Consider the following 49,404-nt stretch of genomic DNA (forward strand, 5'->3'; position numbering starts at 1 on the left):
CGGCTCCTTTCGGATCGGCTTGATTTACTTTCAGAATGTTATATCATCCTTCAGCTATTTGTAATGATATAACATCCAAGAGAGTAACGATGAAAGGCACAACGCTGGGGATTGCACGGGCAGACGGCAAGCGAGGAGGCGGCAAGGCCGCGGGGCGGCGGGCAGGCCGCAAAAGCGCGCTCAAGCCCTTGATGTGTTCGCTGATGCTGGCCGCGCCCATGGCGCAGGCCGAAACCGAAGCGGATCCCACCCGCGCCAAGACCCTGGCGCCCATCACGGTGTCGGCCAATCCGCTGGGGCTGGACCTGAACAGCACCACCTTGCCGGCTTCCGTGCTGGAAGGCGATGAATTGATCGAGCGCCGCGCCGGCACCCTGGGCGAATCGCTCAAGAGCCTGCCGGGCGTCAATAGCGATACCTTCGGCGGCGGCGCCAGCCGGCCGGTGATCCGCGGCCAGACCGCGCCGCGCGTGAAGGTGTTGTCCGATGGGTCCGACGTGATGGATGCGTCGGGCATTTCGCCGGACCACGCGGTGACCGTCGAACCGCTCTTGGCCGAGCGCATCGAAGTGCTGCGCGGCCCGGCCACCTTGCTGTACGGCGGCGGCGCGATCGGCGGCGTGGTCAACGTGGTCGACAAGAAGATTCCCACGGCCGTGCCGGAAAAGGGCATCGAAATGGAAGGCGAGCTGCGCGGGGCCACCGGCACCAAGGAACGCGCGGGCGCCATCGGCATCACGGCCGGCGAAGGCCAGTTCGCGGTGCGGGTGGAAGGCATGAAGCGCCGCACCAGCGACTACGATGTGCCGGATTGGCCGGGCGGCAAGCTGGCCGGTTCGTACAGCGAATCCACCCAGGGCTCGGTCGGCCTGTCGTGGATCACGCCGCGCGGCTACGTCGGCCTGGCGTTCACCCACCTGGAAAGCAAGTACGGCCTGCCCGGCCACAACCACGAATACGAAGGCTGCCACCCGCACGGCACGCATCTGCACTGCGGCGGCCATGACCACGATCACGGCGACGAAGAAGCGGGCCACGACCACGACCATGACCACGAGCATGGTGGCGTGCCCTACGTGAAGCTGCGCAGCGACCGCGTCGACCTGCGCGCCGAATACCAGGACCCCTTTGCCGGTTTCGAGAAGATCCGCTTTCGTGGCGGCCTGACCGACTACCAGCACGAGGAAATCGAAGGCGGCCAGGTCGGCACCCGCTTCAAGAACAAGGGCTATGACCTGCGCGTGGAGCTGCAGCACAAGCCGATCGCCGGCTGGCGCGGCGTAATCGGCCTGCAGAATGCCTACAGCGACTTCCGCGCCGATGGCGAAGAAGCCTTCCTGCCGCGCAGCCGTACGCGTTCGAACGGCCTGTTCGTGCTCGAGGAATACCAGTTGAACGACTGGCGCTTCGAGGTCGGCGCCCGCCAGGATTGGCAGCGCATTTCCCCATCGGGCGGCGCCTCGCGCAGCAGCCTGTCGGGCACGTCGCTGTCGGCCGCTGCCATCTGGGACTTCGCGCCGCAGTACTCGGTGGCCTTGTCCCTGTCGCGCTCGCAGCGCCTGCCGACCGCGCAGGAACTGTATGCGGACGGCGTGCACCTGGCCACCAATACCTATGAACTGGGCAATGCCGGCCTGACCCGCGAAACGTCGCACAACATCGATCTGACCCTGCGCAAGCATTCGGGCGACACGACGTTCTCGGCCAGCGTGTTCCACAACCGCGTCAAGAACTACATCTACGCCGACACGCTGGACCGCTACGAAGATTTCCGCCTGATCGAATACACCCAGCGCGACGCGGAATTCACTGGCGTCGAAGGCGAGATCCGGCACCAGTTCACGCCGGTGTTCTCGGCCGCGGTGTTCGGTGACTACGTGCGCGGCAAGCTGACCGGCGGCGACGGCAACCTGCCGCGCATTCCGGCGGCGCGCGCCGGGGTGCGGGGCAACGTGAAGTGGCAAGCGTGGTCGGGCGGCCTGGAGTACGCACGCGTGTTCTCGCAAAAGGACATCGCGTCCTACGAGAACAGCACGCCGGGCTACAACCTGGTCAACGCCGTGGTCGCCTACCGGGGCCGCTACGCCGCCACGGGCTACGAGGTCTATCTGCGCGGCACCAACCTGCTGAACAAGCTGGCTTACAACCACGCGTCGTTCATCTCGTCGGTGGCGCCGCTGCCGGGCCGCAGCGTGATGTTGGGCGTGCGCCTGACGTACTGAGCCTGACGGACCCCTGCGTGGCCCATCGGGTGCGCAGGGCTGACAGGCGCGCGGCAGGGCCGCCGTGGCGGGCAGGTGTGCTAATTTCCAGGCATGCTGCCCGTCACGGAAAACGCCATGCTGAAATTCGCCGCCAACCTGTCGATGATGTACACGGAACACGCCTTCCTGGACCGCTACGCGGCGGCCGCCGCCGACGGTTACGCGGGCGTGGAATGCATGTTTCCCTACGAGGCGCCGGCCGCCTTCGTGCGCGAGCGCATGGACGCCGCCGGCGTGTCGCAAGTGCTGTTCAACGCGCCGCCCGGCGTGGCTTCGCGTGGTGAACGCGGGCTGGCCGCGTTGCCGGGCCGGCAGGACGAATTCCGCGCCGGCATCGAACAGGCGCTGAGCTATGCCACCGCGCTGGCCTGCTCGCAAGTCCATGTCATGGCGGGCCTGATGCCCGAGGGCGCCGAACGCGGCGCCTTGCTGGACTGCTACCGAGAAAACCTGGATTGGGCGGCCCGCCAGGCGCGCTCGGCGGGCGTGACCGTGCTGATCGAACCCATCAATACCCGCGACATTCCCGGCTACTTCCTGAACCGGCAGGACGAGGCGCACCAGGTGGTACAGGCCGTCAACGCGCCCAACCTGAAAGTGCAGATGGATCTCTACCACTGCCAGATCGTCGAAGGCGATGTCACCGCCAAGCTGCGCCAGTACCTGCCCACCGGGCGGGTCGGTCATGTGCAGATCGCCGGGGTGCCGCTGCGCCAGGAACCGGACCGCGGCGAGCTGGATTACGGCTGGATCTTCTCGGTGCTGCGCGAGCTGGAATACAGCGGCTGGATCGGCTGCGAATACCGCCCTGCGGCGGGTACGTCCGCCGGCCTGCGCTGGCTGGCCGCGGCGCGCGCCTGAGTTCCGCTGATGTCCCACGTGTAATGGTCTTTCCGGATGTCAGGCGCTTGCCCCGTCGAAATATAATTAATGTGTTAACTAAATAAAGAACATCAGGAGACAACCCATGTCCAGAAGAGGCTTCATCCGCCGCACGCTGGGAATCGCGGCCGCATTGGCGCTGGCCACGGGCGCCGGCCCCGCAGCCGCGGAATATCCCGACCATCCCATTCGCTGGCTGGTGCCCTTCAGTGCCGGGGGCGGCAGCGATCTGGCCACCCGCATCGTGGCCCGCCATGTCAGCCAGACGCTGGGCCAACCCGTGGTGGTGGAAAACCGGCCCGGCGCCGCCACCATCGTGGCCGCCCAGGAAACCGCCCGCGCGGCGCCCGACGGCTACACGCTGATGACCGCGGGCATGAGCACGCTGGCGCTGAACCCCTGGCTCTACAAGCAGTTGCCGTACGACCCCTGGAAGGACCTGAAGCCCGTGTCGACGCTGGTGGCGCTGCCCATCGTGCTGGTGGCCTCGCCCGCGTCCGACCTGGACAACCTGCCCGAAGTCATGGCGTTCCTGAAAAGCGGCAAGCAGGCCAGCTATGCGTCGCTGGGCGTAGGCAGCCCGCACCATCTGGCGATGGAATTGTTCCTGTCGATGTTCGGCGCGCAGGCTACCGCCATTCCGTACAAGGGTACGCCGCCAGCTTTGCAGGACGTGGCCTCGGGCGTGGTGCCGCTGATGATGGCCGACCTGGCCGCGGCGCGGCCGCTGATCCAGGCGGGCAAGCTGCGCGCCATCGCGGTACCCGCGAACCAGCGGTCGGAGCAGCTGCCGGACGTGCCGACCTTCGGCGAGGCCGGCGGTCCGCCGCTGGAAGCCACCGCCTGGCAAGGCGTGGTGGCGCCGCCGCGCACGCCCAAGGCCGTGGTGGACAAGCTCAGCCAGGCCATCGTGGCGGCGTTGCAGTCACCGGACGTCATCAAGCAGCTGAAGCTGCAAGGCATGGAGCCCATGGGCAGCACGCCTGACGCGTTCTTCGACTATGCCCACCGCGAATACACCAACTGGGGCGTGGTGATCCGGCAGAAGAATATTTCAGTGGATTGATGCGGGCCGAGCCCGGGCGAGTGCCCGGGCCTGCCTGGGTTGCGGCGAGATTGCGGCCGTGGGCTCAGCCCGCCGCGGCGGCGCGGTTCTGGCGGCGGGCGGTGGCCGCGCAGCCGGCCGAGGCGATGATGATGCCGCAGATCGCCAGCCATTGCGTGCTGGACAGGTGTTCGTTCAGCACGATCACGCCGGCCAGGGCGCCCATCGCCGGTTCCATGCTGAGCAGCACGCCGAACGTCTTTTGCGGCAGGCGGCGCAGCGCCACCATTTCCAGCGAATAGGGCAGGGCGCTCGACAGGATGCCCACGCCGATGCCGGCCAGGATCAGCTTGGGGTCCAGCAGCGCCATGCCGGCGTGCGCAGCGCCCACCGGCAATGCCACCATGGTGGCGGCCAGCAGGCCCAGCGACGTGGCCTGGCCGCCGTGCACATTGCCCGCCATCTTGCCGAAGATGATGTACAGCGCCCAGCAGACGGCGGCGGCCAGCGCGAAGCCGATGCCGGCCGGGTCCAGGTCGTGCACCGACTGGCCGGTGGGAATCAGCAGCACCAGCCCGGCCAGCGCGCAGGCAATCCAGACGAAGTCGATGGCGCGGCGCGACAGCACCACCGCCAGCGTCAGCGGCCCGGTGAATTCGATGGCGATGGCCACGCCCAGCGGCAGGGTCCGTAGCGCCATGTAGAACAGCAGGTTCATGCACGCCAGCGTCACGCCGTACAGCGCGATCTTGGCGGCATTGACGCGTGTCAGCGGAAAGCGCCAGGGGCGCCAGAACGCCAGCAGGATAATCGCGCCGATGACGATGCGGTACGCGGTGGTGCCCTGCGCGCCCACTTCAGGAAAGAGCGACTTGGCGAACGACGTGCCCACGCAAAGGGATGCCATCGCCGCGATCAGCGACAGCGTTGGCATCAGGGTGGAGGCGGACGCGTTGTGTCCGGGAGTGATCGTGGCGGCGGTCATGGTGCTGCTTCAGGAAAATGGCTGAAAATCAAAGAGGAAAACGCCGGGACTTCAGGGACTCAGCGTCGCGGCGGTGGAGTAGATCACATACAGCGCCAGGCCCAGCATGATCGCGCCCAGCAAGCCCTGCTGCATCCGCAGGAACCACGGGTTGCGTCCCACCCAGCCGCGGATGCGCGAGGCCCCGTAGGCGAAGCAGCTGCCGTACGGCAGGCTCAGCGCCTTCATCGTCACGCCCAGCACCAGCATCTGCACCCAGACCGGCCCATTGTCCGGCGTGGTGAACTGCGGCAGGAAGGCAATCATGAACAGCAGCACCTTCGGGTTCAGCAGATTGGTCATGAAGCCTTGCCAGAACGCATCGCGGGCGTCGCCGGGGCGCGCGGTGAGCGACACGTCGGCGTCGCGGGCGCAGCGCAGCATGGCCTTGATGCCCAGGTAACCCAGGTACAGTCCGCCGGCCGCCTTGATGGCCAAAAACAGCGTGGGAAACGCCTGCAGCACCGAGGCCAGCCCCAGCACCACGGCCGGCACCTGGATGAACCCGGCCGCCACATTGCCCAGCACGCTATGGAACGCCGGCCGGAATCCCTGCGTCATGCCCCGCGACAGCGTCAGCGCCATGTCCGGCCCGGGGGTGAGTTTGAGCGCCGCGTCGGCGGCCAGAAAAAGCAGGAAAAGCTGGAGTGACGGCATGGGAATCGGGCTGCGCCTGGCCGCGAGGTCGACCAGAGGGTTCCCAGTGTAAGCAAGCCAGCTGATTATTTCCTGCAGCCGGCGGGCCGGAAATGAAGTTTCCCGTCAAATTTGGGGGCAGGTCATTGGGCGCACCCGTTTAGAATCCTTGGACAGGCCCGCCCCGCCTGCACCGCCGCCGTCCGAGACGCCCATGGAACTAGACGATTTCGACCTTCAGATCCTGCAAAGCCTGCAGGAAGACAACCAACGCACCAGCCAGGAAGTGGCCGAACGGGTGAACCTGTCGCCCGTGTCGTGCCTGCGCCGCATGAAGCGGCTGCGCGAATCCGGCGTGGTGCTGGGCGACGTTTCGGTGGTGGATCCGGCCGCAGTGGGCCGGGGCATCATGATGGTGGTGCTGGTGTCCCTTGAAAGCGAGCGCGCCGACAAGCTCGACCACTTCAAGCGGGCCATGCACAACGCGCCCGAGATCATGCAATGCCTGGCCGTCACCGGCGAAGTCGATTTCGTGGTCAACATCACCGTGCGCGACATGGCCGAATACGACGCCTTCGCCCAGCGGCACTTCTGGGGCAATCCCAACGTGAAGCGGTTTTCGACGCTGGTGGTGATGAGCCAGGTTAAATACGGCCTGACGGTGCCGGTGGGTCAGGCGCACGAGTGATTGACGCCTACGCCGGTTCGCGGGCCCCCAGTTCCTGCGCCAGCGCCTGCATGGCGGGCGTGTGGGGCGCGCCCTTGCGAAACACCAGTTCATAGGGTTCGCTGCGCGAGCGCAGGGCCAGCGGCAGCATGCCGACCATGCCGTGGCTGGCGCAATAGTTGGCCACGTCCACCGACACCAGGGCCACGAACGTGGCGTTGCGGTGCAGGAGCGACAGCGTGGCCAGCACCGACGTGGTTTCGACCAGATGCAGCGGAAACGGCAGGCCGGCCTCGTGGAATTCGCGTTCCAGCAGGCGCCGCATCGGCATGTTGGCGCGATACACCACCCAGCGGCTGTCCGCCAGGTCGGCCAACGATAGCGGCGCCGCGCCCAGCAGCGGATGCGCCACGTTGGCGATCACGGCCAGCGACTCTTCCTTCACGTGCAGCGACTGATAGAGCTGCGGCGTGCCGCTGACGGTGGTGCGGCACAGGGCGGCATCCAGGCGGCCGCTGTCGATCATGGCCAGCAGGGTTTCGCTGGTGTCTTCCACCACTTCCACCGACATGTCCGGCTGCGCGGCCAGCAGCGTCGACACCGCGTCCATCAGCAGCGGCACGGCGCCCATGATGCTGCCCACCAGCAGGCGCCCGCCGACGCCTCGGGCGATGGCGTTGAGTTCGAATCGCAGGTGTTCCAGATCGGCCTGGATGAGGCGGGCGCAACGCGCCGCGCTGCGTCCGGCCGCGGTCGGCAGCAGCCCGCGATTCGTGCGGGTGAACAGTTCGGCGCCGAACGTGGTCTCCAGTTCCTTCAGCGCCTTGCTGGCCCCAGGCTGGGTCAGGCCGACTTTTTCGGCAGCGCCCAGGAGCGAACCCTGTTCTTCCAGCGCGACTAGCAAACGCAGCTGCTTGGCATGCAGGCGAGACATGACGGAGTTCAGTGTAGGGACCATTTAACTTGAGTAAAAGTTATAGCGCTATCGAATGTTCTCAGTATCTCCCGTTCTTTGCGCTACGTAAAATTTTCCTCGTTGCCTTGATATGAGGCGTTGTTATGAAACACGAGGGGGAAGGCATGTCGCTCATCGCTTATGTCACGCAGATCCAGTTCGGGCCGGGGGCGTTGTCCACGTTGCGGGAAGAATGCGCCCGGGTGGGCATCCGCCGGCCGTTGATCGTGACCGACCGCGGCGTGCGCGCCAGCGGCATCGTCGACAAGGTGCTGGCCGCGCTGGGGCAGCCGGATGCGCCGGTGTACGACGGCACGCCGCCGAACCCCAACGAGGCGGCGGTGCGCGACAGCGTGGCCGCGTTCACGGCGGGTGATTGCGACGGCATCATCGCCGTGGGCGGCGGTTCGCCCATCGATCTGGCCAAGGGCACCGCAGTCTGTGCGCGCCATCCGGGACCGCTGCGCAGCTTCGCCCTGATCGAAGGCGGCCTGCCGAACATCACCGCCGCGACCGCCCCGGTGATCGCCGTGCCGACCACGGCCGGCACCGGCAGCGAAGTCGGCCGCGGGGCGATCCTGATCCTGGACGACGGCCGCAAGGTCGGCATCCTGTCGCCCTTTGTCGTGCCGCGCGCCGCGATCTGCGATCCGGAGCTGACGTTCGGCCTGCCGGCCGGGCTGACCGCCGCAACCGGCATGGACGCCATCGCGCACTGCATCGAAACCTTCCTGTCGCCCGCCTTCAATCCGCCGGCCGAGGGCATCGCGCTGGATGGCCTGCGCCGCGCCTGGCGCCATATCGAAACCGCCACGCGCGACCCTGGCAACGTCGAGGCGCGCGTCAACATGATGAGCGCGTCGCTGCAAGGCGCGCTGGCCTTCCAGAAAGGGCTGGGCTGCGTGCACAGCCTGAGCCACTCGCTGGGCGGCATCAACCCGCGGCTGCATCACGGCACGCTGAACGCCATCTTCCTGCCCGCCGTGCTGCGTTTCAACCGTGCATCTGCCAGCGTGATCGCCGACGACAAGATGGCGCGCCTGGCGCAGGCCATGGACCTGGCGGGCGGCGATCAGCTGGAGCAGGCGCTGAAGGACAAGTCGCGCGCACTGGGCCTGCCCCAGGGCCTGGCGGCGCTGGGCGTGACCGAAGCGCTGTTCCCCCGCATCGTGGCCGGCGCGCTGGCCGACCACAGCCACCGCACCAATCCACGCGACGCCAGCGTCGACGACTACCTGCGCATGCTGGCCGAATCGATGTAGGGCCCGGCCCGCGCCGCGGGCCCATAAAAATAGCATTCAAACGGAGGAGACATGAGCAATCTCGACGCAGTGGCGGGCTATCTGCCCAAGGAAAGGCAGATCACCGACCAGGACCGGCGCCGCGCGCTGTTCGGCAGCGCGGTGGGCAGCACCATCGAGTGGTACGACTATTTCCTGTACGGCACGATGTCGTCCATCGTGTTCGCCAAGCTGTTCTTTCCCACCACGGACGCGCTGACCAGCCAGCTGCTGGCGTTGGCGTCGTTCGCGCTGGCCTTCCTGGTGCGGCCGCTGGGCGGCATCATCTTTTCGCACATCGGCGACCGCATCGGCCGCAAGAAGACGCTGGCGGTCACGCTGTCGATGATGGGCCTGTCGACCGTGTTCATGGGGCTGTTGCCCACCTACGACCAGATCGGCGTCTGGGCGCCGGTGCTGCTGACCGTGCTGCGCCTGATGCAGGGACTGGCGCTGGGCGGCGAGTGGGGTGGCGGCGTGCTGCTGGCGGTGGAGTATTCGCCGCGCGAGAAGCGCGGCCTGTACGGCGCCGTGCCGCAGACGGGGGCGGTGCTCGGCCTGGCGCTGGGCAACATCATCACGTCGGCGCTGGCCTCGTCGATGCCGCAAGAGGCCTTCCTGGCCTACGGCTGGCGCATTCCGTTCGTGGCCTCGATCGTGCTGGTGGTGCTGGGCATGTGGCTGCGCAACCGCGTGGATGAAACCCCGTCGTTCAAGAAGATCCTGGCCACGCATGCCGCGGCCAAGGTGCCGCTGGCGCAGACGCTGCGCTATCACTGGCGCGAAGTGCTGATCGCGGTGGGCGCCAAGGTCATCGAGACGTCCACGTTCTTCCTGTACGCCACCTTCTCGGTCGCCTACATGATCGGCCTGGGCTATCCGCAGGCGCAGGTGCTCAACATCGTGCTGGTCTGTGCCTTGCTGGCATTTCCGGTGATGCTGTTCTTTGGCCGGCTGTCCGATCGCATCGGACGGCGCAAGGTGTTCATGGTCGGTACGGTCGCGTTCATTGTCTGGGTCATGCCGTACTTCTGGCTGCTGAACCAGCACTCCGTTGCTGGCGCCATCCTTGCCATCGGCGTGGGCTTCACGCTGATCTGGTCGTCGTATGGCGCCATGATCGGCACGCTGCTGGCCGAGGCCTTTCCCGCCGCGGTGCGCTACACCGGCATGTCGCTGGGTTACCAGATCGGCGCCGCGCTGGTGGGCGGGCCGATGCCGCTGATCGCCACCGCGCTGGTGGCGCATTACGGCGGCAGCTATGTGCCGGTGGGCGTGTTCCTGATCGGCTGCGGCGTGGTGTCCTTGATCGCCGTGGGCTTGACGCGTGACCGCAGCGGGCAGGAACTGGACGACTGACCTGTTTTTCTTCCGATGCATGAACCCCGGGGCGCCATGATCGGCGCCCCTTTCCTGGAGCCTGATGATGGACCGCTACTTCAACTACATCGCCGGCGAGTGGACCGCCGCCGACGAATACACCGTGAACCGCAACCCGTCCGACCTGGATGACGTCATCGGCGAATACGCCCGGGCATCCGAGGCCCAGGCGGCGCAGGCCATCGACGCTGCCGACACGGCGTTCGCCGCGTGGTCTCGCACGACCGGCCAGCAGCGCCACGACCTGCTCAAGCGCATCGGCGACCAGATCCTGGCGCGCAGGGAAGAACTGGGCCGCCTGCTGGCGCGCGAGGAAGGCAAGACCTTGCCCGAGGCTATTGGAGAGGCCGGCCGCGCGGGCCAGATATTCCTGTTCTTTGCCGGCGAAGCGTTGCGCCTGGCCGGCGAGAAACTGCCGCAGACGCGCCCCGGCGTGGATGTCGACGTGACGCGTGAAGCGCTGGGGCCCATCGGCATCATCGCGCCCTGGAATTTCCCGCTGGCGATTCCCGCGTGGAAGATCGCGCCCGCCCTGGCTTACGGCAATACCGTGGTCTTCAAGCCCGCCGACCTGGTGCCGGGTTCGGCGTATGCCCTGGCCGAGATCATTGCCCAGGCGGGCGTGCCGGCCGGCGTGTTCAACCTGGTGATGGGGCGCGGCTCACGCATCGGCCAGGCGCTGATCGACAGCCCCAGACTGCGCGGTATTTCCTTCACCGGCTCGGTCGACACCGGCCGCAAGGTGGCCGCCGGCTGCGTGGCCGGTCCGCACATGAAGAAGTTCCAGCTGGAAATGGGTGGCAAGAACCCGCTGGTGGTGCTGGACGACGCCGACCTGGCCACCGCCGTGGAATGCGCCGTCAATGGCGCGTTCTTTTCGACCGGCCAGCGCTGCACCGCGTCGTCGCGCTTGATCGTCACCGACGGCATTCATGATGCGTTCGTCGCGGCGGTCAAGGCACGCCTGGCGCAACTCAAGGTCGACCATGCGCTCAAGGCCGGCACCGACATCGGCCCGGTGGTGGACGAGCGGCAACTGGCGCAAGACCTGGACTACATCGCCATCGGCCGCTGCGAAGGGGCCGAACTGGTGGCGGGCGGCGAGGTGCTGGCGCGCGACACCCGCGGCCATTTCCTGAGCCCGGCGCTGTTCACCGGCGTGACGGCGGACATGCGCATCGCACGCGAGGAAATCTTCGGGCCGGTCGCCACCGTGACGCGCGTGCGCGACTACGACGAGGCGCTGACGCTCAGCAATGCTACGCCTTTCGGGTTGTCGGCGGGCATCTGCAGCACCAGCCTCAAGCACGTGATGCATTTCAAGCGCAACGCCGAGGCCGGCATGGTCATGGTGAACCTGGCGACGGCGGGAGTGGACCATCACGCGCCTTTTGGCGGCCGCAAGGATTCGTCGTATGGGGCGCGGGAGCAAGGTCGGTACGCGGCGGAGTTCTACACCACGGTGAAGACGGCTTATACGTACGCGGGGTAGGGGGGCGTTTGGCGGGAGAAATGCCCATCGGTGGGGCCATGGGATGGCGCATTGGCCGATGGCAACTGGCCCGGCGTGGCGGGGATGAGCGCATTGCTCGCCCGCGGAGGCGGCGCTAGACTGGCCGCTTCCATTTCTCTTGCCTCTCGCGCCATGGCCCTGCATAGCTGGCTCATCTACCTGGTTGCCGTCACCGGCCTGTCCATCACGCCCGGCCCCAACACCCTGCTTGCGCTGACCCATGGCGCCCTGCATGGCCATCGCAAGGCCCTGTGCACCATTGCCGGCGGCGCGGTCGGCTTCATCCTGCTCATCGCCTTGTCGATGCTGGGCATCAGCGCGCTGCTCAAGGCCTGGGGGCCGGCGCTCACGGTGCTGAAGTGGGCCGGCGGCGCCTACCTGATCTGGCTGGGCATCCAATTATGGCGGGCGCCAGCCGTGCAGCTACGCCCGGCGCCCGACATGCCGCGCCTGCGCGGCACGCGCATGTTCAGCCAGGGTTTCCTGTCTGCCATCTCGAATCCCAAGGCCTTGCTGTTCTACGGCGCCTTCCTGCCGCAGTTCATCGACCCGGCGCGCAGCCTGTTTGCGCAATTCGTGATCATGGCCGCGACCTTCGCCGTGATCGAATTCGTGGTCGAGTACGTCCTGGCCCGCCTGGCACACCGCGTGCGTCCGTGGCTTGAACGTTGTGGACGGCGGTTCAACAAGGTGTGCGGGGGATTGTTTGCAGCGATGGGGCTGGCGCTGCCTGGGGCGTAGGCTGGTGGCGAGCAACCGGCCTAAAAAAAACTAACAATAATCGTCCATAACGGGCGATGGCTTGGCGCGAATGGTCTCTAGCGAGCGTTCCTGATTCGATAATTCAACTTGTCGTCAATTTCGGTTCACGCCAACCGTAATAGAATATATGGTTTGCCCGAAAATTCGCTCTCTGGCGCAATTGCGGCGAGGCCTGGGCGTCAGGCCGGAAATAGGACACGAAAATATGGCTGAGGCGTTGAAATTCGAGAATTCGTTGGCTGGCCGAAAAATATTCGTGACCGGCCATACCGGCTTTACCGGTGGTTGGGCATGCCTCTGGTTGAAATCCATTGGCGCCCAAGTGGCTGGGTTCTCGCTGCCGCCCGACACCCAACCTTCCCTGTTCGATGCGATTGGTCTGGCCGACGATATGCCCTCCACGTTCGGGGATATTTGCGACTATGACGGCCTGCGCAGCGCGATTGACGCTTTCCAGCCTGACCTCATTTTGCACTTGGCTGCCCAGCCGCTGGTGCGCAAATCGTACCGGGAGCCGGTCAGGACGTTTCTGGTGAACGCCCAGGGCACCGCGCATGTGCTTGAGGCGGCGCGCACCGTCAAATCGGTCAAGGGCGTGCTTTGCATCACGACCGACAAGGTCTACAAGAACAACGAGTGGCCGTGGCCCTATCGTGAAAACGATCCGCTGGGCGGCAAGGACCCCTACAGCGCCTCGAAGGCCTCCGCAGAAATGGTCATCCAGAGCTACGCGGCTTCCTACCCCTGGCAAGACGGTCAAGGTCCGGCCATCGCAACCGCCCGCGGCGGCAACATCATCGGCGGCGGAGACTGGTCCGAAGATCGCCTGATTCCGGATTTCGTCCGAGCCGTGGTGAATGATGGTTCCCTGGTCCTGCGCTATCCCGATGCGACGCGGCCGTGGCAGCACGTGCTGGCGTTGGTGCACGGCTACCTGGTCATCCTTGCGGGGCTCGCATCCGAAGATCCTGGGCGGGTGGCCAAGGCCTGGAACCTGGGGCCGCACGACGCCCGGCAGTACTCGGTACGCGATGTTCTCGAACTGATGAGCCAAAACTGGAAACGGCCGCAGCTGGACTACATGGATAATCCGCTGCCTGAAGCGCAGGCGTTGGCCCTGGACAGCTCGTTGGCGCGCAATCAATTGGATTGGGTGCCGGCGTGGGACGCCGAGCAGGTGGTCCGCGAGACCGCCGCCTGGTACCGCGACTACTACGCCGACCCGGCGGCCGCCCGGGCCATTACCGTGGCGCAGATCAACGCCTGGCGTGCTGCGCTGCAATGATGCGCTATGTGATCGGAGCTCGAGGCCGTCTGGGCCATGCCATCGTGCGCGAATATGCCGGCCAGGACGTGCAGTCTTTGGATCGGGCTGTGTATCAGGCGTGGTCCCGGCCGGGGATGGCAGGCGATGTCGCCCGCTATTTCGAGGGGCTTGCAGGCGCGCAAGGGGCGACCATCTATGTCGCGTCCGGGTTGCTGGATCCGGCGTTGCCGCAAGAGGAATTGCTGGGCGTCAATTACCACCTGCCCAGGAATGTGATTGACGGCGCGGCTGCGATCGGCGCCAGGGTGATCACTTTCGGTACGGTGATGGAGAGCCTGCTGCGCTCGAAAAATCCCTACATACAGAGCAAGACGGCATTGGCCGCTTACGTTGCCGAGGCTGTGGGCGCTGGCGCGCCGGCGGCGCATCTGCAGATCCACACACTCTTTGGGGCAGGCGTGCCCAGTCCCTTCATGTTCCTGGGGCAGATGCTTGCCGCGCTGCGGGAAGATCGACCGTTCAAGATGACATCAGGCCGCCAGTTGCGTGAATACCACCATCTGGATGACGAGGCCTGCGCCGTCCGCAAGATCGCGGAGTCTTCGGTGACGGGCGTGTTGAATGTGAGCCACGGCAGACCCGTCAGTCTGCGAGCGGTGGCGGAAAGTGTTTTCGGCGCGTTCGGCAGGGACGATCTGCTTTGCGTCGGCGCCCTGACCGAGCCGCCCGAGGAAAACTACCAGAAGATCCTGCCGCCCACCGAATTGCTGGACCCTGATGCTTTTCGGGAAACACTGCCGGCCATCGCCAAATATATGCAGGATTGCTATTCCGGCCAAGAGACGCAAGCATGAGCGAACAGAAAAAGCCGTTGATTTCCATCTCGATTCCCGTCTTGAACGAAGCCGGGAATATCGAGGCCCTTTATCGCCGGCTGTGCGCGCTGGCCGACGTCATGCGCGACCGCTGCGACCTGGAATTCGTGTTCTCGGATAATCATTCCGACGACGAATCCTGGGCTATGTTGACCGCGCTGGCCAAGACTGACTCGCGCGTGAGAGCAATCCGCTTTTCGAAGAATTTCGGCTTCCAGCGTTCCATCCTCGCGAACTACATGCATACGCGCGGCGATGCCGTCATGCAGATCGATGCCGATCTGCAGGATCCGCCGGAGATGCTGGAGGCCTTTTTCGAGCAATGGAGACAGGGCCACCAGGTCGTCTATGGCATACGCAAAAAGCGGCCGGAAAGCGGCTTGCTGCAGGCTTTTCGGAAATTCGGCTATTGGGTGATCGACCGGATCAGCGAGCATCCCATTCCCCGGGATGTCGGCGATTTCCGGCTGATCGACAGGAAGGTCATTCAGTCCCTGTGCCAGATCCGGACGGCCAATCCCTATCTGCGCGGGATGATCGCCGGCCTGGGTTTCAACCAGATCGGTATCCCCTATGATCGCGACGCGCGGACAGTGGGTGAAAGCAAATTCAACGTATCCCGCCTGATCCGGCTTGGGCTCACGGCGGTGTTCAATCACTCCACGGTGCCGTTGCGGGCGGCGTCTTTCCTGGGGGCGATCATCCTGGCGGCCAGCGTCGTGGGTGCGCTGTACTACCTCACACTGAAGTTTCTGCATCCTGAATTGCCGCCCGGCCTGGCCAGTATTCACATATTGGTCCTCTTTGGTATCGGCCTCAATTCGTTTCTGCTGGGCATCATCGGGGAATACCTTTTGCGCATCTATCTGGTTATGCGCGCGGATCCTGTGGCGATCGTCGAGCAAAGTTTGAATATTGATTCTTCCGAGTTGAAACTCTGAATAGGAACGTTATGAAAGCAGTCATTCTTGCTGGCGGACTGGGCACTCGCATTGCCGAAGAGTCCGATACCAAGCCGAAGCCGATGGTCGAGATCGGCGGCAAGCCGTTGCTCTGGCACATCATGAAGACGTATGCCCGCCATGGTGTGAAGGATTTCGTGATCTGCCTCGGCTACAAGGGCTACGTGATCAAAGAGTTCTTTTTCAACTACTACCGTCATATGTCCAATATGACCATCGATCTCAAGACCGGTGATCACCAGATCTTGGACAGCCAGGCAGAAGATTGGCGGATCACGCTCGTAGATACCGGCCCGGATACGATGACGGGCGGACGTCTCAAGCGCGTTGCTCCTTATCTCGGCAACGAGACGTTTTGCTTGACGTACGGCGACGGTCTATCGGATATCGATATCTCGGCCGAACTGGAATTCCACCGCAAGCATGGCAAGCTGGCCACCGTGGCCGCCGTGCAGCCTCCCGGGCGGTTTGGTGTTCTCAATATCGATGCCCAGGACCAGGTCTTGAGTTTCGAAGAGAAGCCCAGTGACGAGATCGGTTGGATCAATGGCGGCTTCTTCGTGCTGGAGCCCGGCGTCATTCCGTACATCGCGGGCGACGAGATTTCCTGGGAGCGTGCGCCGTTGTCGAATCTGGCCAAGGATGGCCAATTGTCGGCGTTCCACCATACGGGCTTCTGGCAACCCTGCGACACGCTGCGCGACAAGCGTGAGCTGGAAGCGCTGTGGGCAACTGGCAAGGCGCCGTGGCGTACGTGGACCGAAGCATGACAGCGGCGCCGCGTCAGGGTTCGGCGCGATGGCTCAAGCACCTGGCGGGCGCAGGCATCACGGTCCTGTGCCTGGTTGTCTTCGTGCGACAGGTCAACGTGTCCGACGTTCTGGATGCGTTGGCGCATTTCCATTGGGCTTACTTGGTGCTTGGCGTCGCTTCGCTGGCGGTGGGCTATGCGCTGCGCATTGTCCGCTGGTCCATGATGCTGCGGGCGGCCGGCGCCAATGTCACCTTCAGGGATTGCTGTGCGCCATTCCTGGGGTCCATCGCCTTGAACAATGTCTTGCCGCTGCGGCTGGGCGATGTCGTGCGTGCGCTGGTTTTTCCCCGCTCGATGGGCATCACCAAGACCACCGCGACCAGTAGCCTGATCGTCGAGCGGCTGGTTGACCTCATGACCTTGCTCGCCAGCCTGGCGATCGGCCTGTTCGCCATCCGGGCGATCGCCATTCCGGAGGCGCTCAAGGCGTCGGCTGTGTCGCTGGCGATCGCCGGGGGCGTTGTACTGGCGCTGGGCTTCTTTTTCAGCGGCGCGTTGGCGCGATTGTTTGATCGTCTGGCCGACCGGGCCCGCGAACAGGGCGCGGCCAAGCGCGCTGCCGTGTGCGACACGCTGGCAGGCTTGTTGCATGGTTTCAATGTCATGTCGCGTCCGCGCCTGTTGCTGTCCATGTTGGCGGTATCGATGCTGGTCTGGGTGGGTGAGGCGGGACTGTTCTATTTCGTCCTGCTGGGCGCGGGCGTCGAGGGTTCACCCTTGGTGGCATTGCTCGTCATGGCAGTCGCAACCCTGTCGACGTTGGTGCCATCCTCCCCCGGTTATGTCGGGCCGTTCCATCTCGCCGCCTTCACCGCGATCTCGCTGGTGGGCGGAACTGCTGCGCAGGCAGGCAGTTATGCAGTCATTGTGCACCTGGCGTTGTGGTTGCCCACGACGCTTGCAGGCGCTGTCGCCATTTGGGCAAGACCCGAGCTATTCCGAGCGGCCAAATCTCAGGCCGGCTGACGCTCAAGAGCAATAAGGTAGACATTCATGGAAAAATTCGACGTGGTCATCGTCGGGGGCGGCTTCACCGGCCTCACCGCTGCGTACGTACTGTCCAAGCAGGGCAAGCGCGTACACGTTCTGGAAGCCGACGATACGCCAGGCGGATTGGCGGGCACCTTCAATTTCAATGACGGGGTCAAGGTCGAGAAGTTCTACCATCACTGGTTCAACAACGACGTATACGTGCCCGAGCTGGTCAAGGAACTGGGCCTGGATGGCGACATCATGTTGTTGCCCACGCGGACGGGCATGTATTTCAACGGCCGCTTGTGGAAACTGTCGACGCCGCTGGATTTGCTGCGCTTCAAGGCGCTCTCGTTCATGGATCGCATTCGTCTGGGGCTACTGGTTTTCCAGGTACGGCGCATCAAGGACTGGAAGACGATCGAGCACCTGAGCATTCGCGAATGGCTCGAACCGCTGTGCGGCAAGACCGTCTACAAGATCGTCTGGGAACCCCTGATCAACTCCAAATTCTCCGTTTTTGCCGAAGCCGTCAACGCGGTCTGGATGTGGAAGAAGCTGGTGTTGCGTGGTGGCACCCGCAATGACAAGGGGGGCGAAGAGCTGGCGTACTTCAAGGGCGGCTTTGGTCGTCTTGCAGAAGCGCTGGCCGAAGGCGTCAGGCAACATGGCGGCCAGGTCAGCTACGGACGCCGCGTCACGGGTATCGAGGCCGATGGCACCGAGATCGTGCGCCTGGCGACGGATCAGGGGCCGGTCCAGGGCGACAAGTACCTGTTCACACCGTCGTTTCCCATCATTGCGGATATTTTCGACGGCTCGGCCGACCCGCAGTGGGTGTCGGCGCTGCGACGCGTGAAGTACCTGGGCAACATGTGCCTGGTCCTGCGGCTGAATCAGAGCCTGTCCGAGACCTATTGGCTGAACGTGAACGATCCCGGTTTTCCGTTCGTCGGCGTCATCGAGCACACCAACTTCGATTCCCCGGACAACTATCGCGGTTCGCGCATCGCCTATCTGTCGCGGTATCTGGCCACGGACGATCCCGTTTGGGCCTATTCGGATGAAGAATATTTCCAGTTCGCGATGGGCCATTTGAAGCGAATGTTCCCCAAGCTGGATCAGTCGTGGGTGCTGGACTACAAGGTATGGCGTTCCGAGTACGCGCAGCCGGTGACCGAACGCAATTACTCGTCGTATGTGCCGGGTCGTGAGACGCCCTATGCCAACGCGTACATTTCGACGATGGCGCAGATCTATCCGGAAGACCGCGGAACCAATTACGCGATCAGGGAAGGCCGCGATATCGCGCGGGCTTTGCTGCAAGCGTAAATAGCGTTCAGGGCTGGAGGGGGCGGTATGGGGCAGTTTTTCAAGGTGCGCACATTTCAGATCGCCGCGATTGCATTGGCGGTTTTTCTGGTGCTGATCGTCAATCGTGAGTTTGGTGCCGCGGACAATGGCGACTTTGTCAGGTACATGAGGGAATACGCCTCTATACCTGTCAATATGAAAGACACTGCCCCTGCGCTGTTCAGCGATGGTTGGAAGGATCGCTACTTTTACCAGCCTGAGTTCTATTGGAAGCCGGAGCTGCCGGATTTCGCGCAGCCCTGGTTCACTTCCGCAACGGTGTTCTGGAAGCTTGGCGACCTGCTGGGCGAGTATCTTTTCAGTCCCAATGTTGTGAACCTCAGGTATATCGGCCTGCCGCTATGCCTGCTTCACTTCTTTGCGTTGTTCCTGATGATCAGGCGGGTGCCTCCGGCCACGATGGGGTCTGCGTTGGCGATCATGGGCACTTTCCTCGTCATGACCGATGCGCGCATCTCGGCTTTCTACAATTCGTTCTATGCCGAGTCGGTGCCGTTCGTGGCGCTGTTCACCGTGTTCTGCGTGCTTTCCTGCCGTATGTTTTCCCGCGAGCCTGTGCCGCAGGGAACATGGAGCGAGAGTGGCCTGTTCGCGCTCTCTCTGGCCATGCTGCTCTTGGCTGTCTTAGCCAAACGGCAGTATCTGTATTTTGTCGGGCCAGCCCTGATCCTGTCCTACTACTATCTGGCGGCAGAGCTGCGGCTGCGTCGGATCCAGTGCTTTGCCTTGCTGGGCGTCTTTGCCGTCGTGCTTGCCTATGCGGTCAGTGGCGTGACGACATCGCAGCGAATCGACAATCCTGAGGAGCTTGAGGCTTCCCGCTACACCAGCTACCACGCGCTCTATTTTGGCTTGCTCCCGCATTCGAAGAAGCAGACCCAATTGCTGGCAGAGTTGGGGTTGCCGGCGGCCTCCGAGTCGTTCATCGGCAAAGATGCATGGGACCCCGTACGAGCGAAATTCATTGTCGAGCATCAGGAGCTGACGATCGCCACCTATCTGAGGGCGATCGTTCTTGATCCCCGCGCATTCCTCGGCTCGCTCTGGCAAAACGCCAAGCAGGTAGGCAATTTCGACATCGGCTTGGGCATGACGCATGGGGATCGGATGAAATTTCCGCCAGCGCTGATATCCGCATTCTCCACGGGGTTTACCAAAATGGCCGGAGCGGGAATCTTCGTGCTGTCAGTCCTGTTGGCAGGCGCGTTGGTGCTGTTTCCTGTGGGCGATTCAGCCGAACGCAGATTCGCGTGCCGGATTCTGTCGTTGATCCTGTTGGTGATCATCGTGTCGGACGTCGCAATATCGACCTTCGATGGAAGGCAAGAGGCGCGAAAGCACGTGATGGTCGCCAGCCTGGCGGCAGCGTTGATGCTGGTCTGCGGCATAGCGGCTTTGGTGGGCCGTTGGCGGCAACGCCCGCAAACCACATGATGGTCTGAGCCTGGCGGCGTTGCGCGGCCAGGCGACGTTCACAGGCGCGGTCAAGCTGCGCCCATAACGATATGGGCATGCATTGCCCAGGCAGCGGTGGTGCTGCGACGCTGGTGCGATGACGGTGCTGCTGCTGTGCAGCCCCGCTGGGGCATCAGCCGCGAAAGTGAAAAGCCCCAGTGCTCTTGCGAGCGCTGGGGCTTTGTATTCTGGTGGCCTGGGGCGGAATCGAACCACCGACACAAGGATTTTCAATCCTCTGCTCTACCGACTGAGCTACCAGGCCAACGAAGTCCGCAACTATACACAATTTTTTGGACTTGTGCCAGTCGGAGCGAAAAAACTTCAAATATTTTTGCCTGACCCGGAAAGCGGCCTGGCTTGAGGCCGAGCCGCCAACTGTTGGGCGAAAGGCACGCTTGGGTGCGACCCAGGGTCGCGGCCGGGGCTCTGGTTGGTCTGGGGATAACCCGCAGGGGTATAATCATTAGCGGTCTGCTGTTACATGCGTGCTGTACCGCATGACCCGCAGGGACCACCGCTCTTATTACTTACGGCCTCGTCCTTTACATGTCGGTAGCTGTTCTAGCCTTCGGTCTGAATCACACGTCCGCGCCGGTTTCGGTTCGCGAACGCGTGTCCATGCCCGTTGATCTGGTCAAGCCGGCGCTCGAAGGCCTGCGTTCTGCGTTTGGCGGATCGGTGCGCGAAGCGGCCATTCTGTCGACCTGCAACCGCACCGAAATCTATTGCGCTGCCGACGGCCACGTGGCCGACCAGTTGCCCGCTTGGCTGGCCGAGCACAATCGCCTGGACGCCGGCACGCTGCGCCCCCATCTGTATCGCCACCATCAAGACGACGCCGTGCGCCACGCCTTCCGCGTGGCCAGCGGGCTCGATTCCATGGTGCTGGGCGAAACCCAGATCGTCGGCCAGATGAAAGACGCCGTGCGCGCGGCCGGCGAAGCCGGTTCGCTGGGCACGTTGCTGCACCAGATGTTCCAGCGCACCTTCTCGGTGGCCAAGGAAGTGCGGTCGCAGACCGCCATCGGCGCGCAGTCGGTGTCCATGGCCGCCGCCGCGGTGCGCCTGGCCGAACGCGTGTTCGGCAATCTGGACCAGGCCCGCACGCTGTTCATCGGCGCGGGCGAAATGATCGAACTGTGCGCCACGCACTTTGCCGCGCAACGTCCGCGCAGCATGGTGGTGGCCAATCGTACGGCCGAGCGTGCCGAGCTGCTGGCCAACCGCTTCTCGGCCAGCACCATGAAACTGTCGGACCTGACCGACCGGCTGTCCGAATTCGACGTGATCGTCTCCTGTACGGCAAGCTCCCTGCCCATCCTCGGGCTGGGGATGGTGGAACGGGCTACGCGCCTGCGCCGCCACCGCCCGATGGTCATGATCGACCTGGCCGTGCCGCGCGATATCGAACCCGAAGTCGGCCGCCTGGACGACGTCTACCTCTATTCCGTCGATGACCTGGGCCGCCTGGTGCAGACCGGCACCGATGCGCGCCGCGCCGCGGTGGTGCAGGCCGAGGCCATCATCGAAACCCGCGTCCAGGGCTTCATGCACTGGATGCAATCGCGTGAAGTGGTGCCCGTCATTCGCGACCTGCACCAGGCCGCCGAAGACGTGCAGGCCGCCGAACTCGAACGTGCCCGGCGCCTGCTGGCGCGTGGCGAATCGCCCGAGGCCGTGCTCGAACAGCTGGCCCACGGCCTGACCCAGAAGTACCTGCATGGCCCGCTGGCGGCGCTGAACCGCAGCGAAGGCGACGACCGCAAGCAACTGCTTGCCTGGATGCCGCGCCTTTTCCCCGGCCGCGACTCGCGCCGTTAGCGGCGCTGTCCCACGCCCCGCCTCTCGGCGGGCGTTCGTCTTGTGGGCGCCCGCTATCGTCGTTTTTCCTTTGCAGAATTCCCCATCATGAAATCTTCCATGCGCAGCCGGCTGGAGCATCTGTGCCACCGCCTCATCGAGGTGGACGCGTTGCTCGCCGAACCGGAAACCGCGTCCGACATGGATCGCTTTCGCAAGCTGTCGCGCGAACGCGCCGAGCTTGAGCCCGTGGTCGAGGCCTTCACGGCCTTCGTGCGTGGCGAGGAAGACCTGGCGGCCGCCCAGGAAATGCTGTCGGACCCCGAACTGAAGTCGATGGCCGAAGACGAGATCAAGACCGGCCGGGTCAAGCTGGAATCGCTGGAAGCGGCGTTGCAGCTGTTGCTGCTGCCGCGCGACCCCAATGACGGCCGCAGCGTGTTCCTGGAAATCCGTGCGGGCACGGGCGGCGACGAAAGCGCGCTGTTCTCGGGCGACCTGCTGCGCATGTACACGCGCTACGCCGAACAGCGCGGCTGGCGCGTCGAGCTGATGTCAGAAAGCCCGTCGGAACTGGGCGGCTACAAGGAAGTGATCGCGCGCATCAATGGCGACGGCGCCTATGGCCGCCTGAAGTTCGAATCGGGCGCGCACCGGGTGCAGCGTGTGCCCGCGACCGAGGCGCAAGGCCGCATCCATACGTCGGCCTGCACGGTGGCGATCATGGCGGAAGCCGACGAGGCGTCGGAAATCGTCATCAACGCCAGCGACCTGCGCATCGACACGTTCCGCGCCAGCGGCGCGGGCGGGCAGCACATCAACAAGACCGATTCGGCCGTGCGCATCACGCACTTGCCCACCGGCCTGGTGGTGGAATGCCAGGACGACCGTTCCCAGCACCGCAACAAGGACAAGGCCATGCAGGTGCTGGCCGCGCGCCTGAAAGACAAGGAAACCCGCGAGCGCCAGAGCAAGGAAGCGGCCGAGCGCAAGAGCCTCATCGGCTCGGGCGACCGGTCCGAGCGCATTCGCACCTACAACTTCCCGCAGGGCCGCGTGACCGACCACCGCATCAACCTGACGCTGTACAAGCTGCAGCAGATCATGGAAGGCGACCTTGAAGAGCTGACCGGCGCGCTGATCGCCGAGCATCAGGCCGAGCAGCTGGCGGCGCTGGGCGACGACATCTGACGCATCGCATCGCCATGACCGCACAGATCAAGAGCCTGCTGCTGGATGCGCGCCTGCCGCGCCTGGAAGTACGCATGCTGCTCGAGCACGTGCTGGCCAAGCCGCGCGCCTGGCTGCTGGCGCATGACACCGATCCGCTCGAGCCGGCCACGGCCGCCGCCTATGAGGCGCTGGTGCAGCGCCGCCTGGCCGGTGAGCCCATGGCGTACCTGGTGGGTCAGCGCGAGTTCATGGGGCATACGTTCCGCGTAACGCCCGACGTGCTGATTCCGCGCCCGGACACCGAGGTGCTGGTGGAAACCGCGCTGGAGTGCGTGGCCGGGCAGGCCGCGCCCGCGGTGCTGGACCTGGGCACCGGCAGCGGCGCCATCGCGATCTCGATCGCGCTGGCCCGGCGCGATGCCCGCGTGATGGCCAGCGACGTCAGCGCCAAGGCGCTGGCGGTGGCGGCGGCCAATGCCTGGGACCTGACGGCGTCGCTGCGCTTCGTGGAAGGCAGCTGGTACGAGGCGGTGCCGGCCGGCGAAGGCTTTGACCTGATCGTGTCCAACCCGCCCTATGTGGCCAGCGACGATCCGCACCTGGGGCAGGGCGACGTGCGCTTCGAGCCACGCGGCGCGCTGACGGACGGCGCCGATGGCCTGGTAGACCTGCGCCGCATCGTGGCCGGCGCCCACCGACACCTGAAGGCAGGCGGGGCGCTGTGGATGGAGCACGGCTGGGACCAGGCCGAGGCCGTGCGCACGCTGCTGGCCGATGCGGGCTTTGCCGACGTGCACAGCCGCCAGGACCTGGCGGGCATCGAACGCATTTCCGGCGGCCGCTGGCCGGGGCGCCGCTGACGCGGATTCCGATGCGAAAGCGGGTTGCCGCCGATACCTGCACGAAGGCGGGTGCGGGCGCCGCTGGCCCGATTTGTAACCGTCAACCCGCCATTTCCCGGCCCCGTCCCGGGGAATCCGGGCGGTTTTCCCGCCTGTACCTATAATTGGCGTATTCCGTTATGCCTGTCCAAGAGACCACCATGAGCGACGTTCAAGAATTCATCCGCGAAACCGTGACCCAGCACCCCGTCGTGCTGTTCATGAAGGGCACCGCCCAGTTCCCGCAATGCGGCTTTTCCGGCAAGGCCATCCAGATCCTCAAGGGCTGTGGCGTGAAGAAGCTGGTGACCGTGAATGTGCTGGAGGACGACGAAGTCCGCCAGGGCATCAAGGAATTCTCCAACTGGCCCACGATTCCGCAGCTGTACGTGGCGGGCGAATTCATCGGCGGCTCGGACATCATGAACGAGATGAATGAGTCCGGCGAACTGAAGACCCTGCTGGAGCAATCCGGCGCCACGGCCTGATCCCGTGCGGCGTCTGGTGATCGGCATCACGGGGGCCACGGGGTCCCTATACGCGGTGCGCATGCTGCAGGCGCTGCGCGGCGTGGACGATGTCGAGACGCACCTGGTGGTATCGGCCTCGGGCGTGCTGAACATCAAGCACGAGCTCGATGTCAGCCGCCATGATGTCTACGCGCTGGCCGACCACGTGCACAGCGTGCGCGATGTGGGCGCCACGCTGGCCAGCGGTGCGTTCCAGACGGCGGGCATGGTGATCGTGCCGTGTTCGATGCGTACGCTGGCGGCGGTGGCGCATGGCCTGTCGGACAACCTCATCACCCGTGCGGCCGACGTGACGTTGAAAGAACGCCGGCGCCTGGTGATGATGGTGCGCGAAACGCCCTTCAACCTGGCGCACCTGCGCAACATGACGGCCGTGACCGAAATGGGTGGCATCGTGTTTCCGCCGTTGCCGGCGTTCTATCACCGGCCTGCCAGCATCGAGGAAATGGTGGACCACACCGTGGCCCGCGTGCTGGAACTGTTCGATATCCACGTGCCCGGCCCGCACTGGGAAGGCACGAAGTAAACACCGCGGCGGCCAGCGCCACCGCGGCAAAGCGCCCCGGGGATCCATCTGATCCCCGGGGCGTTTTTCCTGGCGGGGGCGGCGAGCGGCCGCGCGGGTTACTCGACCAGCCCCAGCCCGTTCAGCGCGGCCAGGTTCTCCGGCCAGCGGCGGGCGTGCGCATTCTGCAATTCGATGCGGGCCCATGCCATCCAGCCGGCCCATTCGATGCGCTTGTCCCAGGCGGTGCCCCAGGCTTGCAGGGCGGCCAGACCCGCCGCCGCATGGCGTTCGGCGGCGTCGAAATCGCTGGCGGTCAGCGCCAGCTGGGCCAGCAACAGACGCGGCTCGCCCACCCACGGGTTGTGTTCGACTGCGGCTTCCAGCATGTGGCGGGCGCTGTCCATTTCGGTCAGGGGCTGCATGCGCGTGACCACCTGCCAGTACAGCGCGCTGGCCGCGGCTTCGTCGCGCGGCGTGAGCGTGGCGCGGCAGTGGTCGAAGGCCGGCGGCACGGGTATGCCGGTATCGGCCGGCAGGGTGGCCAGCGGCGCCAGCAGGTGCGACAGCATCGACAGGATGTTTGACGGCGGCTTGAGCGGCCCGGGCCAGAGCGACGCGGCCCAATTCGTTTTCAGGTCGCGGCGCTGCTGTTGCGGATAGCCGGCGAAGATCTCGTCTTGCCAGCTGTGCCATTGCTCGCCGATGTCGGCGGCGGACACCACGATGAAGGCGGCGACCTGGCGCGGCGTGAAGGTGAACACCTGGCCGTCGGCGCCTTCGAGCGTGAGGCCCTCGGGGCCTGTGCCCTGGCCTTGCAGGATGGCCTGGACGAACCGGGTGCGCGGCATGGCGCAGAACAGGCTGACCCATTCTTCGGCTTCGGCGCCCAGCACGTCGCGCAGGGTGTTGCGTTCGCGTTCGCGGTCGAACAGGGTCAGGTCGACGTATTCGTTGCCATAGACGCTGTGGAACAGGCCCAGCAGCCGGACTTCGCGCGGCTGGTTCCAGAGCGTGAGCGTGCGGTACACGCCCAACAGGTGGTGCTTGAACGTGCCGGCCTTGTGCCAGTCTTCGCCCGCGCTGCGGGCGAACAGCAGGTCGAGCAGGGCGGGCAGGTCGACATCCACCGCGGCGTAGTGATCGGCCAGCAGGGCGCGCGCGTGCGGGTGCAGTTCGGTAGGGGTGGACATGGGCGTAGCGGGTGGGTGATGAAGGTCAGCCGCTATTGTGTCGCGCCAGCGCAAGCTTGTCATGGCGATGCGTCTTATATGGGTTTGAACATATCAATATGAAAATTCATCGCTTCCGGTTTTGAAGCGCGGTCACTAGAATCCGGGGCTTCCTCTACCCGTTTGATTCGTCGAGACCCGCCATGCGCCTACGCCACACCCTGGCCGCCTTTGCCACCCTTATCGGATTCGCCGCTGCCGCGCCGGCCCTGGCGCAGGACGCCGAACTGAAGGTCGGCGTGACCGTCGGCCCGCACGCCCAGATCGGCGAAGTGGTGCAGCAGGTGGCCGCCAAGCAAGGCCTGAAGGTCAAGCTGGTGGAGTTCAGCGATTTCATCCAGCCCAACGCCGCGCTGGACGCCAAGGAGCTGGACCTGAACATCTACCAGCACAAGCCTTTCCTGGAATCGCAGAACAAGGCGCGCGGCTACAAGCTGGTGCCGGTGGCGACCGCGGTGGTGCAGCAGATGGGCATCTATTCCAAGCGCGTGAAGTCGCTGGACGACCTGAAGCCGGGCGCCAAGGTGGCGATTCCCAATGACCCGACCAACGGCGCCCGCGCGCTGCTGGTGCTGCAGGCCGCCAAGCTGATCAAGCTGAAAGACGGGGTGACGGTGACGGCATCGTTGTTCGACGTGGTCGAGAACCCCAAGAACCTGAAGTTCGTCGAGATCGAAGCGGCGCAGCTGCCGCATTCGCTGGCCGACGTGGATGCCGCCGCCGTGAATTCGGCTTACGCCATTCCGGCCGGCCTGTCGCCCGCCAAGGACGCGCTGGCGCTGGAAAGCAAGGATGCGCCGTTTGCCGCGGTGGTGATTGCCGCCCGCGAAGACAACAAGAACGACCCGCGCATTGCGCGTTTCATCAAGGCCTACCAGTCCGATGAAGTGAAGGCGTTCGTGGCCAAGCAGTTTCCCGGCGCGTACACCACGTCCTGGTAAGCGCGGCGCCCATGTCCTCGCTGACGATCTATCCGCAGGATGACCCCGCCGCTGGCCGCCGCATCGACGAGGCCGGCGAGATCCGGCGCGAGCTGGCCGCCATCGGCGTGACCTTCGAGCGTTGGCAGGCGCAGGCGCCCGTTGCGCCGGGCGCGCCGCAGGCCGACGTGCTGGCGGCGTATCGGCCCGAGATCGACCGGCTGGTGGCCGAGCGCGGCTACCGCAGCGTCGACGTGGTCAGCCTGGACCCGTCGCATCCCGACCGCGAGGCGCTGCGCCGCAAGTTCCTGGCCGAGCACACGCATGCGGATGACGAGGTGCGCTTTTTCGTGGCAGGCAGCGGGCTGTTCACGCTGCGTGTCGACGGCCGCGTCTATGCGGTGCTGTGCGAAAAGGACGATCTGATCTCGGTGCCCGCCGGCGTGCCGCACTGGTTCGATATGGGCTCTGCGCCCGCCTTTACCTGTATCCGGCTGTTCAACGATCCGGCCGGCTGGGTGGCGCAGTTCACGGGCGACGCCATCGCGGCCCGTTTCCCGGCGCTGCCGTAGCGCGGCCGCCTGGCCTTACGCGTACTTGCCCGTCAGCCCGCCATCCACCAGCAATTCCGTGCCGGTGATGTAGGACGCTTCATCCGACATCAGGAACGCCACCGCGTTCGCCACTTCCCAGGGCGTGCCCATGCGGCCCATCGGCACCTGCCGGTCGCGCGCGGCGCGGGCAGCTTGCAGGTCGTCGGCGTCGAACATGCGCGCCACGTTCCTGGCCACGCGCGGGGTGTCGATCAAGCCCGGAATCACCGTGTTCACGCGGATGCCGTCGGCGGCGTACTGCTGGGCCGTCATGCGCGCGAAGTGAATGACGGCGGCCTTGCTGACGCTGTAGGCCAGGTGCGGATAGCCGGTGTAGCGGATGCCGGCCACGGAAGAGACCGTCACGACGGACCCGCCGCCCTGCTGCCGCATCAGCGGCGCCAGCAGGCGCAGGGCGATGAGCAGGCTGGTGACGTTGACCTGCTGGATGCGGTCCCAGTCGGGCAGCGAGATGTCTTCGGGGCCACCGACCTGGCCGATGCCGGCGTTGGCCTGCAAGGCGTCGATGCGGCCGTAGCGGCGCATTGCGGCGTCCACCGCGGCCTGCATGGCGTCCGGGTCGGCCACGTCGGCCTGCACGGGCAGGGCGCTGCCGCCGGCCTGTTCGACTTCGTGCGCCGCGTCTTCGGCGGCGGCCTGGCTGGCGTCCAGCGCGATGATCGCGGCGCCCTGGCGCGCCAGCGTCACGCAACTGGCCTTGCCGATGCTCCAGCCCGCGGCCGACGCACCGGCGCCGGCCACCAGCACGACCTTGCCGGCCAGGCGAGCGCCGGGCGCGGCGGGCGTGGGCGTCACGACGCGTCCCCGCTGTTCTGGTGCGACTTGCCCTGGCCGACGTAGGGAATCGCGTGGTCGATGGTTTCCCAGATGTAGCGGCCGGAGGGGCTTTGCTGTTCCTCGGCCACGTGCGACACCAGGCCGGCCGCGCGCGAGATGACGGCAAAGCCGCGCATCAGGGCCGTGGGCACGCCGATTTCACTGAGCAGCGCGGCGACCGCGCCAGTGGCGTTGATGGTGATGTGCTTGCCGTAGGCCTCGTCCACCGCCGCCGTCAACAGGCGCAGGGCCCTGAGCGAGTCGCCCGGCAGGTCGGGCTCGGCTTCGGCCAGCGCCAGCAGCTTGATCGAGCGGGGATCGTCGGGCTTGTGCAGGTGGTGGCCGAAGCCGGGCAGGGCCTGGCGGCTTTGCCGGAATTCACGCGCAATCGCCTGAGCCTCGGCCGCGCCGTCGGCGGCCTGGCGGATGCGGTCCAGCAGGCGCGAGCAGTTTTCCATCGTGCCGACGAACTGGCTGCCCACCGCCATCAGGCCGGAGGCCACGGCGCCTTGCAGGTTTTCGGGCGCGCTCATGTAGATCAGCCGCGTGGCGATGGCGCTGGGCGTCATGCCGTGTTCCATCAGCGTGACCAGCACCGCGTCGACGATGCGCATGTCCACCGGCCGCGCCTCGCGCCCCAGGATCTGCATGATCATCACTTCGGTGAAGCTTTTCTTGCCGATCAGGTCTTCGACCAGGTCGACGTCGCGGTACGACATGCCGGTCAGGTGATGGGCGCACAGGCGGGTTTCGGGCGTGTTCATGGGGTCTCCTTCAGGGCCGCGTCGCGCACGGCGTTTTTCAGCACCTTGCCGACGGGCGAACGCGGCAGGCTGTCGTGGATATGGAACTGCTTGGGCGTGGCGACCGGGCCGAGCAGGCCGCGCACGTGGGCCTTGAGCGCGTCGGCATCCGCCGTGGCGCCGGGGTGGAACTGCACGGCGGCGTGGACGGCTTCGCCCCATTTGTCGTCGGGCAGGCCGAAGACCGAGCATTCGTACACGGCCGGGTGCGCCGACAGGGCGTTCTCGACGTCCACCGGGTACACGTTGAAGCCGCCGGTGATGATGACGTCGCGCAGGCGGTCTTTCAGGAACAGGTAGCCGCGGGTGTCGATCAAACCGGTATCGCCGGTGTGCAGCCAGCCGTCGATGAGGGTCTCGGCGGTTTTCTCGGGCAGGCGCCAGTAGCCGGACATGACCAGGTCGCCGCGCACCACCACTTCGCCGATTTCGCCGCGCGGCAACAGTGCGCCATCGGGCGCCATGATGGCCACGTCCGACAGCCAGGTGACGCGTCCGACCGAGGCGCGGTTCTCGGAGGCTTCCAGGTCGGCGGGGCGCAGCACGGTGACGATCTGCGGCGCTTCGGTCTGGCCATAGGTGGTGCCCAGCACGGGGCCGAAGAACGCACGGGCGCGTTCGATCTTCTCGGGCGGCATGGGCGCGCCGCCGTAGATCAGGTTGCGCAGCCGGGGAAAGTCGGCGCGCGCTACGCCCGGCTGCGCCATGATCATGTAGATCAGGGTGGGCGGCATGAAGCTGAGCGTGCCGCCGCGTTCGCGAAAGGCGGCGGTGATGGCGGCGGGCGTGGCGGCATCCAGCAGCACATGCGCGCCGCCGCTGGCCAGCACCGGCAGCAGGTAGGTGCCCGTGCCGTGCGTGACGGGGGCGGCGACCACATAGCGGTCGTCGGGCGTCAGCCCCCAGCTGGTGATCTGGTTGATGATGCCGGCGTTCCAGGCGTGGTACGGCTGCATCACGCCCTTGGGCAGGCCGGTGGTGCCGCCGGTGAACTTGATGGCCTGGGTGGCCTCGCGCGGCAAGGCATGGCGCAGCGGCTCGCGGCCGGCGGCGCCCGCCAGCAGGGCGTCCACGGCCAGGCCGGCCGCGTCGGCCCCCAGGCTGATGCGCTGGCCCACGCCGGTGGGCACCAGCGCGTCGCCGGCCGCATCGACGATGACGATCGACGGTTCGGTGGCGTCCAGGATGCGCCCGATTTCGCGCGCGGTGCTGCGGTAGTTCAGCGGCACCCAGATCTTGCCGCTGGCCAGCACCGCCAACAGCGCCAGGATATGGCGGCTGGAATTGCCGGCGCACAGGGCCACGCGGGTCTGCGGCGCCGGGTCCAGGTCTTGCAGGGCGGCCGCCAGCGCCCGCACGTCCGCGGCCAGCCGCGCATACGTCACCTGGCCTTCGGGCGCGTCCAGCGCCACGCGGTCCGGGTATTGCTCGGCGGCGCGGAAGAAGAAATCAATCGGGTACACCCTGTGCTCCTCAGTTGGCTTTGATGTCGGCGCTCTTGACCACGGCGCCCCATTTGTCGATTTCGCTGGCGATCATCTTGGCGAATGTCTCCTGCGTGTTGGGCGGTTGCGGCGCGTAGAAGCCGGATTGCTTGTAGGACGCTTGCAGCCCGGGGTTGGCCAGCGCCTTGTTCATGGCCTGGTTCAGGCGGTCGACGACGGCTTGGGGCGTGCCGGCCGGCGCCATCAGGCCGAACCAGGATTCGACGTCGAAGCCGGGCAGACCCGATTCGGCCAATGTCGGCACGTCGGGTACCGCCGGCAGGCGCTCTGGCGAGGTGACGCCGATGGCGCGCAGCTTGCCGGCCTGCACGTGCGGCAGCGACGAGGGCAGGTTGTCGAACATGGAATCCACCTGGCCGCCGAGCAGGTCGGCCACGGCCGGGCCGCTGCCGCGGTAGGGCACGTGCAGGATGTCGGTGCCGGTGCGCATCTTGAACAGCTCGCACGACAGGTGGATGGACGAGCCGCTGCCCGACGAGGCGCAGGTCAGCTTGCCGGGGTTCTTCTTGGCGTAGGCGATGTATTCCTGCACGCTCTTGATCGGCACCTTGGGGTTGACCACCAGGATGTTCGGAATGGTCGCCAACAGGCCGATGGGCTTGAAGTCTTTGACGAAGTCGTAATTGAGCTGGCTGTAGAGCGTGCGGTTGATGGTGTTGGCGATGGAGCCGACATACAGCGTGTAGCCGTCGGGCGCGGCGCGCGAGACGATTTCGGCGCCGATATTGCTGTTGGCGCCCGTCTTGTTTTCCACCACGATGGTCTGGCCCAGTTCTTCGGTCAGCGCCTTGGCCACCAGCCGGGCCACGATGTCGGTGGCGCCGCCCGCGGCATAGCCCACCACCAGCGTCACCGGGCGTTCGGGGTAGGGCTTGGCGGCGGTGGCGGGCGCGGCCAGGGTCAGGGCCCCCGCGAGGGCTGCCGCCGCGGCGGTGAGCCGCTTGCTCAATGTCTTCATGGTTGTCTCCGTCCGATTTGTCTAATATTTGGACAGATCTTTGCCTGCCCGACTTCATAGTGGGCTTTGATAGGCGCGTCATCAACGCAAGGTGTCCAGAAAATGAACAAGACGGAGACAGAGAGCGATGGGCCGCGTGTGTTGCGGCGCGGCCTGCGGGTGCTGGGCGTGTTGCGCCAGGCCGGCGCGGTCGGCATGCACGTGACGGACATTGCGCGGGCGGCGGGCATGCAGCGGTCTACGGTGTACCGCTATCTGGATGTGCTGGCCGAAGAGGGCTATGCGCTGCGCGAGGCCGACGCACCGCGCTGGCGCATGGCGGAACTGGGCGTGATGATGGCCGGCGATCCGCATGCCCAGGCCGTGCGCAGCCTGCGGCCGGTGCTGCGGCAGATCAGCGATGTCAGCGGCGATTCGGCCTTTCTGATCTGCCGGGCCGGCGGCGATTCACTGTGCCTGCACCGCGAGGTGGGCAACTACCCCGTGCAGGTGCTGGCCGTGACGGTAGGCCATCGCCAGCCGCTGGGCGTGGGCGCGGCCGGGCTGGCGCTGCTGGGGGCGTTGCCCGCGGCCGAAGCCGACGAAGTCATCCTGCAGAACGAACAGGCCTTGCGGGCCTATGGCGGCATGACGGTGGCGCAGATGCGGCGCCTGGCGGAAAACACCCGCGACCGCGGTTGGGCGGTGGTGGGCAATGCGGCGGTGCCGGGCGTGCTGGGCGTGGGGGTGGCGCTGTGCGATGCCAGCGGCTATCCGCGGCTGGCGGTCAGCGTGTCCAGCCTGATCAGCCGCATGCAGGCGCCGCGCCAGCGCAGCATCGCCGACCTGATCCGCGCGCAGCTGGCGCAAGACGAGATCAAGCGCCAGCGCTGGACCATACCGGGGGAGCAGGCCTGAGGGTCGTCAGGAAGGCGGGGGCGCTGTCGACCCGGGCATGAATCCCGGGTCGGCGCGTGGGGATCAGACCTGGGCCGGCGCCGGGGCGCGGTAGGTCTTCTGGTAGTGCACCGTGAACGTCTTGAACGCATCCAGCGCCTTGCGCGGGTCGTGGCCCGGCTTGACCAGGAAGCTGTCGAAGCCGACGCGCGCCTGGTAGTGGATGGTGTCGATCATCACGTCGCCGACGGCGCGCAATTCGCCCGTCCACTGGTAGCGCGTGCGCAGCAGCTGCGCCAGCGAGTAGCCGCGGCCATCGGTATAGACGGGAAAGTCCACCGCGATGAAGGCGATGCCGGCGGGGTTGAGCGTGCCGTCGGCATCGAGCAGGTCGCGCAGGTCGGCGTCCGGCGCCAGCAGCACGGCCACCGGGTGCTGGTGGCGGCGCAGCGTGGCGTGCGAGGCCTTCCAGGTGGCCAGCGGCACGATCCAGCCCGGTTCGTCGCTGGGCACCTGGCCTTCGGCGGCCACTTCAGGTTCGGGCACGAAGGTGCGCGCGGTGTCGGCTTGCAGCTGGCCGTTGCGGATCAGGTGCGGGCCGGGCGCGTCATGGGCGTAGACCTCAGACATGGGCGGCCTCCTGGGCGGGCTTGGCAAAGGCCGGGTCGGCGTAGACGTCCTGTTTGAAAGGGTCGATGCCGACGCGGTCCACCACGTCGATGAAGCGTTCTTCTTCGCTGTCGCGCAGGCCCAGGTAGGTCTGGATCAGGCGGTCGACCACGCCGGGCACCTGGTCGCGGGCGAACGACGGGCCGATGATGCGGCCGATGGCGGCGCCGCCGCCCTTGGTGGATTCAATGTCGGGCAGCGGCTTGGCGGCGCCGTTCTGGCGTCCGCCGATGGTGACCTGATACCACTCTTCGCCGGCCTTATCGACACCCAGGATGCCGATGTGGCCCACGTGGTGGTGGCCGCAAGAGTTGATGCAGCCGGAGATGTTCAAGTCCAGCTCGCCGATCTCGAACAGGTAGTCCAGGTTGTCGAACTGGCGCTGGATGGCCTCGGCGACGGGGATCGACACGGCATTGGCCAGCGCGCAGAAATCCCCGCCCGGACAGGCGATGATGTTGGTGAGCAGGCCGACGTTGGCCGTGGCCAGGTTCAGCGCGTCCAGCTTGCCCCACAGTTCGTGCAGGCGCGCGCGGCGCACGTCGGCCAGGATCAGGTTCTGTTCATGCGACACGCGCAGTTCGCCAAAGCCGTATTCGTCGGCCAGCGCCGCCACCGCGTCCATCTGGTCGGCGGTGATGTCGCCCGGCGGCACGCCGGTGGCTTTCAGCGACACGGTCACGGCGGCATAGCCGGCCGCCTTGTGGGCATGCACGTTGGTGCGGACCCAGCGCGCGAAGCGCGGGTCGGCGGCGGCCAGGGCGGCCGTGTTGTCAGGTTCGTCGGCGGCGCTGGCGTCGTACTGCGGCCAGACGAAGCGCGCGGCGATGGTGTCGACGAATTCCTGCGTGATGGTGTCCGGGCCGCCCTTGATGAGCTGCCACTGTTCATCCACCTGCTGCGCGTAGACCTCGGGCGTCAGGTCCTTGACCAGGATCTTGATGCGCGCTTTGTACTTGTTGTCGCGGCGGCCGTGCAGGTTGTAGACCCGCAGCGCGGCCTGCATGTAGGTCAGGAGGTCCTGCCATTCGACGAAGGGATTGATCAGCTTGCCGACGATGGGCGTGCGGCCCATGCCGCCGCCCACCCACACGCGAAAGCCCAGCTTGCCGTCGCGCTCGACGGCCTGCAGGCCGATATCGTGCACGCCGACGGCGGCGCGGTCCTGCACGGCGCCGCTGACCGCGATCTTGAACTTGCGCGGCAGGAAGGCGAATTCGGGATGCAGCGTGGACCACTGGCGGATGATCTCGCACCACACCAGCGGATCGATCAGCTCGTCGGGCGCGACGCCCGCGAAATGGTCGGTGGTGGTGTTGCGGATACAGTTGCCGCTGGTCTGGATGGCATGCATCTGCACCGTGGCCAGTTCGGCCAGGATGTCCGGCACGTCTTCCAGCTTCGGCCAGTTGAACTGGATGTTCTGGCGCGTGCTGAAGTGGCCGTAGCCGCGGTCCCATTTGCGTGCGATGTGCGCCAGGGTGCGCAGCTGGCGCGAGGCCAGGATGCCGTACGGAATCGCCACGCGCAGCATCGGCGCATGGCGCTGGATGTACAGGCCGTTCTGCAGGCGCAGAACGCGGAAATCATCTTCGGTGAGCTGGCCGTCGAGGAAGCGGCGCGTCTGGTCGGCGAACTGCGCCACACGCTGCTCGACGAGCTGCTGGTCGACGGGGTCATACACGTACATGTCTACTGCCCTTGAAGTCTTCTCGGTCTGAGTCCCCAAGGCAAGGCCCGCCGCAGGCGGGCAATGGGGGGATTCATAACCGTAACAGGCAGCCCGGACGACCGTCTAAGTCATTCTAGTAATAAGTGTATGCCCCCACGCCGCACGTGCTTCGCACGCTTGCTGCCCCCCAAGGGGGCTGTCCGGCCTTCGGGCGGCCGGACGGCTGTTCTGGCCATGGGCGGCGCAGGTCGCTCGCGCTGCTTATATATAGGCGTTACAACGCCGCGTTGACGGCCCAGCGGGCGACGAAGACCAGGATGGCGACGAGGCACGCGGCCATCAGCAGCCCGGTGAGAATCAGCGGAGCGGGCTTGTTGTGGGCGATGTCGGCGTCGTAGCCGCGGCCGCGGCGCACGCCGAAAAAGCCCCACAGGACGGATTTGGCCGTGCGCAGGAAGCTGAGCATGAGGGTCTCCAGGCAAGGAAGGGGATGCAACCACTGTAGGCGTTGCATCCTGGCGGCGACAGGGGCAGATCCGCGCAAAGAGACCGTATCAGATGTGTCGTAGCCGATGCGCCTTCTCAAAGCGCGGAAGACGGCGGGGCGCCGATGCCGCGCACGATATGGTCCAGCAGTTCACGCGCGGCGGGCGAGATATGCCGACCGGCGCGGCTGAGCACGTGCAGGCTGCCCTGGTTCAGGATCGGGTTGGCCAGCGGCAGGCTGGCCAGGCGCTGCGCGGCCATGTCGGCGGTGACGGCAATCGGCGGGGTCAGGGCGTAGCCGATGCCGGTGGCGGCGAACTGCCACAGCGCCTTGAAGGAAGACGTCGTCAGCACATTGCGCAGGCGCACCTGTTCGCTGATCTCGGCGGCCTGGATGTGCTGGCGCACGCCGAAGCCTTCCTGCATGGACGCGCCGGGGTAGTCGACCAGGTCGGTCAGCAGCAGCGGGCGTTGCAGCCGCGTCAGCGGATGGTCCTGCCGCACGATGGCGCGGATGGGTTCGGGCCGCGAGTAGTGGGTACGCAGGCGGGCATCGTTGGGCGGCTGGAACACCAGGCCGATGTAGGCCTGGTCGTCGACGATGCGCTGCACGATTTCAGAGGTGCGCGCCACGTCGATGTCCAGCGTCACTTCGGGGTGGCTGCGCCAGTAGCCGGGCAGCACGCGGTCGAACATCAGTTCGACGAAGCCTTCGCCCAGCACCAGGTCGATGTGGCCGCGTTCGGCCTTGCGCAGGCTGTCGATTTCCGAGAAGAAGCTTTCCTGGATGTTCTGCTGGCGCTTCACATAGCGCGCCAGGATGTGGCCGGCATCGGTGGGCACGACGCCGCGGCCCCGGCGCTCGAACAGCGCCATGCCGCAGTCGCGCTCCAGCGCGGCGATGGCGCGGCTGACGGCGGACGGGTCCATGTTCAGCACTTCGGCGGCGCCGCGCACCGAACCCCGGCTCATGACCTGCATGAAGTAGTGGGTGCGGCGGGCGTCGAGTTTTTCGTCCATGGGAGCGGCTCCGTGGCGGCAAGGCATCGAAAAATTTGCAACAATATCGAGGGTTTACCCTGAGTTATTGCGTGATCTTGCAAAAAATTCCCAGGAAAAGCCCATCCGTTGCATTTTACGCAACGCAATAGCCCCGGTGGTGTCATGGTTGGCTTGCAGCCCCCCGGCGAAAATCGCCGCTGCCGCCCGCCGCGCCGTGGGCGGCCCTAAAACCTACTCACGTTCATCAGGGGAATTCGATGTCTCATGCCAGCGCCAGCCTGGCCGCGCCCACCATGTCGCTGTCCAGCCGCGTCCGCATGCTCGCCGCCATCTTGCTGGTGGTGATCGTGTCCGAAGCGATCGGCAGCGTCACCTTCGCGGTGGGCCCGGGCAAGATCGTTCTGCAGCCCATGCTCTGGGCCATCTTCATCGGCGCGATCGTGGCCGCCTTCGGCCAACGCCTGCCCGCGGGCGCCGGCATCGACACCGCCATGCAGACCCGCATCAGCGGCTACCTGCAATACGCCCTGCTGCCGTTCCTGGCCAAGCTGGGCCTGATGGTGGGCGGCTCGCTGCCGCAGGTGCGCGAGGCCGGCTGGGCGCTGGTGTTCCAGGAATTCGGCCACTTCTTCGGCACCATGGCCATCGGCCTGCCGCTGGCCCTGCTGCTGGGCATCAAGCGCGAAGCCATCGGCGCCACGTTCTCGGTGGGCCGCGAGCCCAGCCTGGCGATCATCGGCGAGCGCTACGGCATGAATTCGCCCGAAGGCCGCGGCGTGATGGCCGAGTACATCACCGGCACCGTGATCGGCGCGCTGTTCGTGGCGCTGATGGCCGGCTTCATCACCAGCCTGAACATCTTCGATCCGCGTTCGCTCGCCATGGGCGCCGGCGTGGGCTCGGGCAGCATGATGGCGGCGGGCGTGGGTGCGATCGCCTCGCAGCAGACGCCGGAAATGGCGCACCAGGTGGCCGCGCTGGCCGCCGCCGCCAACCTGCTGACCACCGTGGTGGGCGTGTACTTCACGCTGTTCATCTCGCTGCCGACGACCATCTTCCTGTACGGCAAGCTGGAACCCGTGCTGGGCCGCTTCTCGCGCGCCAAGGCCGAGCCCGCGGCTGCTGCTGCGGATGCGGCTGACGGCGAAGTGCCGTCGCACTCGGCCAAGATGGGCTTTGGCGATCGCCTGACCGCCTACGCCATCTGCGGCCTGTTCGCGCTGGTGGGCAACCGCCTGGGCTACAACGTGCCGTTCCTGGACGCGTTGCCCGGCATGGCCATCATCATCCTGCTGGTCGTGATTGCCGACCTGCTGCTGCGCGTCGTGCCCAAGCTGCCGGCCGTGGCCGTGCTGTCGCTGATCGCGATGACCGTGGGCTGCCCGGGCGTGCTGCCGTACTCGGACCAGATCATCGCCGCCGTCGGCAAGGTGAACTTCCTGCCGTTCACGACGGTGATCCTGGCGATGGCCGGCCTGTCGATCCTGAAAGACCTGCCTGCCTTCCGCAAGCTGGGCTGGAAAATCGTGGTGGTGTCGCTGGCCGCCAACGCCGGCACCTTCATGGGCGCCACCTTGATTGCCGAGTTCTTCCACTGATCGTGACGGGCTGTCCGGCCGATGGCCGGGACGGCAGGGGCGGTGAGACTTACCGTCCGCCCAACAGAAAGCCGCCCTTTGCAGGGCGGCTTTTTTTTCGCGCATCAGGTGCGTGCGCCCGGACGGTAGCGCGCGTTGTCGGTGACGTTTTCCGTGGGGCCGATGTTCTCGACCTTGGGAATATTCAGGCCGGCGGCCTTCATGGCAACGGCGGTCTGCAATTCCTGCACTTGCGGATTGCCCATCGCCACGCGATACGGCTGCAACGGCGTCAGGCCTTCGATGGTGCCCAGGTCGTTGGCGGTGTCGCCACGCAGCGCGACGGGATCGGGGCGCGCCGAGAAATCGTCCACCGCGCGGCGCAGGCGGGCGTCGGCGTACAGGTCGCGCAGTTGGTCGACATTGACGGCGGCGGGGGCGGCGGCCAGCGCTTGCGGCGTTTGCGTCGTGGCGGGCTGGGCGGCGCGCATGTCGCGGTCGGCCTGGGCCGAGTCCGTGGCCGTGCGGGCAATGCGCTGGGCTTGCCAGGCGGCCTGGGCCTGGGCGCTGCGCTGGGCCTGGCGGGTGGCGGCGTTGCGCGCGGCCCATTCGGCTTCCCAGACCGGGCGGGTGTCGTCCAGCAAGGGAATGCGCGCGGCGTAGGGCGCGGCGACTCGGCTGATGGGGGAGACGGCGGTCACGTTCATGCGTGGCTCCCTGGGCGGGTGGGTCTATCGGTTGGGCTGGCAGGCCCCGCGAAAGTTCAATATAGACGTCGGCTCCGGCACCGTCATTTCCATCTGTAAGAAAAAAAAGCCCCTGGCAAGCGCCAGGGGCCAGCGGCGGGTTCAAGCGAACGCGCCGTACCAGGCAGCCGCCCTTCCTGAAGCCCGGCGGGTTCTCCAGGCGTCGCGGCTGCCCAAACCGTGATCAGGCGTGCGGCAGCGTGGCCTGCATCGACGGACGTTGGCTGAAGGTCTTGAACCAGGCGGCAACGGCGGGGTGGCCGGCGCGCCAGTCGAAGTCGGGGTAGCGGAAATCCAGGTAGCCCAGGGCGCAGCCCACAGTGATGGTGCCGATGTCCAGGCGGCCTTCCAGGCTGGCGGCGGTCTTTTCCAGTTGCGCCAGGCCGTCGCGCACCTTGCCCAGCTGGCCTTCATACCAGCCGTCCCAGCGCAGGGCTTCGGGGCGCAGCACGGTTTCGTAGCGGGCCAGCAGGGCCGCGCCCAGCATGCCGTCGCCCAGCGATTGCTCGGCCAGGGCGCGCCAGCGGGCGGCGCCGGCCGGGAACAGCGCGCCGCCGCCCAGCTCGTTCAGGTATTCGCAGATGACGCGGCTGTCGAACAGCGCCTGGCCGTCATCGGTGAGCAGGGTGGGCACCTGGCCCAGCGGATTGCTGGGGATGATGGTCTGGTCGCGAGCCACGGGGCCGGCGGCGCTGGGCAGCTTTTCGATGCGGTCGACCAGCCCCAGCTCGTGCGCGATGACCATGCATTTGCGCACAAAGGGCGAGGCGGGCGAGAAGTAGATCTTCATGTGGGGTCCTTGAGGGTTGGCGTAGCGTCAGTGTTGGCCGTGGGCCAGGTGTTGTCCAGCGACCCAGCCGAAGGTCAGCGCGGGGCCCAGCGTGATGCCGGGGGCGGGATAGGCGCCGCCCATGACCGAGTGCATATCATTGCCCACCACGTACAGGCCGGCTATTGGCTGGCCGGCTTCGTCCACGGCCTGGGCGTTGCGGTTTGCCGCAATGCCGCATGCCGTGCCGATGTCGCCGGGGAACACCTTGACCGCGTAGTACGGGCCGGCGCCCAGCGGCGCCAGGCAGGGGTTGGGGGCGTGGTCGGGGTCGCCCAGGTAGCGGTTGTAGGCGGTGCCGCCCTTGCCGAAGTCGGGGTCGTGGCCTTCTTCGGCATGCTGGTTGTAGCGTTGCACCGTGGCGGCCAGCGCGTCGGCGGGCACGCCCAGCTTTTGCGCCAGGGCTTGCAGCGTGGGCGCTTGCAGCAGGTAGCCGGCGTCGATCAAATGCTGCCGCGGCCGGCCGCCGGGCAATGCCAGGCCCAGGCCCCAGGTGTCGATGAAGCGCTGGTCGCAAAGCAGGTAGGCGGGCACCGTGGGCGTGTCGGCGTGGCTGCGGTACATGGCTTCGACGAACGCGTGGTACGAGGTCGATTCGTTGACGAAGCGGCGACCGGCGCCGTTGACGGCAATCAGGCCGGGCTTGGCGCGGTCCCACACCAGGTGCGGATAGTGCAGCGGTGCGCGGCCCGGCTGTTCCAGGATGGACACCGGCGCCCAGAATGCGGGGCTGCAATGGCCCTGGCCCAGCGCGGCACCCGCGCCTTCGGCCAGGCGGATGCCGTCGCCGGTATTGTCGCGCGGCGACATCGACCAGTCGCCGGTAGGATGTGGGTAGGCCTGTTGGCGGCGCGCGGAATCCCACGGAAAGCCGCCCGTGGCCAGCACGACGCCGCGGCGGGTGCGGATGTTCATCTGCCGGCCCTGGTGCTCGACGGTAGCGCCCAGCACCGCGCCGTCGTCGCCGCGCACCAGTCCCAATGCTGGCGTATCGAGCCAGTACGGAATGTTGCGCGACAGCAGGGCATGGAACAGCTGCGCGGCCAGCGCATTGCCCAGCAGCAGGCGGGTGCCGCGGTGATAGCCGCGCAGGCGGTCGGTGTAATAGCGCAGCACCAGCTTCATGGCGTGCCGCCACGAGGTGAAGGCGCGCGTGGCGCGCAGCAGATGCCGCACGTCGGTGATGTTGACCATCATGCCGCCCAGCACCGTGAATTCCTTGAGCGGGTCGCGCAGCGTCTTGAAGTGGCGGCCAAGCTTGCGGCCGTCGAATTCCACCGGGTCCAGCGACCGGCCGCCCAGGGCAGCGCCGGGCCGGTCGGGGTAGTAGTCGGGCGACGCGGTGCGCGCGGCGACTTGCAGGAAGCCGCGCTCGACCAGATCGTCCATCATGCGCGGCCCGGCTTGCAGGTAGGCGCGCTTCATGTCGTCGGACGCCGCGGCGCCGACGGTTTCCTGCAGATAGGTCCAGACCTTGTCGAAACTGTCGGGATGGCCGGCGGCGTCGGTCTGCGCGTTCAGCGGTATCCACAGTGCACCGCCCGAAATCGCGGTCGATCCGCCGATGTGGCCGGTCTTTTCCACCAACAGTACGTCCAGGCCTTCGACGCTGGCGGTGAGCGCGGCGCTCATGCCGCCCGCGCCCGAGCCGACGACCAGCGCGTCGACTTCCTTGTCCCACTTGATGCTGTCCATGCCGCTTATGCTCCCGACCCGCCCAGCGATTTGCCGCCGTCCACGAAAATGACCTGGCCGGTGATGAAGTCCATGTGCGGCGCGACCAGGAAGGACACGGCATTGGCGATGTCTTGCGGTTGGCCGGCACGCCCCGTGGGCTGCAAGGCCAGTTGCGCGGCCAGGCGCTCGGCGCTCAGGTTGCGCAGCAGCGGCGTGTCGATCAGGCCGGGCGCGATGGCATTGACCAGGATGCCGCGCGGCGCCAGTTCCATGGCCGAGGCCCGCGTGTAGCCCACCAGCGCGGCTTTCGAGGCCACGTAGTGTGGATGGTTCTTCGCGCCCAGATAGGCGCGCGAGGCGATGTTGACGATCTTGCCGCCGGGGGCCATGTCGCGCGCGGCCTCCTGCGTGAGCGTTGCGACGGCCAGCAGGTTGACGTTGAACATGCGGCGGTAGTCGTCGCTGGTCACGTCAAAGAACTTGCGCTCGTCGAACAGGCCGGCGTTGTTGACCAGCGCGGCCAGCGGCGCCAGGTCGCGCACCAGCTGGCGGGTGGCGTGTTCGTCGGTCAGATCCACCACGCGGTAGTCGACGGCAAGGCCTTTCGCTTGCAAGGCGTGGGTTTCGCGGGCGGCCAGGTCGGCGTTGCGGTCGGCCATGACCACGCGAAAGCCGTCGCGTGCCAGGCGTTCCACGATGGCCAGGCCCATGCCGCTGGCGCCGCCCGTGACCAGCGCGGTGCCTGAAGTGTTGTCTGCTTGCATGTCGATTCCTATACGGCCAGGTAGCCGCCGTCCACGGGCAGCACCACGCCGTTCACGTAGCTGGCCATGTCGGAAGCCAGGAACAGCACGGGGCCGACGATTTCGTCGGCGCGCCCGGCGCGTGCCATCGGGGCGCGCTGCATGTACCAATCGGTGCCGTGCGCTTGAGAGCGCTGGCCGGCCGTCATTTCCGTTTCCATCAGCCCGGGCGCCACGGCGTTCACGCGCACGCCGTGCGGCGCCAGGTCGCGCGCCAGCACCTCGGTGAACGAGCGCACGCCGCCCTTGGACACCACGTAGCCCGCCGTCGAGATGCCGCAGCCATACGCCACGATCGAACACAGATTGACGATGGCGCCGCGCGTGGCCTTGAGCTGTTCGACGAAAGCGTGGGTGACGTTGAACGTGCCTTGCAGGTTCACGCTCATGACGCGGTCCCAGATCTGCGGCGTCTGCGGGTCGTCGAACGGAGCGCGCGCCGAAATGCCGGCGTTGTTGACCAGCACGTCGATATTGCCGTGGCGGCTGGCGGACTCGGCGGCGAAGGCGCGCACCGCTTCGGCATCGGTCACGTCCAGCGCAACGTCGAACGCGCGGCCGCCCTCGGCTGCGATGGCCTGCGCGCTGGCGCGTGCCAACGCGGGGTCCAGGTCGGCCACGATCACCGTGGCGCCCTGGCGGGCAAAGCCCTGGGCAATGGTGGCGCCCAGGCCGCGGCCGGCGCCGGTGACGAGGACTCGCTTGTCTTGCATCATGCTCATGGCAATTTCCTAGGCGCCCAGGTAGGCGCGTTGCACGGCTTCGTCGCTGGCCAAGGCAGATGATTCGCCTTCCAGCGCGATCTCGCCGTTTTCCAGGATGTAGGCATAGCTGGACACCGACAGCGCCAGCTTCACGTTCTGTTCGACCAGCAGGATGGTGATGCCCTGTTCACGGTTCAGGCGCAGCACGATGTCGAAGATCTGCTCGACCACCAGGGGCGACAGGCCCATGGACGGTTCGTCCAGCAGGATCATGCGCGGGCGCGCCATCATGGCGCGGCCGGTGGCCAGCATCTGCTGCTCGCCGCCCGACAGCGTCGCTGCCTTCTGCTCGAAGCGTTCGCGCAGCCGCGGAAAGGTGTCGCACACCATGTCCAGGTCCTGCTTGACCGCCTGGCGGTCGTGCCGCAGGTAGGCGCCCATTTCCAGGTTTTCGCGCACGCTCATGTCGCGGAAGATTTCGCGGCCCTCGGGCACCTGTACGATGCCGCGGCCGACGATGGCATCGGCCGGTTGGCGATGGATGGCCTCGCCATCGAAACGCACGCTGCCCGCCGTGGGCGACACCAGCCGCGAGATGACGTTGAGCGTGGTGGACTTGCCCGCGCCGTTGGCGCCCAGCAGCGCCACGATGGCGCCTTGCGGCACTTTCAGCGACACGTCCTGCAAGGCGCGGATGTTGCCGTAGGCGGCGCTGACCGACTCGACTTCAAGCAGATACTCAGCCACCAGCGGCTCCCTTGCCCAGATAGGCTTCGATGACTCGGGGGTTGCTGCGCACCTCCGCGGGCGTGCCTTCGGCGATCTTTTCGCCGAACGACATGACGGTGATGCGATCCGAGATCGACATCACCAGCTGCATCACGTGCTCGACCAGCAGCACCGTGATGCCGTCGCGTTCGCACAGCTCGGTCAGGATGCGGTCCAGCGTTTCGATTTCGCGGTTGCGCAGGCCGGCGGCCGGCTCGTCCAGCAAGAGCAGCTTGGGCGAGATGGCCAATGCGCGCGCCAGTTCCAGCATCTTCTGGCGGCCGAAGTCCAGGCTGCAGGCGGGGGTGTCCAGGAAGTCGGCCAGCCCCACGCGTTCAAGCAGGTGCTCGACGCGTTCGCGCGCTTCGGCGCGGGCGGGGCGCAGCAGGCGCGACGCCGTGGATGCGCCGTGTGCGTAAGTGCCCAGCAGGGCGTTTTCGCGCACCGTCAGCGCGCTGAACAACTCAAGGTTCTGGAAGGTGCGCGCCACGCCCAGTGCAGCCATTTCGTGCGGCTTTTTCGTCGTGATGTCGACGCCGTCGAACACGATGCGGCCCTGGGTGGGGCGGTAGTAGCGCGAGACGCAATTGAAGGTGGTGGACTTGCCGGCGCCGTTGGGACCGATCAGCGCATGAATGCGGCCCCGTTCCACCTGCATGGACAGGCCGTTGATGGCCGTCAGGCCGCCGAACTTCACCGTCAGACCTTGGACGTCGAGATAAGGCTGGGCGCTCATGCGGCGCTCCTTTGCGTGGGTTTGGCGGCCGAGGTGGCGGCGCCCGTGCGCGTGGGCAGCGGGGCGGCCGGCGGGGGCGCGCGGCGGCGTGCGTCACGGCTGGCGAACAGGCCCTTGGGCGCGAACATCATGAAGCCCATCAGGATCACGCCGTAGATGATTTCCTGGAACGACAGCGCCTGGCGCAGCAGTTCCGAGATCAGGCCGAAGCCCAGCGCGCCGGCAATGGCGCCGCGCACCGAGCCGATGCCGCCCACGACCACCATGGTGAGAATCAGGATGGTGGTCTGAAAGCCCAGGCTTTCGGGGTGGATGAACGAGGCAAAGGTGGTGTACATGCCGCCCGCGATGCCGGCGTACGCTGCCGACAGCGTGAAGGCGGTGCGTTTGATGGCGTTGACGTTCACGCCCATGGCTTGGGCGGCCACATCGCTTTCACGCACGGCCCGGAAGGCCGACCCCAGCTGCGAGCGCGACAGCGCAATGGTGGCCCACAGCAGCAGCGCGGCGATTGCCACGACAAACGGATAGGCCTTGATGTCGGACACCAGCTCGTAGCCGAACAGCGTGGCGGGCGAAATCCGAAAGCCGTTCGAGCCGTTGGTGACCGACTGCCAGTTCAGGAACACCCACTGCATCGCCTCGCCAAAGGCAAAGGTGGACAGCGCCAGGTAGATGTCGCGCATGCGCAGTGCCAGCGCGCCGATGATGTAGCCCAGCACGGCGGCCAGCAGGCCGCCCGCCACGATGGACACGAAGAAGGGCGGATGCCACAGATTGTTGATGAGGCCCGCGGTGTAGATGCCCACGCCGTAGAACGCGGCGTGCGACAGCGCGAACTGCCCGGTTTCTCCGATGACCAGGTGCAGGCCCAGGGCCAGCACCACGAACACCATCAAGAGGTTGACGACGTAGATGACATAGCCGCTGGCCACGAACGGCAGGGCGACGAGCACCACGGCCATCAGCGCCAGCAGGGCGGGATCGAGCTTGGATTTCATACTTTCTTCACCTGCAGTTTGCCGCCCAGGAGGCCTTGCGGACGCAGCAGCAGCACCACCATGATGGCGACAAAGGGCGCCACGACGATGGCATTGGTCGAAATGAACAGCCCCACCAGGTTCTCGGCCACGCCGATCACGAAGCCGCCGACTACGGCGCCCGGCAGGCTGGTGATGCCGCCGACGATGGCGGCCGCGTAGGCCAGGATGGCGATGTGGCCGATGTCGGGCGTGATCAGGATCTTGGGCGTGATGAGCAGGGCCGCCACGGCCGAGATCAGGCCGGACAGCGCCCACACCATCATGCGGATGCGCGTCAGGTTCACGCCCACCAGGCGCGCGGCCTTGGGGTTCATGCCGACGGCGCGCATGGCCTTGCCCACGCGGGTGTAGGTGAACATCACGTACAGCAGCAGCATCACGCCGACGGCCACCGCGAAGATCACCAGGTCCAGCTGGGTCAGCACGGCGTCGCCGATGATGACGGCGTCGGTGGGCGCCAGCGGCGGCAGCGAGCGCGGCGTGTCGCCCAGCCCGGTCTGGCGCACCAGGCCCTTCAGGGCATAGGCCAGGCCCAGCGTGGCGATGACCATCTGCACGCCCACGCCCTTGGAGGCGATGACGCGTTCCATCACCACGCGCTGGAACAGGCCGGACACCCCCGCCACGACGGCCAGCGTCACGGGGATGACCACCAGGTAGGGCCAGCCCATGACCAGGGTCAGGAACAGGGCGATGTAGCCGCCGACCATGAAGATTTCGCCTTGCGCGAAATTGGGCACGTCGGTGGTCTTGAAGATGATGACGACGGCAACGGCCAGCAGCGCGTACACGCTGCCCGTCACCAGCCCTGACAGCACCCCTTGCTGCAGGAACAACCAGAAATCGGCAAAGCTCATGATGGTCTCCGGCGGTCCGCGCGGCGCTGCGCCGCGGCGCGGACCTGGCCTGTGGCCGCGGTAGCGGCAGGTTTACGGCTGGTACTTCCAGACGCTCTTGAAGGCGCCGGGCACCAGCGACATGTTGGTGCCGTCGAACTTGATGTAGATGGCCGATTCCTGCGCGGCGCGGTCGTTGGGGCCGAATTCGATCGGGCCGGCCATGACGCCGGAGTCGAACTTCATCGTTTCCAAAGCCGCCAGCACCTTCTCGCGGGTGGGTTGCGGACCGGCGGCCTTCAGCGCATTGACGACCGCCATGGCGGGCGGCAGGCCGTAAGGCATGTAGGTCTGCGGATGGCCCGGCTTGGCGGCCAGGTCGGGGTAGGCCTGCTTGTACATGTCGTAGACCCAGGTCAGCTTGGGGCCGCCGGGCATGTCGGCCAGCACGTCCTGGATGTAGACGTTCTTGAAGGCGTCCTTGTTGCCGACGTTCTCGACCAGCTGCTTGAGATCGGCGGTGCCGTTCACGGCCAGCACGATGGGCTTGTTCCAACCCAGTTCCTGTGCCTTCTTGATGATCAGCGCGGCGGGGCGGGCGTAGGTGGTCAGGAGCAGCACGTCCGGGTTGGCGGCGCGGATCTTGAGCATCGGCGCGGTGACGTCGGTGATGTTCGGATTGACCGACTGCACCTGCAAGCCCAGGTTGTCCAGCTGCTTGGCCTGGGCCTGCGCGGCTTCCAGGTTCCAGCCGCCGTAGGCGTCGTCGTGGTTGATGTAGCCGATCTTTTTGGCTTTCAGGTGTTCGGCGGCAAACTGCACCATCGATCCGCCCACGGCGTGCTGCGAGATCGAGAACGCGCCATAGATGTACTTGGACGGCGGATACAGCGCGCCGTCGCCGGACGCGTTCAACATCACCAGCGGCATCTTTTCGCGTTCGACGTATTCGCGCGCGGCGACCACTGCGGCCGAGCACGAGCCGCCATTCAGCAGAAAGACCTTGTCCTGTTCGGTCAGCTTCTTCACCGCGGCGACCAGGTCGTTGGCGTTGCAGCGGTCGTCTTCGATCACCAGTTCGATCTGGCGGCCGTTCACGCCGCCTTCCTTGTTGACCTTGGCGTACCACATCTTGGCGGCGTTCAAGACGTCAAAGCCATAGGCCATGCCGCTGCCCGACAGGGGCGCGAACAGGCCGATCTTGATGGTCTTGTCGGTAATGCCCGGTTCCTGCTGGGCCTGGGCGGTGGCGCCGACGGCCAGGGCGCAGAGCGCGGCGGCCGCGTAGCGGCGGGGGTGGATCATGGTGTGTCTCCCGTTTTATGTGTGCGCGCCTTTATGCATGGCGCGTTGCTGCGTAGGCGGCCAGGCCGCCGGATAGGGGTTACTGCATGCGATAGCCGCCGTTGACGTCGATGACGCTGCCGGTGATGTAGCCGGCTTCTTCCGAGGCCAGGAATCGCACGGCGGCGGCCACGTCGTCGACGGTGCCGATGCGGCCCAGCGGAATGGCTTGCGCGGCAGCGGCCAGGGCGCCGCTGCTGGTGACGGTGCTGCGCAGCATGTCGGTGTCGATCAGACCGGGCGCAATGCCGTTGACGGTGACGCCCAGGTGCGCGGATTCACGCGCCATGGCCTTGGTCAGGCCCAGCACGGCGGACTTGGCGGCGATGTACGAGGCGCTGGAACGGTAGCCGCCCAACTGCGCGGCGACCGAGGTGAAGGTGACGATGCGGCCATGCGCCAGCGGCGCGGCTTCGCGCCGGCGCAGGTAGGCGCGGCCGCACAGGAAGACGCCGCGCGCGTTGACGGCGAAGCTGCGTTCCCAGATGTCCAGGGTGGTGTCTTTGATGAGCGGGCGTTCGCCGTTGGCCTGGAACAGCAGCAGGCCGGCGGCGCTGACGAGGACGGCGATGGGGCCGTGGGTCTGTTCGATCTGGTCGAAGGCGGTCTCGACGGCGGTTTCGTCGCTGACGTCGAAGGCGTGGGCAGCGTGCGGGGCGCCCAGCTCATCGGCGACGCGGCGGGCCCGCTGGGCATCGACGTCGGACACGATGACGCGGTAGCCGGCGCGCGCCAGTTCCTGGCAGATGGTGGCGCCGATGCCGCCGCCGCCGCCGGTGACGAGCGCAAGACGCGGGGCCGGGCCCGCGGCCGGCGTGGATACATTGGACATGCTGTCTCCTGTTGCACGGGTCGCCTCGCCTTGGGGAGTGCGCCCGCCTGTCTGAATTTTTTGCGATTATGTATACATGGTGGGTGAGGAGGTATAGGGGGTTTCCCTTGGTTTCATGGAGATTGAGGCTGTCTCATAGGGGAGATCCCTATCAGCGTTTCGTAGGAGGCCGTCGTATGTATTCTTCATGTATACAATGAGGCCATGGATACGCTCTCTCAACACGTTACCGATACGCTGCGGGACTGGGTGCTGCACGGCAAGTTCAGCCCCGGCGCCCGCCTGGAGGAAATCCCGCTGGCCGAGAAGCTGGGGGTGTCGCGCACACCGGTGCGGGCGGCCCTGGCGACGCTGGGCAATGAGGGGTTGCTGGAACATCTGCCCAAGCGCGGCTATACGGTGCGGGCTTACGACATTGCCGAGATCGTGGCGGCGTACGAGGTGCGCGCGGCGCTGGAAGGGCTGGCCTGTCGGCAGGCGGCGCTACGCGGACTGTCGAACGATGCGGTGGCGGTGCTGAAGAATTGCCTGGATGAAGGGGATCGGATTCTGGGCAAGGGGGTGCTGCTGGCGGAAGACCATCTGCCTTATCAGCAGGTCAACATTACCTTGCACAACGGGATTCTGGAGGCGGCGGGGAATCCGTGGGTGAAGCGGTTCGCGACGCAGGCGCAGGCGATTCCTTATGCGTCGGATCGGATCATCCTGTGGGAGGACCATGGGATTATCTTGCGGTCGCATGATGATCATCACCGGATCGTGAACGCGATCATCGGGCGGGATGGGGCGCGGGCTGAGGATCTTATGCGGGAGCATGTTTATTACGCTGGGATCATTCTTAAGAATAATTATGAGAGGTTGGCGCAGGCTTATCGGGTTTAGGGGGGGGTCTGTTGGCGGTTGAGGGTTCTTAAGCCGCGCGTGACGGGGCAGGCGG

At 66.1% G+C, this 49,404-nt stretch carries 48 protein-coding genes and 1 tRNA gene; 25 read left to right on the forward strand and 24 right to left on the reverse strand.

From position 1 onward, the window contains the following. Positions 1–203: 203 nt before the first annotated feature. From U858_RS0117440 to U858_RS0117450, 3 genes are all read left to right on the forward strand, one after another. Complete coding sequence (locus U858_RS0117440; protein WP_115596985.1) at positions 204–2,222, forward strand: TonB-dependent receptor domain-containing protein; 2,019 nt, start codon at positions 204–206, stop codon at positions 2,220–2,222. Between the two features lie 117 nt (positions 2,223–2,339). Continuing rightward, complete coding sequence (gene otnI / locus U858_RS0117445; RefSeq protein ID WP_025138435.1) at positions 2,340–3,125, forward strand: 2-oxo-tetronate isomerase; 786 nt, start codon at positions 2,340–2,342, stop codon at positions 3,123–3,125. Positions 3,126–3,231: 106 nt separating this feature from the next. After that, positions 3,232–4,212 (forward strand): tripartite tricarboxylate transporter substrate binding protein, encoded by a 981-nt coding sequence (locus U858_RS0117450; protein ID WP_025138436.1) that lies wholly within the window; start codon positions 3,232–3,234, stop codon positions 4,210–4,212. A 64-nt stretch (positions 4,213–4,276) separates the two neighbouring features. Here the strand turns inward: U858_RS0117450 and U858_RS0117455 are convergent, their stop codons facing one another. Then, a complete protein-coding gene (locus U858_RS0117455) occupies positions 4,277–5,176 on the reverse strand; it encodes an EamA family transporter (RefSeq protein ID WP_025138437.1) in 900 nt (299 codons plus the stop codon). Between the two features lie 51 nt (positions 5,177–5,227). Then, positions 5,228–5,872, reverse strand: a complete 645-nt coding sequence (locus U858_RS0117460) for a LysE family translocator (RefSeq protein ID WP_025138438.1) — start codon at positions 5,870–5,872, stop codon at positions 5,228–5,230. A 193-nt stretch (positions 5,873–6,065) separates the two neighbouring features. On the opposite strand from U858_RS0117460, the gene U858_RS0117465 reads away from it, so the two are divergent. Next, positions 6,066–6,539 carry an Lrp/AsnC family transcriptional regulator gene (locus U858_RS0117465; RefSeq protein WP_025138439.1) on the forward strand — a complete coding sequence of 158 codons (474 nt, stop codon included), beginning with the start codon at positions 6,066–6,068 and terminating at the stop codon, positions 6,537–6,539. 7 nt (positions 6,540–6,546) lie between these two features. Here U858_RS0117465 and U858_RS0117470 read toward each other — a convergent pair whose 3' ends face one another. Then, positions 6,547–7,452: a LysR family transcriptional regulator gene (locus U858_RS0117470; RefSeq protein WP_232786557.1), complete on the reverse strand. Its 906-nt coding sequence runs from the start codon at positions 7,450–7,452 to the stop codon at positions 6,547–6,549. A 146-nt stretch (positions 7,453–7,598) separates the two neighbouring features. Between U858_RS0117470 and U858_RS0117475 the strand changes: the two genes are divergently transcribed. The 11 genes from U858_RS0117475 (at position 7,599) to U858_RS0117525 (ending at position 20,106) form a co-directional block, all read left to right on the forward strand. Then, positions 7,599–8,735 (forward strand): iron-containing alcohol dehydrogenase, encoded by a 1,137-nt coding sequence (locus U858_RS0117475; protein ID WP_025138441.1) that lies wholly within the window; start codon positions 7,599–7,601, stop codon positions 8,733–8,735. A 51-nt stretch (positions 8,736–8,786) separates the two neighbouring features. Next, entirely contained in the window at positions 8,787–10,112 is a 1,326-nt protein-coding gene (locus tag U858_RS0117480; protein ID WP_025138442.1) for an MFS transporter, read from the forward strand. 67 nt (positions 10,113–10,179) lie between these two features. Further along, positions 10,180–11,625, forward strand: coding sequence for an aldehyde dehydrogenase family protein (locus U858_RS0117485; RefSeq protein WP_198529735.1), 1,446 nt, complete (start codon positions 10,180–10,182; stop codon positions 11,623–11,625). A gap of 153 nt (positions 11,626–11,778) precedes the next feature. Continuing rightward, on the forward strand, positions 11,779–12,387 hold the full coding sequence (locus U858_RS0117490) for a LysE family translocator (RefSeq protein WP_025138444.1): 609 nt from the start codon (positions 11,779–11,781) through the stop codon (positions 12,385–12,387). Between the two features lie 226 nt (positions 12,388–12,613). Continuing rightward, positions 12,614–13,693 (forward strand): CDP-glucose 4,6-dehydratase, encoded by a 1,080-nt coding sequence (rfbG, locus tag U858_RS0117495; RefSeq protein ID WP_025138445.1) that lies wholly within the window; start codon positions 12,614–12,616, stop codon positions 13,691–13,693. Next, the gene (locus tag U858_RS0117500; protein WP_051593608.1) at positions 13,690–14,529 is read left to right on the forward strand and encodes an NAD(P)-dependent oxidoreductase; all 840 of its coding nucleotides are present in this window, start codon (positions 13,690–13,692) and stop codon (positions 14,527–14,529) included. Before rfbG ends, U858_RS0117500 begins: the two co-directional genes overlap by 4 nt. Beyond that, positions 14,526–15,491 (forward strand): glycosyltransferase family 2 protein, encoded by a 966-nt coding sequence (locus tag U858_RS0117505; RefSeq protein WP_025138447.1) that lies wholly within the window; start codon positions 14,526–14,528, stop codon positions 15,489–15,491. The genes U858_RS0117500 and U858_RS0117505 overlap by 4 nt, the downstream gene beginning before the upstream one ends. Positions 15,492–15,502: 11 nt before the next feature. Next, positions 15,503–16,282: a glucose-1-phosphate cytidylyltransferase gene (gene rfbF / locus U858_RS0117510; RefSeq protein WP_025138448.1), complete on the forward strand. Its 780-nt coding sequence runs from the start codon at positions 15,503–15,505 to the stop codon at positions 16,280–16,282. Then, the gene (locus tag U858_RS0117515; protein WP_025138449.1) at positions 16,279–17,292 is read left to right on the forward strand and encodes a lysylphosphatidylglycerol synthase transmembrane domain-containing protein; all 1,014 of its coding nucleotides are present in this window, start codon (positions 16,279–16,281) and stop codon (positions 17,290–17,292) included. The genes rfbF and U858_RS0117515 overlap by 4 nt, the downstream gene beginning before the upstream one ends. Before the next feature lie 27 nt (positions 17,293–17,319). After that, positions 17,320–18,630 (forward strand): NAD(P)/FAD-dependent oxidoreductase, encoded by a 1,311-nt coding sequence (locus U858_RS0117520; RefSeq protein ID WP_025138450.1) that lies wholly within the window; start codon positions 17,320–17,322, stop codon positions 18,628–18,630. Positions 18,631–18,657: 27 nt separating this feature from the next. After that, a complete protein-coding gene (locus U858_RS0117525; RefSeq protein ID WP_025138451.1) occupies positions 18,658–20,106 on the forward strand; it encodes a hypothetical protein in 1,449 nt (482 codons plus the stop codon). Between the two features lie 210 nt (positions 20,107–20,316). Here the strand turns inward: U858_RS0117525 and U858_RS0117530 are convergent. Then, positions 20,317–20,392, reverse strand: a tRNA-Phe gene (locus tag U858_RS0117530). A gap of 284 nt (positions 20,393–20,676) precedes the next feature. On the opposite strand from U858_RS0117530, the gene hemA reads away from it, so the two are divergent. From hemA to U858_RS0117555, 5 genes are all read left to right on the forward strand, one after another. Beyond that, positions 20,677–21,951 (forward strand): glutamyl-tRNA reductase, encoded by a 1,275-nt coding sequence (gene hemA / locus U858_RS0117535; protein WP_025138452.1) that lies wholly within the window; start codon positions 20,677–20,679, stop codon positions 21,949–21,951. A gap of 87 nt (positions 21,952–22,038) precedes the next feature. Beyond that, the gene (prfA, locus tag U858_RS0117540) at positions 22,039–23,121 is read left to right on the forward strand and encodes a peptide chain release factor 1 (protein WP_025138453.1); all 1,083 of its coding nucleotides are present in this window, start codon (positions 22,039–22,041) and stop codon (positions 23,119–23,121) included. Between the two features lie 14 nt (positions 23,122–23,135). Beyond that, a complete protein-coding gene (prmC, locus tag U858_RS0117545; protein WP_025138454.1) occupies positions 23,136–23,963 on the forward strand; it encodes a peptide chain release factor N(5)-glutamine methyltransferase in 828 nt (275 codons plus the stop codon). Between the two features lie 182 nt (positions 23,964–24,145). Beyond that, the gene (gene grxD / locus U858_RS0117550) at positions 24,146–24,472 is read left to right on the forward strand and encodes a Grx4 family monothiol glutaredoxin (RefSeq protein ID WP_006391696.1); all 327 of its coding nucleotides are present in this window, start codon (positions 24,146–24,148) and stop codon (positions 24,470–24,472) included. Between the two features lie 4 nt (positions 24,473–24,476). Beyond that, complete coding sequence (locus tag U858_RS0117555; RefSeq protein ID WP_025138455.1) at positions 24,477–25,040, forward strand: UbiX family flavin prenyltransferase; 564 nt, start codon at positions 24,477–24,479, stop codon at positions 25,038–25,040. Positions 25,041–25,138: 98 nt separating this feature from the next. Here U858_RS0117555 and U858_RS0117560 read toward each other — a convergent pair whose 3' ends face one another. Beyond that, positions 25,139–26,212: a DUF6817 domain-containing protein gene (locus tag U858_RS0117560; protein WP_025138456.1), complete on the reverse strand. Its 1,074-nt coding sequence runs from the start codon at positions 26,210–26,212 to the stop codon at positions 25,139–25,141. Between the two features lie 182 nt (positions 26,213–26,394). Here U858_RS0117560 and U858_RS0117565 point away from each other — a divergent pair, with 182 nt between their 5' ends. Together U858_RS0117565 and U858_RS0117570 are read left to right on the forward strand one after the other, a co-directional pair. Then, the gene (locus tag U858_RS0117565) at positions 26,395–27,192 is read left to right on the forward strand and encodes a MetQ/NlpA family ABC transporter substrate-binding protein (protein WP_025138457.1); all 798 of its coding nucleotides are present in this window, start codon (positions 26,395–26,397) and stop codon (positions 27,190–27,192) included. Positions 27,193–27,203: 11 nt separating this feature from the next. Continuing rightward, entirely contained in the window at positions 27,204–27,743 is a 540-nt protein-coding gene (locus U858_RS0117570) for an acireductone dioxygenase (RefSeq protein WP_025138458.1), read from the forward strand. A 15-nt stretch (positions 27,744–27,758) separates the two neighbouring features. Here the strand turns inward: U858_RS0117570 and U858_RS0117575 are convergent, their stop codons facing one another. From U858_RS0117575 to U858_RS0117590, 4 genes are read right to left on the reverse strand one after another with little or no spacing between them, the layout of a single operon-like run. Beyond that, positions 27,759–28,580 (reverse strand): SDR family NAD(P)-dependent oxidoreductase, encoded by an 822-nt coding sequence (locus tag U858_RS0117575; protein WP_025138459.1) that lies wholly within the window; start codon positions 28,578–28,580, stop codon positions 27,759–27,761. Next, complete coding sequence (locus tag U858_RS0117580) at positions 28,577–29,365, reverse strand: citryl-CoA lyase (RefSeq protein ID WP_025138460.1); 789 nt, start codon at positions 29,363–29,365, stop codon at positions 28,577–28,579. Before U858_RS0117580 ends, U858_RS0117575 begins: the two co-directional genes overlap by 4 nt. Continuing rightward, positions 29,362–30,867: a class I adenylate-forming enzyme family protein gene (locus U858_RS0117585; RefSeq protein WP_025138461.1), complete on the reverse strand. Its 1,506-nt coding sequence runs from the start codon at positions 30,865–30,867 to the stop codon at positions 29,362–29,364. Before U858_RS0117585 ends, U858_RS0117580 begins: the two co-directional genes overlap by 4 nt. A gap of 10 nt (positions 30,868–30,877) precedes the next feature. Then, a complete protein-coding gene (locus tag U858_RS0117590) occupies positions 30,878–31,867 on the reverse strand; it encodes a tripartite tricarboxylate transporter substrate binding protein (protein ID WP_025138462.1) in 990 nt (329 codons plus the stop codon). A 102-nt stretch (positions 31,868–31,969) separates the two neighbouring features. On the opposite strand from U858_RS0117590, the gene U858_RS0117595 reads away from it, so the two are divergent. Continuing rightward, positions 31,970–32,764 carry an IclR family transcriptional regulator gene (locus U858_RS0117595; RefSeq protein WP_025138463.1) on the forward strand — a complete coding sequence of 265 codons (795 nt, stop codon included), beginning with the start codon at positions 31,970–31,972 and terminating at the stop codon, positions 32,762–32,764. A 63-nt stretch (positions 32,765–32,827) separates the two neighbouring features. Here U858_RS0117595 and U858_RS0117600 read toward each other — a convergent pair whose 3' ends face one another. The 4 genes from U858_RS0117600 to U858_RS0117615 form a co-directional block, all read right to left on the reverse strand. Beyond that, positions 32,828–33,373 (reverse strand): DUF934 domain-containing protein, encoded by a 546-nt coding sequence (locus U858_RS0117600; RefSeq protein ID WP_025138464.1) that lies wholly within the window; start codon positions 33,371–33,373, stop codon positions 32,828–32,830. Continuing rightward, positions 33,366–35,102 (reverse strand): nitrite/sulfite reductase, encoded by a 1,737-nt coding sequence (locus tag U858_RS0117605; protein ID WP_025138465.1) that lies wholly within the window; start codon positions 35,100–35,102, stop codon positions 33,366–33,368. The genes U858_RS0117600 and U858_RS0117605 overlap by 8 nt, the downstream gene beginning before the upstream one ends. A 256-nt stretch (positions 35,103–35,358) precedes the next feature. Next, entirely contained in the window at positions 35,359–35,550 is a 192-nt protein-coding gene (locus U858_RS0117610) for a DUF2970 domain-containing protein (RefSeq protein ID WP_025138466.1), read from the reverse strand. Positions 35,551–35,666: 116 nt separating this feature from the next. Next, entirely contained in the window at positions 35,667–36,590 is a 924-nt protein-coding gene (locus tag U858_RS0117615; protein WP_025138467.1) for a LysR family transcriptional regulator, read from the reverse strand. Between the two features lie 239 nt (positions 36,591–36,829). Here U858_RS0117615 and U858_RS0117620 point away from each other — a divergent pair, with 239 nt between their 5' ends. Then, a complete protein-coding gene (locus tag U858_RS0117620; protein WP_025138468.1) occupies positions 36,830–38,170 on the forward strand; it encodes a DUF3100 domain-containing protein in 1,341 nt (446 codons plus the stop codon). A gap of 104 nt (positions 38,171–38,274) precedes the next feature. Here U858_RS0117620 and U858_RS0117625 read toward each other — a convergent pair whose 3' ends face one another. The 11 genes from U858_RS0117625 to U858_RS0117680 form a co-directional block, all read right to left on the reverse strand. Further along, positions 38,275–38,856 (reverse strand): hypothetical protein, encoded by a 582-nt coding sequence (locus U858_RS0117625; RefSeq protein WP_025138469.1) that lies wholly within the window; start codon positions 38,854–38,856, stop codon positions 38,275–38,277. A gap of 223 nt (positions 38,857–39,079) precedes the next feature. Then, positions 39,080–39,685, reverse strand: coding sequence for a glutathione S-transferase (locus U858_RS0117635; protein ID WP_025138471.1), 606 nt, complete (start codon positions 39,683–39,685; stop codon positions 39,080–39,082). Positions 39,686–39,712: 27 nt separating this feature from the next. Beyond that, on the reverse strand, positions 39,713–41,419 hold the full coding sequence (locus U858_RS0117640) for an FAD-dependent oxidoreductase (RefSeq protein WP_025138472.1): 1,707 nt from the start codon (positions 41,417–41,419) through the stop codon (positions 39,713–39,715). Between the two features lie 5 nt (positions 41,420–41,424). Continuing rightward, positions 41,425–42,165, reverse strand: coding sequence for an SDR family NAD(P)-dependent oxidoreductase (locus U858_RS0117645; RefSeq protein WP_025138473.1), 741 nt, complete (start codon positions 42,163–42,165; stop codon positions 41,425–41,427). A gap of 8 nt (positions 42,166–42,173) precedes the next feature. Beyond that, positions 42,174–42,926 (reverse strand): SDR family NAD(P)-dependent oxidoreductase, encoded by a 753-nt coding sequence (locus tag U858_RS0117650; RefSeq protein ID WP_025138474.1) that lies wholly within the window; start codon positions 42,924–42,926, stop codon positions 42,174–42,176. Between the two features lie 9 nt (positions 42,927–42,935). Then, the gene (locus U858_RS0117655) at positions 42,936–43,655 is read right to left on the reverse strand and encodes an ABC transporter ATP-binding protein (protein WP_025138475.1); all 720 of its coding nucleotides are present in this window, start codon (positions 43,653–43,655) and stop codon (positions 42,936–42,938) included. Then, positions 43,648–44,412, reverse strand: a complete 765-nt coding sequence (locus tag U858_RS0117660; protein ID WP_025138476.1) for an ABC transporter ATP-binding protein — start codon at positions 44,410–44,412, stop codon at positions 43,648–43,650. Before U858_RS0117660 ends, U858_RS0117655 begins: the two co-directional genes overlap by 8 nt. Further along, the gene (locus tag U858_RS0117665; RefSeq protein ID WP_025138477.1) at positions 44,409–45,413 is read right to left on the reverse strand and encodes a branched-chain amino acid ABC transporter permease; all 1,005 of its coding nucleotides are present in this window, start codon (positions 45,411–45,413) and stop codon (positions 44,409–44,411) included. Before U858_RS0117665 ends, U858_RS0117660 begins: the two co-directional genes overlap by 4 nt. Next, positions 45,410–46,312, reverse strand: coding sequence for a branched-chain amino acid ABC transporter permease (locus U858_RS0117670; RefSeq protein ID WP_025138478.1), 903 nt, complete (start codon positions 46,310–46,312; stop codon positions 45,410–45,412). The genes U858_RS0117665 and U858_RS0117670 overlap by 4 nt, the downstream gene beginning before the upstream one ends. Before the next feature lie 72 nt (positions 46,313–46,384). Continuing rightward, entirely contained in the window at positions 46,385–47,596 is a 1,212-nt protein-coding gene (locus U858_RS0117675; protein WP_025138479.1) for an ABC transporter substrate-binding protein, read from the reverse strand. Between the two features lie 79 nt (positions 47,597–47,675). Next, a complete protein-coding gene (locus U858_RS0117680) occupies positions 47,676–48,467 on the reverse strand; it encodes an SDR family NAD(P)-dependent oxidoreductase (RefSeq protein ID WP_025138480.1) in 792 nt (263 codons plus the stop codon). A 204-nt stretch (positions 48,468–48,671) separates the two neighbouring features. Here U858_RS0117680 and U858_RS0117685 point away from each other — a divergent pair, with 204 nt between their 5' ends. Beyond that, positions 48,672–49,349 (forward strand): GntR family transcriptional regulator, encoded by a 678-nt coding sequence (locus U858_RS0117685; protein ID WP_025138481.1) that lies wholly within the window; start codon positions 48,672–48,674, stop codon positions 49,347–49,349. Positions 49,350–49,404: the final 55 nt, after the last annotated feature.

Source organism: Achromobacter sp. DH1f (assembly GCF_000633435.1).
In the GTDB taxonomy this organism is placed as follows: Bacteria; Pseudomonadota; Gammaproteobacteria; order Burkholderiales; family Burkholderiaceae_B; genus Achromobacter; species Achromobacter deleyi.

Coding starts and splice junctions, on each gene's coding strand:
- U858_RS0117440 (WP_115596985.1), top strand. CDS start 204: ATGCTGGCCGCGCCCATGGCGCAGGCCGAAACCGAAGCGGATCCCACC.
- otnI (WP_025138435.1), top strand. CDS start 2,340: ATGCTGAAATTCGCCGCCAACCTGTCGATGATGTACACGGAACACGCC.
- U858_RS0117450 (WP_025138436.1), top strand. CDS start 3,232: ATGTCCAGAAGAGGCTTCATCCGCCGCACGCTGGGAATCGCGGCCGCA.
- U858_RS0117455 (WP_025138437.1), bottom strand. CDS start 5,176: ATGACCGCCGCCACGATCACTCCCGGACACAACGCGTCCGCCTCCACC.
- U858_RS0117460 (WP_025138438.1), bottom strand. CDS start 5,872: ATGCCGTCACTCCAGCTTTTCCTGCTTTTTCTGGCCGCCGACGCGGCG.
- U858_RS0117465 (WP_025138439.1), top strand. CDS start 6,066: ATGGAACTAGACGATTTCGACCTTCAGATCCTGCAAAGCCTGCAGGAA.
- U858_RS0117470 (WP_232786557.1), bottom strand. CDS start 7,452: ATGTCTCGCCTGCATGCCAAGCAGCTGCGTTTGCTAGTCGCGCTGGAA.
- U858_RS0117475 (WP_025138441.1), top strand. CDS start 7,599: ATGTCGCTCATCGCTTATGTCACGCAGATCCAGTTCGGGCCGGGGGCG.
- U858_RS0117480 (WP_025138442.1), top strand. CDS start 8,787: ATGAGCAATCTCGACGCAGTGGCGGGCTATCTGCCCAAGGAAAGGCAG.
- U858_RS0117485 (WP_198529735.1), top strand. CDS start 10,180: ATGGACCGCTACTTCAACTACATCGCCGGCGAGTGGACCGCCGCCGAC.
- U858_RS0117490 (WP_025138444.1), top strand. CDS start 11,779: ATGGCCCTGCATAGCTGGCTCATCTACCTGGTTGCCGTCACCGGCCTG.
- rfbG (WP_025138445.1), top strand. CDS start 12,614: ATGGCTGAGGCGTTGAAATTCGAGAATTCGTTGGCTGGCCGAAAAATA.
- U858_RS0117500 (WP_051593608.1), top strand. CDS start 13,690: ATGATGCGCTATGTGATCGGAGCTCGAGGCCGTCTGGGCCATGCCATC.
- U858_RS0117505 (WP_025138447.1), top strand. CDS start 14,526: ATGAGCGAACAGAAAAAGCCGTTGATTTCCATCTCGATTCCCGTCTTG.
- rfbF (WP_025138448.1), top strand. CDS start 15,503: ATGAAAGCAGTCATTCTTGCTGGCGGACTGGGCACTCGCATTGCCGAA.
- U858_RS0117515 (WP_025138449.1), top strand. CDS start 16,279: ATGACAGCGGCGCCGCGTCAGGGTTCGGCGCGATGGCTCAAGCACCTG.
- U858_RS0117520 (WP_025138450.1), top strand. CDS start 17,320: ATGGAAAAATTCGACGTGGTCATCGTCGGGGGCGGCTTCACCGGCCTC.
- U858_RS0117525 (WP_025138451.1), top strand. CDS start 18,658: ATGGGGCAGTTTTTCAAGGTGCGCACATTTCAGATCGCCGCGATTGCA.
- hemA (WP_025138452.1), top strand. CDS start 20,677: ATGTCGGTAGCTGTTCTAGCCTTCGGTCTGAATCACACGTCCGCGCCG.
- prfA (WP_025138453.1), top strand. CDS start 22,039: ATGAAATCTTCCATGCGCAGCCGGCTGGAGCATCTGTGCCACCGCCTC.
- prmC (WP_025138454.1), top strand. CDS start 23,136: ATGACCGCACAGATCAAGAGCCTGCTGCTGGATGCGCGCCTGCCGCGC.
- grxD (WP_006391696.1), top strand. CDS start 24,146: ATGAGCGACGTTCAAGAATTCATCCGCGAAACCGTGACCCAGCACCCC.
- U858_RS0117560 (WP_025138456.1), bottom strand. CDS start 26,212: ATGTCCACCCCTACCGAACTGCACCCGCACGCGCGCGCCCTGCTGGCC.
- U858_RS0117565 (WP_025138457.1), top strand. CDS start 26,395: ATGCGCCTACGCCACACCCTGGCCGCCTTTGCCACCCTTATCGGATTC.
- U858_RS0117570 (WP_025138458.1), top strand. CDS start 27,204: ATGTCCTCGCTGACGATCTATCCGCAGGATGACCCCGCCGCTGGCCGC.
- U858_RS0117580 (WP_025138460.1), bottom strand. CDS start 29,365: ATGAACACGCCCGAAACCCGCCTGTGCGCCCATCACCTGACCGGCATG.
- U858_RS0117590 (WP_025138462.1), bottom strand. CDS start 31,867: ATGAAGACATTGAGCAAGCGGCTCACCGCCGCGGCGGCAGCCCTCGCG.
- U858_RS0117595 (WP_025138463.1), top strand. CDS start 31,970: ATGAACAAGACGGAGACAGAGAGCGATGGGCCGCGTGTGTTGCGGCGC.
- U858_RS0117600 (WP_025138464.1), bottom strand. CDS start 33,373: ATGTCTGAGGTCTACGCCCATGACGCGCCCGGCCCGCACCTGATCCGC.
- U858_RS0117605 (WP_025138465.1), bottom strand. CDS start 35,102: ATGTACGTGTATGACCCCGTCGACCAGCAGCTCGTCGAGCAGCGTGTG.
- U858_RS0117610 (WP_025138466.1), bottom strand. CDS start 35,550: ATGCTCAGCTTCCTGCGCACGGCCAAATCCGTCCTGTGGGGCTTTTTC.
- U858_RS0117615 (WP_025138467.1), bottom strand. CDS start 36,590: ATGGACGAAAAACTCGACGCCCGCCGCACCCACTACTTCATGCAGGTC.
- U858_RS0117620 (WP_025138468.1), top strand. CDS start 36,830: ATGTCTCATGCCAGCGCCAGCCTGGCCGCGCCCACCATGTCGCTGTCC.
- U858_RS0117625 (WP_025138469.1), bottom strand. CDS start 38,856: ATGAACGTGACCGCCGTCTCCCCCATCAGCCGAGTCGCCGCGCCCTAC.
- U858_RS0117635 (WP_025138471.1), bottom strand. CDS start 39,685: ATGAAGATCTACTTCTCGCCCGCCTCGCCCTTTGTGCGCAAATGCATG.
- U858_RS0117640 (WP_025138472.1), bottom strand. CDS start 41,419: ATGGACAGCATCAAGTGGGACAAGGAAGTCGACGCGCTGGTCGTCGGC.
- U858_RS0117645 (WP_025138473.1), bottom strand. CDS start 42,165: ATGCAAGCAGACAACACTTCAGGCACCGCGCTGGTCACGGGCGGCGCC.
- U858_RS0117650 (WP_025138474.1), bottom strand. CDS start 42,926: ATGAGCATGATGCAAGACAAGCGAGTCCTCGTCACCGGCGCCGGCCGC.
- U858_RS0117660 (WP_025138476.1), bottom strand. CDS start 44,412: ATGAGCGCCCAGCCTTATCTCGACGTCCAAGGTCTGACGGTGAAGTTC.
- U858_RS0117665 (WP_025138477.1), bottom strand. CDS start 45,413: ATGAAATCCAAGCTCGATCCCGCCCTGCTGGCGCTGATGGCCGTGGTG.
- U858_RS0117670 (WP_025138478.1), bottom strand. CDS start 46,312: ATGAGCTTTGCCGATTTCTGGTTGTTCCTGCAGCAAGGGGTGCTGTCA.
- U858_RS0117675 (WP_025138479.1), bottom strand. CDS start 47,596: ATGATCCACCCCCGCCGCTACGCGGCCGCCGCGCTCTGCGCCCTGGCC.
- U858_RS0117680 (WP_025138480.1), bottom strand. CDS start 48,467: ATGTCCAATGTATCCACGCCGGCCGCGGGCCCGGCCCCGCGTCTTGCG.
- U858_RS0117685 (WP_025138481.1), top strand. CDS start 48,672: ATGGATACGCTCTCTCAACACGTTACCGATACGCTGCGGGACTGGGTG.